This is a genomic window from Gluconobacter sp. P5B12, assembly GCF_018812035.1.
GTDB lineage: Bacteria > Pseudomonadota > Alphaproteobacteria > Acetobacterales > Acetobacteraceae > Gluconobacter.
The window spans coordinates 110,537-157,250 of the sequence record NZ_JACRVV010000007.1 but is presented as its reverse complement, the minus strand read 5'-3'; the positions used below and the strand labels follow the sequence as shown (position 1 = coordinate 157,250).

The window sequence follows — 46,714 nt, the reverse complement described above, 5'->3', positions numbered from 1 at the left end:
CCTTCATGGCGCTCGGCATCACGCTGACTGTCCCGATCCTCGTCGGGTTGGGTCCTGTTTATGGCGGAGACTTCGCTGAAGCCATCAATAGTAGCATCGCTCTGTTGATGGGAGTTGGTTTCGGAGCGGCAACTATGACGTTGTTCCAGACCGTCTCCCCAGATACCGCGATCAACCGGTTGCTGCGGCTCGGCCGCCGAGACGCGGCCTATCGCGTCCGAAGCAGGGTTTCCGCCGAAGCCGTCTGGACCAATCTGACAATCGATCGCATCGCCCTTCTGCGACCCCGTCTAAGTCTTTCTGCGCGGCCGACAACGGAGACGATCGACATGATCGTGCGGGACCTTCGCACTGGTCACGCAGTAAGCCGTCTTCGCGAGCACCTCGACCAGTTGGAAAGTGAGCCCCTCAGTGCCATCCAGGCGCTGCTGCTCGATCTCGTGCACCATTTCGACAGAGGTTCACCATCGGTCGACGAACTGAATACGCAGGTTGAAGAGCTGATCGCGCGCACTGTCATCGGAACGGACGCGCACCATCACCTGCTTGATCCACTCATCGACCTGCGTTTCGCGCTTTCTTCCGTCCAAAACAGCGAGGCTAGAGCATGATTCCAGACCTCTGCATCAGTGGCGTCTTTGTTCCCGGCTTGTTGGGGGGCGCCTGCATCGCCTTGGTAACCACCGTTGCGCTGCTACGTCTGCTCACCGCCCTCGGCGCGTGGAGAGTGTTTTCTATCCGGTCGCTCGTCGAACTTGCCGTCTTCACCATCCTGTTCAGCCTGCTCGCGCAGGGTCTCTCCATCATTGGACCCCTCCCATGAAATTCCTCCTCACCTTTCTGGGCCGCCATGCCTTGACGCTTGGGTCCGTCGCCATCGCTACGGCCGTCGCGCTCCATCTGTGGGAACGCAATCAGCGCACGCCCTGGACCCGTGATGGCCACGTACGGACTGACGTCGTACGGGTTTCGACCGATATTGGCGGTCTCATCACCCAGGTTCTGGTCCATGACAATCAGGTGGTGCGCCCCGGACAGCTCCTGATCGTCCTTGATCGACCGCGTCGGGCCGCGGCGCTCGGACGTGCAGAGGCCGCCATAACGGAGGCAAGGGCGCAACTCGATCTGGCGCGCAAGGAGGCGCGGCGCGACCTGGCGTTGCGCGATCTCGTCGCGATGGAAGCGCACGAGCAGAACATTGCAAAGGTCAGGACAGCGGAGGCAGCGCTGACGCGCGCACTCGCTGACCGCGACGTGGCCCAGATTGACATGCAGCGCACTGAAATCCGCGCAACAGTCGGGGGCACCGTCACCAATCTCGACCTTCATCCTGGTGATTATCTGGCCGTTGGCGTCCAAGCCATGGCACTGGTGGACGCCGAGACGTTGCGCGTGGAAGGGTATTTCGAAGAAACCAAACTGCGCAGTGTCTCCATCGGCGATCGCGCGCGCATCCATCTGATGGGAGACGATGCCGATATCGTCGGTCATGTCGAGAGCATTGCCGCCGCAATCGCCGACGACCAGCGCGACAACACCGGAAATCTTCTGCCCAAAGTCTCGCCAACATTCTCATGGGTGCGGCTCGCTCAACGCATTCCTGTCCGTCTGCACATAGACCGCGTACCAGCGGGCACGAAGCTGATCGCAGGACGAACAGCGACGGTGGAAATCCTGCCCTCTACACCCTTAAGCGTGGTTGGGAGGCACCTGTGAGATCTATTTTTGCCCTATGTATGGCGCTTCTGATGACGGGCTGCGTTGCTGGGCCGGATTATCGTGTTCCCGAAATGGCCTTTGCCAATCGCCCTGGAGTGACGCAAGCGCTCCTTGGCGGCAGGAACGACGGCGTGGTCCCGGCGCCCCTGCCACCGCATTGGTGGCATCTCTACGAGGATGCCCGGCTCGACGCCTTCGTCGCCGAGGCGCTGGCTGCAAACACGGATCTTCGCACCGCAGAGGCCAATCTCGGGAGAGCTGACGCGCTTGTACGCGAAGCAGAGGCAGCCCGTACCGTAACTACGGATCTCAGTGGGCAAACTACTGGCTCGCGGATCGGAGGTCCGACCCGGTTTCTGCCAGCGCCTTTCAGCTACGCGTTGGGTATGAACGTCAGTTATCCTCTCGACCTGGCGGGAGGCATCCATCGCGCAATCGAAGAGGCGAACGCTCAGTCAGAGGCGGCGCAGGCAGCGCGCGACCAGGTGCGTGTGATCGTAGCCGCCACTGTCACGCGCAATTATGCCCGCGTTTGTGCTGATGGCGTAGCGCTGGCCGCCGCGAGGCACGTTGTTGCCATTCAGCGCGCGACACTTGATGTCGCGTTGCGTATGGCCGGCGAGGGACGCGGCACGCGCTTTGACAGTGAACGCGCGCGAACGGCAACATTCGCCAGCGAAGCCGCCATTCCAGCCATCCTCGCTGATCAGAAAACAGCGTTATTCGCATTGGCCGCCGTCATGGGGCGCATTCCATCGGACTATCCGCGCGATCTGGAGCCATGCACTACTATTCCGTCGCTTACGCTCCCGCTGCCGGTTGGCGACGGAGCCGCGCTATTGAGGCGTCGCCCCGACATCAGAAAGGCAGAACGCCTTTTCGCCGCGGCGACGGCCGGCATCGGCGTCGCCGAAGCCGATCTCTATCCCCAGGTCAGCCTTGGCGGCTCGGTGGGGAGTACCACGTCGATCACGCATGCCCTGACGTTATCGTCGTTCGGTTTGAGCGTCGGTCCATTGGTCTCATGGTCGTTCCCTAACCGGGTATTGGCAAACGCGCGTATCGCGCAGGCTGGAGCAGAAGCCCATGCCGCGCTTGGTACGTTCGATGGAACGATTCTACTTGCATTAAAACAGACCGAGACCGCACTGTCTGTCTACATGCAAACATGTGAGCGTCTGGGAGACCTAGAGCGGGCGGCGAACTCCGCCGGCAAGGCGAGCGCCGATGCCGAAACACTGCAACGCTTCGGCCGCACGCCATTCCTCGACGTCCTTAACGCGCAAGCAAATTACGCCGACGCCCAGGCACGCCTGTCATCCACCCGGATCGAACTTGTTGATCGGCAGATTGATCTGTTCCAGACGCTCGGCGGTGGTTGGGAGTGATAGTGGTCTGTCTGGATATTGTGTGCCGCGTTTAGAGCTCTCGTTGAGGACAGTCGATGTCTTCTTCCGAGTATTCCTGCGCTGGAAGCGGACAGTCTGCCTCCCCCCCATAGCTGGCCAAAGGTGGCCATATAGCGTGATGAAAAACCGGCCGTTTAGCGTGAACATTCACACCCATGAGTGCGATTGCAGATGCAGGCCCTGTCGGGAAACGGATGTTTTTCTCAGCGCTAGCTAGAGGACACAAACCGACATAAAAGTTCAGAAGTTGCCAAAACAGCACATAACAGTTTTAAAATCTTAAGGGCGCACGCGAAAAATAAGAACAAATATTGACTGTTGCATTTAAGGCGCACGTAAGTGTCTTTCGCAACGTATTGATACAATGCGGTTTGGTGTCCTAGCGGTCGGAGATCCTGGCTCCTCTAACCGAGATACACCACCCTCCATGACCGCATCGTCACCTGTTCACTTCATTTCTGGTCTCCCCCGGGCCGGTTCGACACTTTTGGCCGCGCTTCTGAGTCAAAATCCAAAAGTGCTCGCGCATGGCCGAATATCGCCTGTCGCTCCCATGATCATTCGACTATCGGGTCTGATGGCCGAGGGGGAGTACGCTTCTGATTTTTCTGAGGAGCAACGCAAGCGTCTGCTCCGAGGCGTTTTAGAGGATTATTATCATCCACAGCCCGGTCAAATTGTCCTGGATACGAGCAGGGAATGGTGTACGCGACTTGCCTTGATCGACCGGCTCTACCCGAAAGCGCGCGTGATCTGCTGCGTGCGTGATCCTGTCTGGATCCTTGACTCTCTTGAGCGCCTCATTGTGCGAGATCCCATTTTATCGTCACGACTTGTCCCTATCACTCAACGAAGCACGCAGCATGACCGTCTCGATCATCTGCTGTCTCGGGAAGGTGTTTTTGGATACGCTTGGCGGGTTCTGATGGAGGCTTTTCACGGTCCCTTTGCCGATAAGCTTATTCTTGTGGATTACCAGACACTAGCTACCAATCCGCGTCAGGCCCTTGAAAAACTGACACGGTGTCTCGGTCTGCCCGCGTATTCATATGATCTGAACAATGTCACGAACAGGGATGCAGAAGCCTTCGACAGTCTGCTTGGAACTCCGGATTTGCACAGGATACGTCCGGTCGTTAGTCATGAAAGGCGACATTGTATTCTTCCGCCGGATGTTGTCGCACGGATGCAAGGCGGCATGTTTTGGCGAGAGGCATCTCTTCATCTCCAGTCAAAGGCACAGATCATTGCCTAGACTATATTTACGATCTCGGGGGCTGCGAGGGATGGTTGTGACGTTATGGCTTCTTGAGCCAGCAATATCATATGCCGACCCTACGCCTTACTTCATGCCGCCAAAAGCAAAACAAGTATTACCAATGCCCTCAGAATTAAGCGGTAAGGCCGGATTTCAGGATTTTAGGGCAGTAATTGAGAAGAAAAGAAGGGACATTACACCAAAGGCTCAATTGCTTCCTGCAGATTTGTCCCAACTTTCTAAAATTGGTCCGCTCGACATTGAGCGAGCGAGCCAATCCCCACTCTTTGAGGAAAAGGGCATCACAACAACCTTTTCGTATCCTGTGAAATCCCTTCCTGGTGTGGACCTCACAGCCAGCTTTTTCGGTGGCCATCGAGATACGATACAGGGGGCCGCAGGAGGGTCAGCAGCAGTGACAGGAGGCGTTCGTATTCACTGGTGAATGCTTTGCCAGTTGGTTCCTTATGCAACCGCGCTGAAACCGTGTCGCGGCTGGAAAAGGCGTCCGCTTCCGAAGATTGACGCCACAAAGCCGACTTTCCGTTTACCCCCCCAAGTCAGCCGCGAGCCTCAGAATAGTTACAGACCTGCGTGAGTTGGAATGTCTCTCGCAAAGAGGGCCAGAGACGATCAGACTGGCTTTCCGGCAGCAGACGTTGTCCTTGCATGAGCGTCTGTGGAACACGCCTCGAATAGATCTTTGTGGGTCTTTTTTGTGCTCCACCCCCTATGTCCGATAATAGAAATTAACGGACATAGGGGTGGGGAGGGGGACGATTCCAGAAAAAAAGCAGAGAATGACCTTTTGGAAGCGTTAGGGTGTCTTACGTGGAGGCCCTCGAGATTTTTGGGGCGAGCGGCTCTTAAGGTTTTGTTGCTGTACTCGCTATTATTCAGCTTATTTCAAAGTGCAGTAAAGAACATTACCTAAGCGCTATCAACTTGTCGCTTAGGTTCTAGATTGATTGTCCCTGCCTCTGAAAAGAAAGCGGTGCAGACAACTCCGCATCAGAGATGCAGCGACAAAGAACCGCAGCGCTTCACACCGGTAAAACCGCTGTTTTATATTCCGTGAGATCCCGCAACGTTCCACTTCTTAGTTCGCTCATACCGCCTTTCCCCCTTCATCCACAGGAAAAAGCTGCATCTCAAACCCATGCCCCGGCACATCCAACGGTCCAATACTGGAAAATCCGCTATCCACTCGCGTGACGAGCATGTCTTTTCTGACCAGAAGTCACAGACTTGGCTGTTCGTCCGGACTGTGGGCATAACGCGAGCCACCATGAGGATTGGGCTAGCCAATATCGTCTACAATATGCGCCGCTTCCTCTTCGTGGAACAGATCAACGTCGCTACGTAGCAATCCAGAGCCAAGGCCCTCCGCTATGCGACAGACGCAGAGCGAACGCCACCACGGCAGCCATCAATCAGCACGCCAAAACTCAGAAATCAGGAGCCAGGAGCATCAACCAATGGTTCCTCGATTCCTCCAGATGGCTACATTTCAGTAATGCCGTTCAGGATGCTGTCAGCTTCAGCTGGTATGGTATCGATCATATCGCGGTTATTTCGTGTGATGATACATACAGGTGGCATAGATTTATGCTTGTTCGTAATACTTATTATCTTAATTCCTCGTTAATATCGAATAAAATAAGTATATACCTGGGATCTTCAAATATATCTTATATTATTTTTGTTTTTTCATTAATTTTATTTCCTTTCAGTATATTTTCAGAAGCCAAAGCAGAAAATATCACATTCGCTCAAGCCGTTGAAGCCGCGTGGTCTACCGATCCCGGTCGGGCCGAACTGAATACGAACTACCGATCAACATCGGCACGGGCTAGAGCAGCCGGTTCCTGGTTTGCTGGCGGCCCGACTGTTTCAGCGCAGTATTTCGATGATCATGCGGTAGGTAGCAATGAAGGATACACAACCTACCAGGGGGGCGTGTCTGTGCCACTCTGGCTGCCGGGACAAGGCAGCGCTACCGTCGAGGTCGCCAGAGCGGAAGCGCTGACCATACAGGAACGGCAGCATGTGGCGCGGATGGCGGTAGCCATGAGGGTTCTGGATACATCAGCCAGCGTCATCATAGCTGAGCGCCGACTGGCAATCGCACGCATCCAGAAAGAGACGCTGGAGAAAATCCAGACCTCTGTAACCCGTGGGATGCACACTGGAGAGATGACCCTTGCCGATCAGCAGGTCGTCGCATCCGAAATCGCAAATGCGGCTAGTGAATATTCTCTGGCGGAAGAACAGGTCGAGACAGCAACGTCAGCGCTTCGTATCTTACTGGGTCGCCCGGCCGTCCCCGATATTCTCTCTTTTGACAATGTGGCATTAGCGCGTGACGGACACACACCCACCCAGGCTCTCGAAGATAATGATCCCCGGGTCAGGGCCGCCCGTCAGGCCGTGCATACGGCAGAAGCGGGCCTGCATCTCGCCAAAACCTCCTTCATGCCAAACCCGGAAATCGGTGTGGCTGCGATTCACGAAAAGCAGTATGGCAGTCCGTGGGACGACCGCGTGGGTGTAACAGTTTCCATCCCGCTCCCCAGCGATGTCCGCGACGTCCCCATGAAAGCGGACGCCAGGAACAAGCTGGCTGCCGCTGTCAGCCAGGAGCAGCAGGCCCGCCGCAATGTCAGGCAGGAACTGGCCCAGGTTTTTTCTCATCTGACGGCTACAAAAGACATATTCAGAAATTCGGTTCTGTCCGCAGATAGCATGAACAGCCGCGCAAATGAGATGAGCCGGTCGTGGCGGGCCGGTGAGACATCGCTGCTCGAACTGCTGCGGGCCAGATCCGCCGCCTACAATGCCCTGCAACTTCGCAATCAGGCAGAAGTCGCCTGGCACGCCGCCATCATACGCACACTGATCGCAGCAGGAGAATTCCAGTGATTTTCTTACCCGCCGCCATGAAGAACTGGAGATACTTGCTATGTACCGCCGTCATTTTTAGCGTCACTGAGCGGCCTGTATGGGCCGCCGAAAGGGCGCCGGTTATCATGATCGGAGACGCAGCGCAGAGTAATTCTGCTTTGGTTATCGCGATCGCGAAGAGCGGTACGCTCGGAAAAATCCTGGATGCAATGGGAACCGTCACCGCAGAGGCAGGTCATGTTGTCCGCATTCATCCGGCGGGGTCCGGTAAAGTTCTGCACATTGCTGTCGTGCCCGGTCAGCATGTGCGCAAGGGGGAGACGCTTCTCACCTATCAGGATCATTCGCTGCATCTGGTCCGTCTTGAAATGACAAGAGCACAGGCTGCACTGGCGACAGCTCAGGCGGCTTCCCAGAATGCGTCGGCAGCCTACCGCCGGGGGCATGAACTGGAAGGAACGACGGTTGCCGCAGGAGAGACCAAACGTCGTCTGGCCGTATTCCAGGCGGCAAGAGACGACGTTATTGCCCGACAGGCCGATGTCGATACGCTGAAACATCAGCTTGAAGAAGAATACAATTCCGTTACGGAATCAGATAAGGCCCAGACTGACCCACAGGATGAGACATCGTCAATCATTGCACCGACCACAGCGGAAGTGCAGAACGTGTTCGTCGGTGTTGCAGACGACGTCTCCCCCGCGACGGAACTGATGGGTCTGACAGACATGTCCTCGGTATGGATTGTCTCTGACATCCTGCCTCAGGATGCCGCGCAGGTGGTCGAGGGCGGCGAACAAACCACTGAACTCGTATCGGATACCGGGACGACACTGTTGACGTCGAGGATCACGTCTATCAGCGACCTCGCGGACCCGACCACCGGACTCGTTCGCGTCATCAGCCGGACACCCAATCCGGATGGCCGTCTGCACCCAGGCATGTTCCTCAATACACAGCTGCCATTACGCGAAAAGACAACGGGAATCATTGTGCCCGAAAGCGCGCTCACGGAGATCAACGGCGTCAGCACCGTGTTCGTATCTGTGGGCCCGAATCAGTTCAGGCCGCGCGAAGTTCACGTTGGTGCTGCGGGTAACGGGCAATCAGTCATCACAACCGGTCTTTCTCCGGGTGAAAAAATCGTGACACATGGGGCATTTGCCCTGAAGGCTGCGATGTTGGTGTCAGATGCGGATGGTGGGGGCTGATCTGACCATGCGGGCCTTTCTTTCTGCTTTCCAGTCCCGGCGCTGGCTGGTCCTTGGAATTCTGTGTCTCACGTTTATTGCCGGTTGTGTCATCGTCCGGGGCCTTCCGGTGGAAGCCGTGCCCGACATTTCACCGCGTCAAGTTCTCGTTTCTGTCGTTGCTCCGGGCCTCGCCACGGAGGAAGTCGAGCGGCTGATCACCTTTCCGATCGAGGCCAGCATGGCGGGAATCCCGGACATGACCGATCTACGCTCGGTCTCCCGCTCCGGCGTCTCGGTCGTTTACGTCCAGTTCGCGGATGAGACGGATATCAATCTCGATCGCGCCCGTGTGGAAGAACGGATTCAGCAGGCAAGAGGCACGATATCCGTGCCGGGGGTCAGCGTGAATATCGGTCCGCTCGCCACAGGTCTTGGTGAGATCATGCAGTTGCAGATCAAGGGCGATGGTTATTCGCTGATGGATCTGAACCGTCTGATGACATGGACTGTCGCCCCGCAACTGAAGCTGGTTCCGGGCGTCGTGGACGTGAACGTGAATGGTGGCGCGGAACAGACGTTTCAGGTGGCTCTCGATCAGGCGCGCCTCCTTGCACTCGGTGTGTCGGTCGATGACGTTTTCCGGGCGGTGGACGGTAACAACTCCGCATCGGGCGGCGGCTGGATCGAGCATGGAGAGGAACAGCAGATCGTTGTCGGACGCGGGCTGATCGGTTCACTTGATGACTTCGGGTCCATTCCGGTCCGGACCAACGCCAATGGTTCCGCAATCTTTCTACGGGATGTCGGACGCATTTCCATGGGACCGAGAACACGCCTAGGTGCCGTCACGCGGGATGGTCAGGGCGAGATTGTCATCGGCGTCATCATGATGCGCATGGGAGGGAGTTCCGACGCCACGCTGACAGCCATTAATGCCGCCCTTCCCGGCATTCGTCAGTCTCTCCCCAAAGGTGCGACGCTTGATCCTTATTACGTGCGTTCGACGCTGACAGACAGCACCATCCGGACGGTGAAGGAAAATCTTGTCGTTGGAGCACTTCTGGTCATCAGTGTTCTGATCGTGGTCATCGGTGACTGGCGGGCGTCACTGGTCATTGCCTCCGTCATTCCGTTTGCGCTCGTCTGCGCCATGGCCGGTATGCGATGGTTCGGGATTTCCGCCAATCTGCTCAGCCTCGGTGCCATCGACTTCGGCATGATCGTCGACAGTTCCCTCGTCGTGGTCGAAAATCTCATGACCCATCGTGCGCGTGACCAGGTCAGCGGACAGAATACGCCGCTGGCTACCCTCGTGGTCTCGGCGGCAACTGAAGTTCTCAGGCCCGTGAGTTTCGGCATTCTTGTCATTGTGATGGTTTATCTGCCGATCCTGACATTGCAGGATATCGAGGGCAAGATGTTCCGGCCCATGGCGCAGACGGTCATCATGGCTCTTCTGGCCTCACTGCTCTACTGTGTTGTCGGGATACCGGTGATTGCGGCTTTGGCGATGAAGTCTGCTGGCCGTCACGAAGATACCCGTCTGGTTGCCTTTCTTCGTCGTGGTTATGGTCCCCTGTTGAGCTGGTGTGAAAACCGGCCACGGACCCTGTTTGGCACGACTTTTGCGATTTTTGCTTTTTCTGTCTGGCTTGGCCTGCATCTGGGTGGCGAGTTCATTCCGTCTCTCGACGAGGGTGCCCTGACGGTAACAACGACACGACTACCAGGCATTTCGCTGCCCGAAGCCCTGAAGGAAGTCAGTCTCCAGGAACGTATCCTGCGCCGCTTTCCCGAGGTCACCAGCGTTGTCAGCAATACGGGAACATCGGCCATTCCTACTGATCCGATGGGTGTTAACGAGACAGACAGTTTCATCTTTCTGAAGTCACCATCACAGTGGACCACGGCGCATACACAGGAGGGGCTCGTCACGGCGATGAGTCAGGTGCTGAGCACTGAACTGCCCGGAATGGAGCAGTCATGGAGCCAGCCTGTGCAGATGCGGATGGATGATCTCCTGTCCGGTGTCAGAACGCAGATTGCCGTCTCGATCTATGGCGATGATCTCGCTACGCTGGCGCGTCTGGGGGACAGGGTCGCCAGTGTCATGAAAACCATTCCCGGCGCGGCTGATGTGGCTCCACAGGGAGACGGTACCGTTGCTTTCATCCATATCGACATTGATCGTCGGAAGGCGGCACGGCTGGGTATTTCCCAGCAGGAGCTTCTAAACGTGGTTGAAGCGGTCGGCGGTCATATTGGACGGCCCGTCACAGTTGGTAACGCCCTGATCAGCACGCAGGTCCGTTTCGATCCTGCCCAGGCGGCCACACGCGACCAGATCGCCCGCCTGAGGATACGCCGCGCCGATGGGCGGGGCGCGGTCCTGCTTTCAGAGATCGCAAAGGTCACGGTGCAGGATGGCCCTCCCCGTATCAGCCGGGACAATATCCGCCGCCGCCTGATCGTGCAGGCCAATGTACGCGGGCGTGACCTCAGTTCCTTTGTTGCTGCGGCGCAGAAGGTGGTCAGCAGGAAAGTCATCCTGCCTCCCGGTTATCGCATCGTGTGGGCGGGCCAGTTCCAGAATCTGCGCTCGGCCATGGCGCGTCTGGAAGTTGTCGTACCGATTGCACTGGTGTTGATTTTTGCCCTGCTTGTTGTTGCACTGAATTCCGTCTGGCTGGCGGGGCTTGTTTTCGTCAACCTGCCAGTAGCCGCGACAGGTGGCATCCTGGCTCTCGCTCTGCGTGGCCTGCCATTCAGCGTCTCCGCCGGGATCGGCTTCATTGCCCTGTTCGGTGTGGCTGTGCTGAACGGCGTGGTACTCATCACCGCCATAAATTCCCTGCGTATGGCGGGCCGGGAGGCTGCGCGTGCCGCGTATGAAGCCGCGGAAGAACGTTTCCGGCCGGTCATGGCGACGGCTCTGGTCGCCAGTCTGGGTTTCATCCCCATGGCGGTCTCAACCAGTGCCGGCGCCGAGGTCGAGCGCCCCCTCGCCACGGTCGTAATCGGTGGTCTGATCTCCTCGACACTCCTAACGCTGCTTGTGCTCCCCTCACTATACGCGCGTATCATGAAAAATCGTACATCATGAAAATCCTAATTATCGAAGATGAACCCGCCCTGGGCTCGGCGGTAAGAGACCGCGTCCGCCAGGCCGGGCATGTCGTCGACTGGTTCAGAACCCTGACCGATGCCCGTGCCGCCCTGCGCGCCTCTTCCTATGATTTCCTGCTGCTCGATCTCGGACTTCCGGATGGTCATGGCCGGGATCTCCTACGCGAGATCCGGAGGGACCGTTCATCTCTGGCCATCCTGATCACGACAGCTCAGGATCAGGTCAGTGACAGGATCGCGGGACTGTCCGAAGGTGCTGATGATTATATCGTCAAACCTTACGATCTCGACGAACTCGTCGCCCGTATCGATGCTGTCGCCAGACGCTACGCAGCCCTGCCGGACAATGTGGTCATGGTAGGCACTATCGGGATCGACCTCGCGCGCCGTCAGCTTGAACGCGACGGCCAGACGATCGACCTGTCCGCGCGCGAATGGGCCATCGTCGAACTTCTTGCCCGCCGTCCGGGCGCGCTGTGCAGCCGCGAGCAGATTGAAGATGCTCTTTATGGCCTCAGTGACGACGTGGAAAGTAACGCCATTGAAGTTTTCATCAGCAGGATACGGAAGAAGACCGGGCCTGGTCTGATCGTGACGGTCAGGGGCAGAGGCTACAGTCTCGCGGGAAATACGGTCCGATGAAGCGCTGGAGCCTGGCGTCCCGTATCGTCTCCGGGACACTGATCATCGTGCTCGGCGCGTTGGTAATTCTCAGTATTCTTGTCGCGGCCTTTACCCGCTACGAAGTCACGGAGCGCCTCGACAACTCGCTACAGGAAGTGGCCGAACGCCTGGAGTTTGTCATTAGTGAGCTGGACAGAACCGGTCCGGGTTCCGCCACCTCGGGTGGTCAGATCGCGCAGCTTCCCGGAGTGAGCCGGCGGACACTGGCCTATCAAATCGCTTCAACGGGGGGGCGCCTTGAGGTCAGGTCGCAGAACGCGCCGGAGACGCTGTTCGTACCACGCCTGAAGTCAGGATTTTACAACATCCCGTTATTCAGGGTGTATGTCGTGCCATCAGCGTCTGGTCACCATTACATTCTGGTGGGCGAGCCGACTTTTCACAGAAATGAAGCCGTCAGGCGGGCTATTCTGATTTCAGTGCTGCCAATGGTGGTCTTTTTCCCGGCGATCTGGCTTCTGGTCCGGTGGCGGGTCCGTCGTGCCATGCGCCCCCTGACCAGCCTTCAGCAGGAAATCAGGAGCCGGGGCGGATCAAATCTGGCCCCTGTTCCGCCACTGGATCTTCCCGAAGAACTTGTGGCCATTCACTCGGCCGTCAATCTCCTGCTGGAACGTCTGAAAATGGCGCTTTCGACCGAGCGTGCCTTTGCCACCAACGCAGCTCATGAATTGCGCAATCCGGTGGGCGCGCTTCTTGCTCAGGTTCAGGTTCTCAGGAATTTTCTTGTGGGATCAGACTATGAAGAGCGGGCAACGATCATCCTGCAGCAGGCTCGCAGAATTGGCAGGATGATGGAAAAGCTGCTTCAACTTTCACGAGCGACATCGGGGATCGCTCTGACCGGAAGCATGTTCGATCTGGTGCCTGTCATCCGGTTCCTGGCGGAGGAGCTTAAGCGGGAAAAAGGCCGGGCGATTGAACTTTCAGGGTTATCTCATCTCATGATCCGGGGCGATATGGATGCAACAGGCATCCTGTTCCGTAATCTCCTCGAAAACGCCGTTCTTCACGGTTCATCTGCTCACCCGGTCAGTGTGATCGTCACGCCGGATTATGAAGTTCTGATCTATAATGATTGTGAGCCACTTACATCTGAGGTTCTTCGGGATATGGAGAAGCCTTTCGTCAGAGGGAAGACAGACGCCGAAGGCAGCGGTCTCGGTATGGCGATCGCGCGGCAGATATCACAGCAACTGCATGCTGACATGACGGTGAGTTCACCTATTCCTGGAACAGCCAGAGGCGTTCTGGTAACAGTTCGATTGCGAGTCAGCGAGATCAAAGAGTGCATCCGAACAGACCAGAAACTCTGACGCTCTATCCATCAAATTCCGGAACGCAAACCTCTTTCCCATAGGAGTTGCAGGCTCGAAGCCATGCGGTGCACCTTGCGATAGGTCGCATCAATCATGGCAGTTTGCAGTTCAGCCGATTTTCCCGCCCTCCCGGCAATCATCCGAACAAATTTCCCAGACGCCCTAGCGTCTGCCGAGTGTTGCAACAGAATACAGACGACGAAGTGTTCACATCTCGCATGCCACGTTGACCAGTAGAGTCCATGCCTGACTTTTCGCTACGCAGCTTGTCCCAAAACAATTCCTCCCACGGCACTGATAGCGACCACGACCAGTGGTGGCGCTCGCCAGAGCGTCAGCAGAGCGAAGCCGACAAGGACAAGCCCAAAATCGTCCGATGATTTGACCGCGCTCGTCCAGACCGGTGTGTATAACGCGGCACCCAGCAGGCCTACCACAGCGGCATTGACACCTCGCATGACCGCCTGTGCTGCTGGACGACTACGCAAGGAATCCCAGAACGGCAATACACCGATGAGGATCAGGATCCCTGGCAGAAAGATGCCGAGCAGAGCCAGGAAGGCGCCCGCTACTCCGTGGGGTGGCAGTTTGACGATCACACCGAGATAGGCGGCAAACGTGAAGAGTGGTCCCGGAACCGCCTGTGCAGCGCCATAGCCGGCAAGAAAGGCATCGTCACTGACCAGACCTGGTGTCACAAAGGCTTCATGGAGCAATGGCAGCACCACATGACCGCCGCCAAACACGAGTGCGCCAGACCGGTAGAAGGCATTGAACAATGAAAATCCCCCCGGCGCACCATGCTGGCCGAGAACAGGAGGAGTGAAGAGCAACACTCCGAAGGCCAGAAGCGCAGCCGTCCCGACACGGCGCGACACAGGCACGGCGACATGTCCGCTGTCCGATGGCGAAATGGTGCGACAGAACCACAGGCCGACAACGCCCCCGATGGCAATAGCGCCGATTTGGGCAAACGGCGAGGTGACAAACAGAATGATGAGCGCGGCCACCACCGCGATGGATGCACGCACCCGATCCGGACAAAGCGTTCGTGCCATGCCCCACACGGCCTGTGCGACGATCGCCACGGCGACGAGTTTCAATCCATGCAAAAGACCGAGGCCAATCGGCCCCCCGAGTGCGCCCGCGCTATAGGCGAAGAGAACAAGGGCGAACGCCGAAGGCAGAGTAAAGCCGGTCCACGCGGCGACGCCACCAAGATACCCCGCCCGCATTAGACCGATGGAAAATCCCACCTGGCTGCTCGCCGGACCGGGCAGAAACTGACAGAGCCCGACGAGATCCGCATAGGCGCGCTCATCAAGCCACCCGCGCCGGACGACAAATTCGTCGCGGAAATACCCGATATGCGCGATCGGTCCGCCGAAGCAGGTGACGCCCAGCCTGAGGAAGATAAACAGGACTTCCCATGGTGAGCCCGTCCGTTGACGTTCTGGCGCTGCGCCGCAGGGCACAATGGTCATCGGGTTGAGCCCTTATCTTCCGGACAGGTTCGAGACAGGTATCATTGTGCATTTTAAGAGCGCCATGCCGACAGATCGACTCCAGAAATCATAAAAAGTCTGCATAACTCTTGCGAGGAATCGTAATCATCCCTCCCTCAATAAGGCGAACCATAACCCGGTGCTGTCGGGTAGGCCGGCGCAGCGGAACCAACAATCGCTGCGACAACCCCTGCTATAAGACCGGTCGCTGCGGCCATCAGAAGATACTGTCCGCCTGACTGCATCCAGTAGTAACCCGCGGGAGGTGCCCAAAGCCCCGGCCGTCCGCGCCAGTCACTGACCATCCAGCGCTGCTCACGCGGACCGGAATAATAGTCGCCTCTCCGCCAGTGTTTCATGTGGCCATAGCCATGTCCCCCACCATGATGGTCATGGCCACCACCATGGTCATGCCCTCCGCGTGCCCAGGGAGGGTCTGCATAGGCAGTGGAACAGGTCATAAGCAGACTGACTGACAGGAGAGCAGCCGGGAATCGTTTTGTCATAGGCATCTCCATATGAAGCTCAGGAAGGAAACGTTATCTTATGGCTTTTGTGTGAGCAGAGGATTGGCGTCTTTCTTGATCTCCACGCAGCAGCATGCGTCCTAAAACCCCGTCTTTCAGAATGACCTGATGGAAAATCGCCGCCATGCCATGCGCTGTGGCAATCGCGACAATCAACCATCCGTTCCAGTGATGGATGTTTTGAATCCAATGGAGAAGTGGCGCGGGGAAGCGGACAAATGGTGAGGGCATCAGGAGACCGAAAAAACTCATGGCTTGCCCTGCCCCCCATCGCCAGAGGTAGCCGAGCACGATTTCAGCCAGAAGCAGCACATAGAGCGTATATTCCACGCCCCGCGCCAAAAAACGGTCGAGCGGCCGCAGAAGGTCGGATAAATGTCGGCCTTTCGTCAGGCGCCAGGCAATGCGGAACCCCATGATGGCCGTCAGCAGGATGCCCGCTGTCAGATGCGCAACGACCATCAGATGATGAACCGGTTTTGCAGGCCAGCCCCAGCTTTCGCCGAGAGCAAACTGAAACAGCACCAGAAAGGCAGTTGCCCAGTGAAGGGCAATCGTCGGCCTGTCATATCGCTGGGTATGCGTGATATCCGGCATCGCATCAGGCATGCACTTTCTCCCAGATAATGGTAAAGAAACTATAATTCATATCACATCAAACCTGACGGGAACCTGAACAAGAAGGCATGATAAATAATAAATTTTATTGAAAATAACTCGCAGTATTATAATTAATTATTTGTTGTCATGCGGAAATTGAAGACCTATTCCTGAACACAATTCAGATTGCCAACGGATAATCTTATGTCGCGACTTCATCCTCTCGCTGAACGTCATGCTGTCGAGAAACTGGGCTGGCTGCGCGCCGCCGTCCTCGGTGCCAATGATGGAACACTCTCCACCGGAAGCCTGATTGTTGGTGTTGCCAGTTCTCACGCGACACACGGCAGTATCCTCATCGCAGGATTATCCGCGCTTGTGGCTGGTGCCCTCTCCATGGCGGCCGGGGAATATGTTTCGGTCAGCTCCCAGCGGGATTCAGAACAGGCCGACATCGCCCGTGAAAAACAGGAACTGGCCACGGACTGGGACGGAGAAGTGACTGAGTTGGCAGGGATCTATCAGCAGCGTGGGCTGGAGGCAGATCTCTCCCACAAGGTGGCCGTCGCCCTCATGCAGCATGATGCCCTCGGCGCTCATGCCCGAGATGAACTGGGCCTTTCGGAAGCCACAGCGGCCAGACCCATCCAGGCGGCCTTCGCTTCGGCTTCTGCCTTTTCGTCAGGGGCTGTGCTGCCCGTTTTGGCGGCTGTTCTGGCCCCTGTTTCTTGGGTGTCCTGGAGCGTTTCTTTGACGTCCGTTGTGGTTCTAGCCGTTCTGGGGATCGTAGGTGCCGTCGCCGGCGGTGCAGCGCCCCTGCGTCCGGCGCTGCGCGTGACGTTCTGGGGCATTGTGGCGATGATTGTCACTGGTGGAATTGGACACCTGTTCGGCGTATAATGCGAGGCAGAGGCTTTGCTCTTGATCCCTTCATCAGAGGACTCGAAAAACCCGTGGTTTTGAGGTCTTCCGACCTGATCTGGAGATTGCTCTGTCCTATGCGGACGGTAGTAAAGGTGGATATTCGGAATGGGCGTATTCTTAAGAGTTGGAAGGGTAAACCGACTAATGCAGCAGTCAGTGAGGGCGCCAAGCTGCGCGAGGACTAACTGGAAATAAGCAATACCGCCTCGAGCGTCTGGACAAATATGGTCTATACAACATGCGCCGTTTCCTCTTCCTGGAAGCTAATCAGCGCGTTCGCGCAGAAAACCAAGATACAACACACTCGCCCTGCTCAAAACGTACAGCAAGTGTTATTACCAAGAACCATCAACCAATACGTGATAACCCGAAACTAGGAGCCGATAGCACCAATGGCTTGGCCTCAACGGTGGGATTTTCTCCCGTTCTTCGTCCGTCATGTCAGACGGATAGCGTTTCGTTTTGCGGCTGATCCTGGCCATTCGGCCCCGCCGTTCTGACCCCACATCCAGAGCTTGAATCACGTCAGGCCGAATTTCCAAACAGGCTCTCAAAGGTCAGAAACTAAGTTACGAAACATCCAGAGGCGGCAAAAACGATCTCGCAGCGGAGGCCGGGCTTATTATCCGCAAGCCGGATCGAGCCTCCGTGCAGGTGCACGATTGCCCGGACCATGCTGAGTCCTAATCCGGTACCGGGCACGGTTCGGCTGGTGTCGAGCCGGACCATCTTTTCGAAAACGCGCTCATGTTCTTCGGCTGGAATACCGGGACCATTATCCGAAACGATCATGATGATCCTGTTGTTTTCCATGTGAGCTGACAGGGAAATAACCGTTCCTGCTAGAGAATGGTTGATGGCATTTTCGATGAGATTGGACAGTGTCTGCGTTAAAAGAATGCGGTTGCCTTCAATCGTCAGACCGCGATTGGGACTGATAATTGTAAGTGTCTGCTCCTGTTCTTGTGCGACGGGCTGATAGAGGTCAGCGAGCGTGTTGAAAAGATCTGCAACGACCAGTTTCTGGCTATCGGGGATACGGTCTCCGGCTTCAAGCTGTGCAAGTCTTAAAAGAGACGAGAAAATTTCCAGTGCGTCCTGAAGATTGTCTTGTGCCTGCGTGAGTGCAGTCTTCTGTACATCATGCGCTGTTGCAGTTTGGGCTCTGCCGAGATTCTGGCCCAGCCGTGCCAGTGGTCGTCGCATATCATGTGCGATGTCGTCACTGATCTGACGGACACTGGCGATCAATGTTTCATTTCTGTCGAGTGACGTGCCCCCCGGAAATGTAACCAATTAAAAGTAGAGTCCGATCGAGAAGGCTACGGACGAATGAAACGCAGTCGTTTTACGGAAGAGCAGATCATAGGGATCCTGAAGGAACAGGAAGCCGGGGTGAAGGTCTCAGATCTGGAGGGTTCGAAAAACCCCCTGGTTTTGAGGGTGCCTTTGTGATTCCATTTCCCCCGAGTTGATTGGGGTATGGATCATGAAGCAGGCTGGTTTCTTTGATGTTGAAGAGAGGCTTGCCCGGCTGAGCGGGCTGGGTGATCAGCTCGAAGCCTTTTCCCGGACTGTGGATTTTGAAGTGTTCCGCCCTGATCTGGGGCAGGCTTTGGCCTATTCAGACGGGAGTAAAGGCGGACGACCGCCATTTGATCTGGTGCTGATGTTCAAAATTCTGGTGATCCAGACGCTCAACAATCTGTCTGATGAGCGGACGGAGTATCTGATCAACGACCGCCTCTCCTTTATGCGTTTCCTTGGGCTGGCGCTTTCAGATCGGGTGCCTGATGCCAAAACGGTCTGGCTGTTCCGTGAACGCCTGACCCAGTCGGGAGCGATCGAGGGCCTGTTCAACCGCTTTGACGCGACCCTGCGCAACGCCGGGTATTTACCGATGTCAGGCCAGATCCTGGATGCCACACTGGTGGCTGCTCCAAAGCAGCGGAACACCAATGCAGAAAAAGCCGATCTTCGGGCAGGACGTATTCCTGAAGACTGGCAGGACAAACCCGCAAAGCTGTGGCACAAGGATCGTCATGCGCGCTGGACGCTGAAGTTCACGAAGGCAAAGCGGCAGGATGATGGAACCATGCCATCCAGTGACCTCGCCATCCCATTCTTTGGCTATAAATCGCATGTCTCCATCGACCGGAAATACCGGTTCATCCGAAAATGGAAGACGACGGACGCCGCCGCCAGTGATGGTGCGCGATTGAGAGAGGGGCTGCTGGATAAAACCAATACGGCCTCAAGCGTCTGGGCAGACACTGCTTATCGCTCCAAAGCCAATGAAGACTTCATGGAAAAGCAGGGCTTTGTCTCAAAGGTTCATCGCAAAAAACCGCAGCTCAAGCCGATGCCCCGGCATATCCAGAAATCGAATGCAGGGAAGTCGGTGATCCGCTCCCGCGTCGAGCACGTCTTTGCCGATCAGAAATCGCAAATGGGTCTATTCATCCGAACTGTCGGTATCACCCGGGCCACCATGAGGATCGGTCTGGCCAATATCGTCTACAATATGCGCCGCTTCCTCTTCCTGGAGCGGATCAGTACCGCAGCATAGCAATCCAGAGGGTAACACCCACCGATCCGCTCAAAACGCAGATCAAAACCGACCCAAGCGCCGTCAATTAAATCGCCCAAAAACTAAAATCACGGGCCAAGCACATCAATCAAGGGTTCTTCGATCCCTCCAGGTGGCCCCGTCACAATCGCCAATGCTGTTCTCAAAGCAGGCTTGCAGTGAGGCGTTACCTCTACCGCTTAAACACAATTGCTGGTGGTACCAATGGATCGGATAACACCCCTATTTGTAAGTTGTGATCACGCGAGGACCATCACAGGAAAAAATAGAATCGTAGAAAACGCGCCGAAATTACACGGACTTTTAATTTTCACATCTCCTACGTAAATTTTTGATGCAAGTTCGTTAAAAAATAGTCATTCTAGGAATTCCGAAACGAGAGATTACCTAAATTTCTTGCCTCAGGTGGAACGCTCGCTTCGTAAAGACTAAGGATACAATAGATATGTCACGAGATAAGATCTTTCATCGCGGCCTTCGAGTAGCGCTCGTTTGTACGGCCCTTCTTCCAGTTGCAACGATGGCCGAAACAGCCCCACTTGCAAGTATTATGAAAGATCGCCAGCGTCCTGCCAAACCCGGCATGATGCCTAACAAGGCCATGCTCCAGCGTATCCCTGTTGAGCAAGGCTATCCCCAAGCCACACCCCACACCGGAGATGCTCACGATCCCGACGAGGCTTATACCTCTATCTGGACACGCGCCGACGCGCGCCAGATCAAGGCAATGTCGAATCCTAATGTGACGACAGGCGCCAATTCGTTACCTGCCGCCCTAACCATGCCAGCAATTCCGAGTAACTTTCCCGCGACGAACGGCTATGTCTGGGTTTGGGACACATGGCCGCTTACCGATTACAACGGCAATCAGTATACTTATAATGGCTGGGATGTGATCTTTGCCCTGACTGCGCGGCGCGACGCAGGCTATACGTTTGACGATCGACACGTCCATGCCCGCATCGGGTTTTTCTATCGCCCACATAAAACTCCACGAGGTGGACGCCCAGCCAATGGCGGGTGGACCTACGGCGGCAACGTCTTCCCGGACGGTCAGAGCGCCGAGGTTTACAGCAAACAAAACACGCCTTTCACGCAGCAGGCAGAATGGTCCGGCTCGACCCGTATCGAAGGGAAGGGCAAAAACGGTATCAAAATCTTCTACACGGATCTCGCATTTAACCGCACAGACTCAGGCGATAATATAACCGCGCCGGTTGCAACCATTACACTGGCCATCGGTTCGATCCATGCCGACTATACTCATGTGTGGTTTGGAACCTTTAACCCGCATACACCGCTGCTCGTGCCAGACGGAAAATATTATCAAACCGGTCAACAGAACGAGTATTATTCGTTCCGCGATCCGGCCCCCTTCACGGACCCTGCGCATCCGGGCGAAACATACATGGTTTTCGAAGGTAACTCGGCCGGCGTTCGCGGCGAAACACCTTGTAACGCTTCCGATCTGGGCTATGCAGCCAACGACCCTTATGGCGAGACGGTCGATCAGGTGAACGGGTCGGGAGCAATCTTTCAGCGCGCGAATATCGGCCTCGCCGTAGCGACAAACGCTGACCTTACAGCCTGGAAATTCTTGCCTCCGTTGATCTCGGCCAACTGTGTGAACGATCAGACCGAGCGCCCTCAGATGCATATTCAGCATGGCAAATACTATCTGATGACCATTTCGCACCGCACGACCTTCGCTGCAGGCATTGACGGGCCTGACGGCGAATATGCGTTCTATGGAAAGGGAATCCGTAGTGACTGGGTGCCTCTAAACAACAACTCAGGTCTGATGCTTGGCAATCCGACCGACCTGAATGTCGCCGCTGGCACGGATTTCTCGCCTAACCCCGAGCAGAACCCGAACGCTTTCCAATCGTATTCGCACTACTTCATGCCAAACGGCAAAGTAACGTCGTTCATTGACACCGTCGGAACGCGACGTGGCGGCGACGAAGCACCGACCGTGCAGATCTCCTTAAGCGGCCCCAATAGCTCTCTTAACTATGCATTCGGAAGTTATGGTCTTGGCGGGTACGGCGAGATCGTTCCCAACAAGCTTAACATCGACAAGCAAGATTTTATCGCCGACGTCGCCTACGGCGAAGAACACCCGTATCACTACGCTGGTGAACCGGTGATCAAAGGCCTCTCAGTAAAATCCGATACCAGTACTGATGCGGCCCTCAAGAACGATATCGCCGCACGTGCTGATGCCTACCTCAATGGCGACCTAACGAACTAACAAGCGCATTTTTAACTAGGAGGGGCGTCGCGCGCGGCGCCCCTCTTCGTTATCTTCTAGGCACACAAACCTAGAAGTCTGCTAGCAAAGAAGCAGCCAGATTTGCTTCGTTCTCTTTTTGAGTAAATTTCTATTCTGCTTCTCCCGCAAGGATCGGCCGGATAACGATATCCGGCCATGACCTACGGGTATCAGCAAAAACGATTTGTACACGAACCAGAAGTGGCAGTTCCCGCCGATCCCATCGTTCGACCCATTCGCTAGTACCGCCCGTCGTGCCATAATATGAAAACCGTATGCGCTGTACCCCGCGGGCTAGATCTTCCTGGCGAGGTGGTCCAGCCTCTGGCTGACATCCCGTACGAACCGTAGGCACCCAGCGCACCACCAGCACACCACGCTTGTCGACACCGATCCCAACACGAACGGCCGAGTGATATCCGGCCGCCTCAGGCATCCATGCCACGAATGCCACCACATCCGGCCGCCCCTGAAACACGCCCTCGCCTCGCCCAGCTTTTTCGGCTCGTTCAATTTCGGCGCGTAAAATCGTCTCCATCCCGCGCATCTCTCGTGTGTCTGCTGCTAGTCGCTCTCCGGTGCTCCATCCCCGCACGCCAGCTCCAAGCCCGGACCAAAGAACGAGCGACAACATGCCGAACACAGCCAGAACTACGAGCATCTCGATAAGCGTAAAGCCGCTTTCCCCGCGGTGGGGGAAGTGATAGCGAAACGGAGCCACCACTATCGTACATTCCGCACGAGGCGCTCAGTGAGCGTTAAGGTGTGTGTCCCGCCGTAAGAAACGTCGACCCCAACGTCGAACAGTCCAATCTCACGTCCGGTTGTCATTCGACCCTGCTTTTCCAGTTTCATCTCGATGGTAACTTTAAAAACCCTCTCTACAATGAGCGTTTGCCGCGTGGGGCCCAACTCGGGCATTGCCTCCACCAGTGCAAGCTGGGAGCGTGCGATGCTTAACGCCCGATCGGCCCGAGCGACGCGGCGCTCCCCGCTCAGCCCAGTAGTCATCGCTGACAGCATCGCCCCGAGCGCAAGAGCAAGGATCATAAGTGCGACAATAACTTCTAACAGGGTAAACCCCTGCTCGCGGCTTACTTCTTTAGCAGGCCTGCTCAATTACTCGCCCCGTCAGTTCACTCACGTCAAACACGCAGCGTCGTCCATCATACATCACGACAAGAGGCCCTCCGAAAGCGCCTCCTGCCGTTCCGCCCGCAGCTCCGAACCGTATGGCCTGATTTCCTCCTGGCACTCCGGAAGCCCTCCCGCCCACCACGATCTGCACCTTTGGATCGAAACCAGCGCGCCACACGTGGGAAGCGCTGCTCACGACGAACATGTGCGCGCCCTGATCGACCTGCACAATAACATCCCCTCCCCCAGAAATTGCCTGCTCTCGCGCTTCTTCTAGTACTTGCTCGACTTTGTCCCGAACCATTGCAAACGCCAGAGCCCGACTACGCAACGGCCCGCGAGACACAATCAGCGAGGCCAAGAGTCCGGCAATTACAATTACGACTAGCATCTCCAGCAGTGTAAACCCTGCAGTTCCTACGCGCCTCATTGCACCAGATCGTTCAAGCTCAACATCGCCAGCAGCAGCGACGATACGATCCCCGCAACAATGAAGCCCATGACGATCGTGATCCCGGGCACAAGAACCGCCAGCAACCTCTGAATGGCCTGCCGGGTCGCGTCCTCATGCAGGTCTGCTGCCCGCAGTGCAATCGGACCGAGCTGGGCACTTTCCTCACCCACTTGCAGAAACTGTATTGTTTCAAGCGAGAATACTCCTCCTCGCTCCAATGCAATCGCCAGCCTTCCCCCTTCCTTGACGGAGGCTATCGCTCCATCGATCGCCCGAACAGCCGCGGTATTACCGACAACCTCAGATGAAATCTTTAAGGCCGCGAGTAGTGGAACACCGTTACCCAAGAGTGTGCCGAGCGTGCGTGTCATTCGCGCAGCAACCACATTACGAACAACGCTACCTAAAATCGGTACCCGCAGAAGCCAGCGATCCACCGCAAAACGAACTTGCGGCCGCTGCATTGCGCGCCGGACGCCAAGCGCGGCCAAAAGAATGATCAGCCCAGCCGGCAGTCCCCAACGTCCCAGCCCATCACCGATCGCCATCACAAAGCGGGTCATCGTCGGCATTTTCACGCCGTTTTCCGCAAATAGCGAAACGAATTGTGGTAGAACATGCGTTAAAAGCAGCACGATGGATCCGCCGGACGCAACAACGAGTATCGCAGGATACACCATCGCCGACTGGACTGTTGCTGCAAGCTTCTTTTGTCGCTCCAGAAGGTCAGCGAGTTCAAGTAGCGCACTTGGAAGCGAACCTCCTGCTTCCCCTGCTCGCACGAGCCCGACATACATCCGTGAAAAGCACCCTGTCTCTTCCAGCGCATCGGCGAAGCGCGCTCCACCGCGAACCCGGTCGCGTATCCCAATAAGAACCATCCCTGCACGGTCGTTACTCCCGGCTCCCGTAACGAAGCGGAGCGCTCGGTCGAGATCGAGGCCGGCGCCAAGCATCGTTCCAAGCTTTCGGGTGAACCCCGCAATAACATCCCCCCGCAAGCCCCTCCGACGAGACGGTAGCAGCCGACCCCAGCCCGCGGCACTTTTTCGTCCTGGCCTGACCATGAGCGGTGTGAGCCGCTGGCGTCGCAGGATCTCCACCACGCGCGCTTCACTCTCGCCATCCAACATTCCTGTAACAACAGTGCCGTCATCCCCGATCGCGCGATACCGCCAACACGTCACTGCTCTTACTCCTCACCCCCGACAGCCCTACCGACTTCCTCAATCGTGGTTTCTCCCGCCAGCGCTGCCATGAGCCCTGCACGAAACATCGTGATCATACCGTCGGCTACTGCTTGCCGCTCAATCGCCGAGCTGTCAGCCCCTGAGAGGATCAACTGCACAAGTGCAGGAGTAGGGCGCAAGAATTCTGCAATCGCGAGCCTTCCGCGATACCCTGTTTGGCGGCAGTGGGGGCAGCCGGTTGCGCGCCAGAGCCTTGGCTCTTCCCGCTGATCGAACCCGAAACGCGTAATCAGCACTTCCGGCACCGGTTCGGCAACCCGGCAAGACACACACAGCTTGCGAACGAGCCGCTGTGCAAGAACGCCGCGCAACACAGCAGTCAGAAGATAATCTTCAACTCCCATGTCTCGCAGGCGCGTAATCGCCGCAGATGCTGAATTGGTGTGCAGCGTCGAAAGTACAAGATGGCCTGTCAACGCTGCCTGGACCGCGATTTGCGCCGTCTCAATATCACGAATTTCTCCCACCATGATGACATCAGGATCCTGTCGCAGCAGCGAGCGCAGCAATCTGGCAAAACTTAACCCGATGCCAGCTCGCACCTGTATCTGATTGATCCCAGCAAGCTGGTATTCGATGGGATCTTCAATCGTCACCACGTTTCGGTCCGACACGTTCATCCCGGTCAGGCCTGTATAAAGCGTCGTCGTCTTTCCCGATCCCGTGGGCCCCGTTACCAGAACGATACCGTTAGGAAGATCGAGCGCGTTGCGAAACTCTACCACCACGTCATCGGCAAGCCCCAGTCGTTCATACTCGAATCTTACGACGCTTCGATCCAGTACGCGAAGAACTACGATTTCCCCGTGCAAACCCGGCACGATCGACACCCGGAAATCGACATCATGCCCCCGAACTGCCAGTTTGATGCGACCGTCCTGTGGTAATCTCCGCTCCGCAATATCCAATCGAGCCATGATCTTGATACGCGAGATCAGAGCAGACGTGACCCGCACGTTCTGGCTGTCTACCTCTTGCAGGACCCCATCATAGCGAAACCGGACCGCTAACCTGTTTTCCCCAGGCTCGATATGAATGTCTGACGCCCCGGTTTCTACCGCCCGGAACACGATCTGATTAACCAGCCGGATGATAGGAGCCTCACTCGCGAGATCCTTGAGGCGGTCCGCATCGTCTTCCGACTGATCGCCGTCTTCCCCGTTGGCTGCTTCTTCAGCCGTTTCATGAGGGTCCTCATACAAGCGCTCAATCATGGCTTCGATAAGTGATATCCTTGCAACCTCACGCTGTACTCTCATCCCTGTCGCGGCTTCTATCGCCTCCGCAACGAAATCGTCTAAAGGATCCGCCATCAATACACTCAGGACACCTTCGCCTTCGACAAATGGAAGCGCCCGCGCAGCACGTATGAAATGCGCCCCTACCTGCTCAGGCCTCAGCGGCCGCTCGATACCAGCCAGATCAGACGCATCCAGAACAGTGCGTCCCAGTATTGCACTGTAAGTCTCGGCCAGATCGGTCTCTGTCAGTAAGCCAAGCTGTAAAAGAACCGCCGAAATATCCTGCCCCGTCTCGACCGAAACTATCCGCCCACGCTCTAGGACCCGGGCATCGCATACGCCGCGTACAGCAAGAGCTTCCTCAAGCGTCATATTCGATACAATGTCCAACCTTGCATGCCTCTCATTCACGAACCGTCCCTATTCACCTTGCTGATACTATCCGCTTTCGGCATGCTTCCCAGCATGAGCATACTGTCTCCCTTGTACCCCTACCTACTATGGCCAGTCAGTAGCCCGTCAGACGCAAGCAAGACGATGCCTATTCTGACTGTGGCAACATATCTTGCCCCCGCAGCACCAGCCTTCTCATTTCTGATTTCCCTGCTCGTCGCACCTTTAATCGGAAGTTTTCTCGGTGTTCTTATATACCGGATACCACGTTCGTTACCTATCGGCATGGCCCGTTCACGTTGCGATACCTGCAAAACCTCCCTTAAGCCCATCAATCTCTTGCCAATTTTTTCCTACATCTTTCAACGTGGCCGCTGCGCCCGATGTTCGGCGCCAATTGGTAGGTTTCATGTGACTGTCGAACTAGCGGCGGTCCTTGTTCCCTCGAGCCTCGCAGTGGCCGCATTTTTGCAGTCCGTGTATTACCCAGACGTTTTTTTCTGGGCAGACTGCATTCTTGGGTGGGTGCTTCTAGCCCTGGCTTGGATCGATACTCACTCTCTGCGCCTCCCCGATATCTTCACACTTCCACTTATTCTCACTGGCCTAGCCCTCTCGTTGCTCGATGCGGCTACTGTCCTGACCCCTACCCTGACCGACCGTGTCGTCGGTGTCGTCTTAGGATGGGCAGCCTTCACACTGCTCGACCTGGTCTACCGTGCCATCCGTAAGCGCCGAGGTCTCGGCGGAGGGGATGCGAAACTCTTCGCTGCTGGTGGCGCTTGGCTAGGAGCGGAAGCTCTCCCCTCCATCGCACTGATCGCAGCTATAATCGGCCTGACCGCTGCGTTGGCCACAAGCCTTTGCGGCAAGCCCCTTTCGACGAGAACGCGCCTGCCATTCGGCCCCTGTCTCGCTATGGCAATCTGGCTTTGTGTGCTCGGCGGAGCATAGGTCAGCCCTCTTCTCCGGGGCGGAGTTAAAGATAATTTCGTCAAATTTTCGTAAAAAACCTGCTCCATGGTCATGGACAAAATTCCAAGAATAACGTCATGAGCGTTAGATGACCCGCCAAGCTTCTTACATACTGCGCGACGGCCTGAGTGCACTCTCTATCTCTGCACCGGCCTTTGCGCGCGCATTACCAGCGTGGTGGCTAGGCCAACTCCTCGACCTGCTGCCTCAGCGATTCAAACCTCGTAGCCGAGAAACTACACTCACCGTGTCGGCGGAAGGTGCGCTGGCCCCTGAAGCTCTCAATGCTGTGCGGACGGCATCATATGAATCCGGCGCTCGACGCTCTATACCGATTTGTCTAGCGCTGCCTGAAGGCGCAATTCTCACCCGGACCGTTATTTTACCTATCACTGCACTGCGTGACCCTGCCGAAGCCATACGGTTCGATTTCGACCGCCTAACTCCCTTTCAAAGCAGCGATGTTGTTTGGGCGATCCGTGCGGCCACCGCTGCAGCTCCACCTGGCAAAGCCGCATTGACCCTGCTGCTCACACCACGATCCCGCTTTGATGTCGCAATTGAGCAACTCAGGGAGTGCGGCTTAGAGGCGGCCTGCATCACTTCCACAACCCGGAGTGGTACTCCTGAGCGTCTGCCTCTTAACCGCAAGGTTGCGCGTCGTTCACTTGTGGCTCCGGCTACCGCATTAGCCGCCGTTTCGCTAATCCTGTTACCCTTTATCTTCCAACAATACCGTATTTACCGCGTCTCACGAGCGATAGAGGTGCTTTCTGCTCCGCTTCAGCTTGCCGAAACTCTCCGCCATGAAGCGCAGGCTGCCGGGTTTGGCAAAGAGACCGTCGCTCGCGCCGAAAAAACTCTCGGCTTGCCAATCACCTTTATCGCCCGCATCACACAGTCTCTGCCTGACGATACATATCTGACAGCCTTACGGATACATGGACGTCAGATCGAGCTCGAAGGGCAGTCACCTCAGGCCAGTCGCCTCGTACAGACACTCCGTACAACCGGTCAGTTCGAAGACATTACGTTCGTCGGGCCTGTCGTTCGCGCGCAAAACAGCCACAATGATACGTTTGAACTCTCCTTCCAAGCGCCCGAACCAAGATAGATAAGGGCCATGCAACCAAACATCAGCTCCATTCATCTTACTGCGCTTCCGTCTGGCCGCTTCGGCCGCGTTATTGCGCTCGGGCTTTTGCTCGTCGTCATCCTTGGTACCTTAGGGCTTACTCTTATGGGGGCAAAATTTTACGCGTCCCTTCAGTCGCGCCTTGATAACAAAACCGCTTTTCTGGCGCATGCACGGACGCTCGTCGCCTCGATCCCTCACTTGCAAGCCCGTGCGGATGCCGCCAAGTTGGAAACTGATCATACCAGCCCTCTGCTCGGCGCTCCATCCGATGATCTCGCCCTCGCAATTCTTCAGGAACAAGTCCAGTCCTTAGCCGACGATGCTTCAATCGATCTGGCAACACAGGAGCCCGTTTCAGCGTCACGCCAGCGCGCGATGCGAACAATTGCCTTGCGTGTCACATTCATGGCACCATGGGACTATACCGTACATTTCCTGAATGCCGTCAGCGCGACCAAATCACCTCATCTTCTTGTTCAGAACCTTCAGGTCAGCGCTGGAGATATGACCCAAGATGAGCCGATGTCCGGCCCTTCCCGTCGCCTCTCCGTATCGGTTGTCATTGCCGCGCTACGCGATGGCTCCGGCCACTCCTTGCCGCGTCCCGACGTGTCGCATTGAAGCACCTCAACGCCCACCTATTGATTCGAGTCATCCCCGCGTGATCCTTCGCCTTCCCTCTGCCCCTACCCTCATTCGCCAACCGCGCAGCCGCGCATGGGCGTCACTTATCGTGTCGCTCGGTGCCTCAAACCTGCTCGCTGCTTGCACGGAACCAGCTGGACAACGTCAGCCGCGCACTTTGGGCTCGACTACGTTTTCCGGATGGGAAAACCCACGTATCAATGGCCCGATTGTGGCCGCCTCTGCCCGTAATGGGGGATTTGCGTCGCTAGGTCGCTCAGCCAACGGTTCGACCAAATATAACGCAGATGGAAGAAGTAAATCTTCTGGAGATATTACACTAAATTTCGCGAATACCGATATTAGGTCCGCAACAGATCAGATCCTTAGTGCAATCTTGCACGAAAACTACTTGATTGATCCTTCTGTCCACGGCACCGTAACACTCCGCACAGCACGCCCCCTGCGGCGCGAGCAAGTACTCGATGTTTTCCGGAGCGCGCTTGCGGCTTCAGGCGCAAGCCTGATTGAGGAAAACGGCCTATTTCGCGTTACTTCTGCGGGAAACAGCCAGAATGGCAGCGCGCAGGCCGAAGTCACGCTTATTCCACTTCGATACGTCTCGGGCGACAGCCTCGTGCGGGCCCTTACCCCACTGTTGCATAATAACGGCCGGATCGTGGCCTCTCCGGGTGGCAATACCGTAGCGGTCAGTGGGGATCCGGCAACCCGCGCCTCGTTGGCCGAGATGGTGCGCACTTTTGATACCGATATACTCGCAGGTCAGTCTTACGCCATTTTCCCGACCACAAGTGGTTCGGCGCAGGAGCTCGCCCAAGCGCTGCAATCTGCCCTACTGGTCAAGCAGGGCAAAGCACTCTACGACCGCGTACAGATTGTCCCCATGCCTCGGATAGAAGCGGTCATGGTGATCGGCGCAGATCCCCGTTTCGTGAGCGCCGCGCGGCGTGCATTCGATACGATCGAAGCTCAGCGCCGCCGCACGCTGCGTCGTTGGAACATTTACTATCTTCAGAATAACCGCGCGAACGATGTAGCTTATCTCCTCCAGCAGGCCTTCACGCCTGATCACGTCACGGCCCAGCCCTCCGCAAAAATGGACACAAGCTCGAACAACAATCAAAATACCACGGGAACGAACAGTGGGAACGCCACGACGTCCTTCGGTGGAACTGGGCAGACCGGCCAGCAATCAAGCTCGAATTTCGGCCTGAACACCAGCATGGGCACTGGAAATGCATCCGTTAGCCGCACCGGTGGAGCAAGTGATACCGCCAGTAATGCGCAGGGCGCCAATGGCGATAACCCCCTTCTCGGAGGTCTCGGTAATTCGGCCAGCGCCGAAAGCACGTCTTCACGGATCCGCATCATTCCGGATCTCCAAAATAACGCCATCCTTACATACGGCACAGTCGAGGAAAACGACGTGGTCACGGCCATGCTTCGTAAGGTCGACATTATGCCTCTTCAGGTGCGCGTGGATGCGACGGTCGCAGAAGTGGACCTTAACGACAACTTAAAATACGGTACCCAGTTCATCTTCAAATCCGGCGGTATCAACGGCCTGCTAAGTAACGCCTCGGGTTCGATCGGCGCAGCAAGTCTTGCCTCAGCTGCTTTGTCGACAAGCTTTCCAGGCTTTGTTATTGGCGGCGCATCCGGTGCGGGCGCGCCGTTCGTCATCAACGCGCTGCAGGACATTACGAACGTCCGCGTACTCTCTTCTCCTGAGTTGATGGTCGTCGATAACCAACCGGCGTCCCTGATGGTTGGCGATGCAGTCCCTTATCTTTCAGGCACGACCACCGGCGTCCTCACCACAAACTCGACAATTACCAATCAGATTAACTATCAGAACACCGGCGTGATCCTCCAGATTACCCCTCATATCAGCAATGGTGGGCTCGTAACGCTTGATCTGTCACAGACCGTCAGCTCGGTGGCGTCTTACACAACCTCAACGGGCTCAGGCTCCATCAATAGCCCGACCTTCTCCCAACGTCAGGTCTCCTCACGCGTGGTCATCGCAGATGGACAGACTGTCGGCCTTGCGGGCCTGATTTCCGATCGCTCTTCACATGAAAACTCTGGAATACCGTGGCTCAAAAACGTTCCGCTACTCGGCCTGCTCGGTGGCACTCAGACTAATACTAGAACCCGAACCGAGCTCTTGGTCTTGATCACCCCGCACGTGATCCATAATCAGGCCGATGCCCTGTCTCTGACCGAGGATCTGCGTGACATGCTCCCGCGAGCAGCAGCAGCCCCCCGTGAGCTCGATCAGATGCCGATCTCGGGTCATTCCGACCCGCAGCACAGACTGCTGAAAAAGATCGGCCTCCACGACTGACTGCCGCTATCGCCGCTAATTACAGATCATCTCAGCTTCGCCGGTACCGGAGGGACCATGAGAGCACAGATCGTAGTCTTTGCTCTCGCGCTCTGAAGGCGAACGATAAACGTAAGGGTGGTTCCACGGGTCAAGCGGTACCTTTCCATCCTTGAGGTAAGGACCGTTCCAGCCTTCCTCTCCAGCCGGAGCGTGCACAAGAGCATCAAGCCCATCTTCACTGGAAGGGTACGTGCCCGTATCAAGCTTGTAGATGTCCAAAACCGTACCGATCCGAGTGATCGACTGCTTGGCAACGGAGACCCGCGCGCCTCCCAGCTGCCGCAAAGCAGCCGGGGCTACAAGCCCGATCAACAGTGCTAGAATGGCGAGAACAACTAGGATTTCAAGGAGCGTAAAACCCTCCTCGTCCCCCAGATTTTCATTGAACGCTTTGACCCGCCTTAAAATGAATTGTTTCATTACATGCTTATTCCTATTCTGCATCAGCCCAGAAACCTTACCGTATGCACGGCGAATGGCCCACTCCTCAAAAGAGAGCTAAAAAAACCGCAATATGAAGATTACTACCTGAAATGTCCGGATCCCTCGTCGCCTGCATGCTAGCAGCCTCTCTTCATTTCGGTATTCCGCCGCGCGTTCTCCCGACGATCTGGCAAATCGAAAGAGGTCGCAACGGCGTAGCGGTCTCTAATACTAATGGTAGCTTGGATATCGGCATCATGCAGATCAACTCGCTCTGGATCCCGGTTCTTGCCCATATGGCGCGCCTCTCTCCCGATGAGACCGTGCATCGCCTTCTACAGGACAGTTGTTTCAACGTTACTGCATCGGCACTGATCGTGCGGTCTTACCTTGACGAAACACATGGTAACCTTATGCAGGCAATCGGCGATTACCACTCTCACACGCCGTCACTCAATGGCGCCTATCAGGTGCGCATCCTGCAGGCCGCTCGACGTCTCTTTCAAAGATGAACGACCGAATTAGTCGCTTTTGACCGGAACGGTTTCCCACCGTACTACATGCCAAGGCTGCATAGACGCATCTCCGGCAAAGATGACTTCGGCATGACGACGTATCCGAACTCCGCCGCGCTCAACTTGCGCTTCGACGATCAAGAGCGCGCCCTCAACCGCAAGCCCGCTCCTTGGCGGAACAGGTATCGATGCGCGCGCTAGCGCGCGGCGTACAACGGGTGCTGCAGCACCTGGTAGCGGATCATCCATTTCTGCAAACGAGAGTACGTTCTCGATTGCCGCGGAAATGCGGGGGCCCACCATCGGAAAAGCTGCCAAATCATCTAGTGTTTGAATTGAACCGTGCATAGCGCCCTGCCCACTTCGACACATGAGTAAGCGCGCGCGTTGGCCTAACCCGCTCACAGTGGTAAAATCACCCCGTTCGGTCCCTATCATGATGGCCGCCGTCGCCCGTGCGGCAGCTGCTTTGCTAATGCCCCGTTCTTCCAGCAGAGCCTCCAAAAATACTGGGCCGACCTTATTCGGATTAACCAACCCTTGCTCGATCCGCATCCGCGTCCGGACCAGGATACCCACGTTGCTGGAGACGACCCACCCATATCCTGACTTCAGCGCTGGAGCACCTCTGGTGGCCAGATCATAGAGCCGTTCCGAAAGAGCTCCGTCCGCGGCAAGCTCGGCAGCCACTTCCGCCTGCTCGGCCAGAGTTGCCTGCGCGGCATGGCGCCCAACCAACAAAACATGCATTCCGATTAGCGCTAAAAAGCCAAGAGACCAAAGCACAACAAGTAAGGCAAAGCCCCGATCGTGCGACAACTTGCGAGCCCTGTTCCGCGTTTTACTCAAGCTCAGCCTCTCTGCCAATTCAGGGTCACCTCCCATACGCATTACCCAAAAGCGTACAGTTCAATATCCCGGCTTTATACCCTGCAAAATTGCCTGTGCCGGGACGAGTGTCTGCGTTTCCCGGTCTCGGGCCAGTCGAACAAGGCTCGGCGAAACAGATACGACGCGCCAGCCATCAATCTCGCCCCCAGCACCAATCGCAAGCGCGCCATTTACACCGGGCGTTCCGGAAAATATCGCAGTCCATCGATCGCCCTCGCCGACGACTCCCGTGACATGTAGCTGTTTTTTCGCAACAGATACTTCCGATCGCGCGTGCCTGTCGGGCTCAAAAAGAGGTCGTGCCAGTATGATGTCAACATCTCTGTCATCTGCCTGAGCACATCCAACAGCAGGCGCAAACGCAGTGAAAGCTACAACCAGACTGGCAAGGAAACGCCAGCAGATTAATCGGGAAATGGTTTGAACTGGATGCAACATTGTCTTTTTCTATAGTTCTTTCTTTACCTAATAAACGGAAATCGTTCCCACAGAGAAAATATTTAAAGCAGAATATGAAGCATAATCATGTCGTCTGCTGACGCCTTATAGGCGTCCATATCGGCAGATTAATGATGAATCGTTCTGGGTCTACCCTCCAATTTGCATATATATTTGTAAATTTGGAGCCCATTCCAGATCTTAGGCTTTTGCCCGAAGTTAGAGGCGGACACGGAGGGTTGAAGCAGGCCTTCAGTTGCGCGCGACGATCGTAACAGAAGCGTTTGAATATCGCCACTTTGATGGACCAGTCGATGGCAACAAGGAGATGCAGCTAACTTTCAGCGGTCTGGACTTCCGTTATCTCAATATGAAAAAATAGTCGGATTGCGTTTAAAGCGCTGACGCTTGAGTTTGTTTCTCTTAATTTCTGGCAGCCGTAAGATCTCGTAACACTCAAAAGCACCACTGCAAAATCGGGCGTGCCAGGCAAGGTGTAACCAGCCTACAGGGCATAAAGGCAATCATCCAGCGGCGGTAAAGTATGCAAATGGAAAGCGATTGCCATGGCTTTTTCAGTTTGTGCGACACGCGCTGCGCAGGCTTCGTTAGGATCTGATCTTCAATAGTCTCAAGCCTCTGTCACTTTGTGACGGCTTTCGGGGTGATCTCGAACTCCTTGCTCAGTGTCGCGAACCCAGCCTTTGGTCGCTGCGGTAGCGCTGGTCGCACGACGTGCGTGGTCATGGTGACATAATGTCGCGCCCGCGCAATGTTTCCTTCCAATCATATTGGAGCAACATACCATCCTACCAAAGAAATAAAAAACTAGACATTTTCTTAATTAAGCGGTATTTTGATAAAAGTATACCATTGAGAAAATGCAAATATTCAATGCCCAGGCCGTTCATCAACGACCCCCAGCCGCCATTTTTTCACAACGGACTTTGGCATCTTTATTATCTCTGGAATAACGATTTCCCATCGGGAAATGGTACAGATTGGCGTCATGCCGTATCCGAGGATCTTCAAGACTGGCGGGATGCCGGCCTTGCAATCAGAAAATATCAAACTCCTTACGGCGATCCATGGAGTGGATGCGTCGTAGTTGATCACGATAATACAGCGGGATTTGGACCTGATGCCGTGATCGCTTTGTGCACCATGCCGATGCAGGAAGGAGGGATCGGCCAGTCCACGACACGCTGGGTGTCGCATGATGGCGGATATTCTTTTGCGTTTGACCGCACTGTTATGCACCATCCGAAAACAGTTGCACCAGGGAGCGCATTTCGTGACCCTCGACTTGTCTGGATGACGCGCTCTCGCTGCTGGATCCTGGTTCTAGCAGAAGCGAGCAAGATCGGCTTCTATCGGTCTTCAGATCTCGCGAACTGGTCATATGTATCGGGATTTCTCTGCGACACTCTGGGTACACTTGAATGCCCAGCTCTCTTTCCGATCCGGGTTTCTGGACACAGCGATGCTGCAAAGGCGGTAAAGTGGGTTTTGATCTGCGGAGCCAACGGGTTTGCGACAGGGTTCACCACTGGTACCTATTACTGGATTGGCGCTTTTGACGGGACGAACTTCACACCCGACGATCCGACGGGACAATGGCTTGACAGCGGTTCCGATTTTTATGCGACCGTCGTCTTTGGTCAGACCCAAATTACCGACGAGCCGCAAGAGCGTTTGTTTGCGATCGCCTGGAAAAATAACTGGAACTACGCAATTCCTGTGACTAAAGCTGGATACTTTGGCTCTTATTCGGCAGTGCGGTCGATCGCTCTGAGCCAATTGGCGGGAGAACTCAAATTAACCAATGTTCCTTGGTGGAACGGCAGCCCATACAGCTATGAGAGTATGTTTGGTGTTCATAAACTCCGACATAAACTCACTCCTGAAGCATCACAGGATTTACCTAAAATAACGTGCGGGACTTACCTATTTTTTGCATCTCTCTCAAAAGGAGTGGAGGCGTGGCCGGAGAATATCCAGATTGATCTGCAAAGTGGTGCTGGTACCCCTGTGCAAATTATTCTTTTCCCCCGCGAGGGCTACGTTACGCTAGATCGCAGTCAGTCTGGCTTTACACCTAAAACCGACCCCGAATGGTTGAAGCCACGAAATGCCGCCCTGACCTTTGAGGACCACGTAAACATATTAGCCATCGTCAATACTAGTAGCATAGAACTTATATTCAACGACGGGACATTATCAATGACGTCTCTTGTTTTTCCAACCAAACGCCGCAATCAACCGCGAATTACTGTTCATGACGGCGTTTGCATACTCGACCATTATGGTACCGCTTCTTATAATAACGTTTTCAAATAGGTTATTTCATGCTCGGATTTTTGACCCGCAGACAGTTAAGCGCCATGTCACTTACAGCCTATCTTGTAAAAAGTGGAAGAGCGTTGGCCGGGTCAAGCGCTAGTGATGCGCCAGCGTATGCGATGGCCATAGTAACAAGAGGAAGCAAGTCCAAGTGCGTTCGTTTGGAGTTTAATCATAAGGATGCGGTTCTCCGCATGACAACGCACAACACCGCTCTCCCCTCGCGCTACTACAACCATAAAGTAGCAATTCACAGCACCAGAATGAGCGTCGACGACACGCTTTCAGACAGGCTGGTCAAGCGGCCACTGGAGGCTGAAGGTGCGCTGCGCCTCCTTCAGTACCGTCGCAACCAGGCTTTTTTGTTTGATGACCATGACGATAGCTTGATTGTAGTCGCGCTTTCAGCGCGCATCGCGCCGCAAGTTCGCGCCCGGTTCTGGCTGGAGGGGGCACGGCTGGAGGCGGCAGGTATGTCGTCAGAACGGCGCATTCTTTTTGGTTGGGATAACCGCAATCAAAATATACTAGCCTTTGACATGCTGGCAGGGCGAGTGGTCGGTACTACGGCCTGCGAGGCAGGTTATGTTACGTTCTAGTAACTGTCTTTTAGCGGCGGAGCTAGCAACTGTGTTTAAGCGGCGGAGCTAATGCGCCATGGCAGGCCTGTTTTGAGGACGGCGTTGGCGATTGTGATGAGACGCCGTGCGATAGCGACGATCACCAGTTTATGTGGCTTACCCCGCTGTTTCATGCGTTTGGCGACAGCTTTCAGAACAGGATTATGGCAGGCAGCTGCCAATCCTGCTTGGAACAGGACGTGACGGAGAGATCTTCTTCCCCCTGAAATGACACGTTTCCCCCGCATCGCGCCACTATCGTGGGCCATTGGTGCAAGTCCGGCCATGGCAGCAGCTTCTGTCGCCGTCATACGGCCGAGTTCCGGCATTTCTGCGAGAAGCATGGAGACTGATACCGGGCCGATACCAGGAATGGATCGGAGAAGTTCTGCTTTCGCGGAGAGTTCTTCTGCCTCTGCGATAACGCTTTCAATCCGTTGTTCGAGCTCGCTGATCTGGCTTTCGAGAAATGCTCTGAGACTGCTGTCCATGTCCTCCAGTTCAGCGCTCACACCCTGTTTGCGGCGCGCCGAAATCCGGGCAGAAAGCCGTTTACGTGCCTCCACCATCTGAGCTCTGCGCACCGTCAGTGCCCGCAGAAACTGGAGTTTTACATCCGGCAGTGTTCGTCCTGCTTCTGGACGAAAAGCCATAAAGCGCGCAATCAATTCCGCATCGATCTGATCGGTTTTCGCGCGTTTCCCCATGGAGAGTGCGAAAGCTTTGATCTGTGCAGGAGGCAACTGGACTGCATTGAGTCCCATACTGATGAGAAGACGCCAGAGTGCCCATTCCTGTCCACCGGTGGCTTCAAACCCAATTTTGAGACCGTCCGGCATACTCTGAAGAGTTTCCAGTAATCTGGCATGGCCATCAGGTGAATTCTGAAAACGAAATCTCTGCTTTTCTGGCAGGCAAAAGCCATCGAGCCAGTCTCGGGACACGTCTATTCCAATGACGGTTTGCGCAGACATATCACTCTCTCTTTCTTATGTTCGCGGTCCCGAAAGCGGGCCGCCGTCAACTGTTCGAGACGGTGAAGAGAGGCGAGATCAGCCTGCTAGAAAACGTGGTCAGGCTACCAGGTGTTAAGCGCTGTATCTCACCTCATGAACGCCCCTGGCCAGGGGCGTTCATGAGGTCATCATAACAGGCTGGAAACACATAAGGTGTTTAGTCCCGGGATTTGATGGGTTGGATTGATGATGAATCTTTCTGGCTCTGAAGTCCAGATTTTGCAGACGTATTCGTAAGGGGTAAGGCCACTGAGGGTCTTGAGTCTTCGCCCGAAGTTATAGGCTGCCATGAAGTCGTTGAGGTGTGTCCTCAACTGCTCATGACTATCGTAATGGAAGCGTTTGACGGTTGCTTCCTTGATCGTCCGGTTCATCCGTTCAACCTGACCGTTCGTCCAGGGATGATTGGGTTTCGTCAGACGATGTTCGATCTCGTGAGTTTCGCAGATCATGTCGAAGCGCATGGGGCGAGACCAGGCCGTATTGCGGTTACGGGGCTGATCAGCGAGCTGGATGCCGTTATCGGTCAGAATGGTGTGGATCCGGTAAGGGATGATGCTCAGGAGATGTTCGAGGAATTCCCAGGCTGTCTTCCGATCAGCTTTCCCGACGAGTTGTGTGACAGCGAATTTGCTTGTCCGATCGATGGCAACGAAGAGGTACAGCTTGCCTTCAGCGGTCTGGACCTCTGCGATATCGAGATGAAAGAACCCAATCGGGTAGCGTTTGAAGCGCTGGCGTTTGGGCTTGTCTCCCGCGATATCCGGCAGTCGTGAGATCTCGTGGCGCTGAAGGCAGCGATGCAGGGCCGAACGTGTCAGATGAGGAATGCTGGCCTGCAGGGCATAAAGGCAGTCATCCAGCGGCAGCAACGTATGCCGGCGAAACGCCACGATCATCGCTTCGTCCGTCTCGGACAGAACCGTGGATCGCGGCTCTTCAGGACCTGTCTTCTGATCCTCAATCGTTTGACGCTTTCGCCATTTTGCAACTGTTTTCGGGTTGATCCCGAACTCCTCGCTCAGCGTCGCGAGCGAAGCCTGCGATCGCTGTAGTGCTGCTCGCACGGCGTGCGTGGGCGTGGCGCTGCCATGACGTATCTGTCCCATAAGGCTTCCTTCCACTCGCGTGAAAATACCACACCATCAAACCCCGGGACTAAACAGTGAAGGCATTGGCCTTTTCCTCGCCTCCAACATTGTCATAAATCTGCATCGGCCAGACCTTCTCCTACCTTTGACGTGCCCCCCGGAAATGTAACCATTTAAAAGTAGAGTCCGATCGAGAAGGATACGGACGGATGAAGCGCAGTCGTTTTACGGAAGAGCAGATCATAGGGATTCTGAAGGAACAGGAATCCGGACTGAAGGTCTCTGATCTTTGCCGTAAGCACGGGATCAGTGACGCGACCTTCTACAAATGGAAGACCCGTTATGGTGGCCTTGAGGTATCCGAGGCCAAACGGCTGAAGGCGCTGGAAGATGAAAACAGCCGCCTGAAACGTCTTCTGGCGGATGCCATGCTGGATAATGCGGCGCTGAAGGAGATCGTTGGAAAAAAGTGGTAACGCCTGTCGCGAAACGGCAGGCGGTCCGACACATTCAGGAAGCTCTGGCCCTGAGTGAACGCCGAGCCTGTGCGCTTGTTGGTGTTGCCAGGCGTGTCGCGCGGTATGTTTCTACCGGAGCGGACGATGCTGCCCTGCGCCAGCGCCTACGGGAACTGGCGGACCAACGACGCCGCTTTGGCTATCGCCGCCTGGGTTATCTTCTGGCGCGGGAAGGATTCAGCCCCAATCACAAGAAGCTGTTCCGCCTTTATCAGGAGGAAGGGCTGAAAGTCCGCCATCGGGGTGGCCGCAAGAGGGCACTGGGGACGCGTTCTCCCATGACCATCCCTCAGGAACCCGGGCAGCGCTGGAGCCTGGATTTTGTCTCGGATGCCCTGACTTGTGGCCGCCGGTTCCGCATTCTGGCTGTTATCGACGATTTCAGTCGCAAGAACCTGGCATTGGTTGCCGACACGTCATTGTCAGGTGGACGTGTGGCGCGGGAACTGACGGCCCTGGTGGAACGATATGGCAAACCCCTCATGATTGTCAGCGACAACGGTACGGAGTTCACATCCCATGCCATCCTGAAATGGGCCGATGAGATGAAGGTTGAATGGCACTATATCGCCCCCGGGAAACCGCAACAGAACGGCTTTGTCGAAAGTTTCAACGGCCGGTTGAGGGATGAATGCCTCAACGAGACGCTGTTCACGTCTCTCAGCCATGCCCGACAGGTTCTGGCTGACTGGCGGGAAGACTACAATACGGTGCGCCCCCATTCCCAGCTGGGTGGCAGGACACCGGATCAGGTCGCCAGACAAGTGTTTCGGGGGCATGCCCCCGAGACACTTGTCATCCCATCAACCCAAAGCCATAAAAAACGGGAACTCTCCTTTTGAGTGGATACAAAAAAGGGGGCACGTCACCTTCAATGGCCCTGGTTGTCGGGCTTCACTTCCTTCCCATTGCTTTTGCTGCTGGCTTCCGTCCGTTCTATGTTCTGGGAGCGGCTTTGATTGTTGCCGCGACCGTCGGCTTCGTGATGGGACCACCTATGGGCGGCGAGGTTTCTGGCCTTATGGCCGCAGGAGCGGTGGGCTTGCGTCAGGCATAGCGATACGTCGCGATTGGCTGGCAAAGCGCAAGACGCCAGCTACAGCTTGAGCTTTTCCCGGCCAGCCGTTCGTCTGATAAGAGGACGACGGCCGCCTGCCTACTGCTGCATCTGTAAGTCGACAGGCAGATCAGGGGGGAAAGCAGAAGGTCCGGTAACAGATAGCCAGAGAGAAATAGAAGACGTCCTCTACGGTCGAACTCTCTTTGACAGGCACGCTTTCGTCTTCACCAATCAAGGGTTGATGCCTTATCGTGTGCTGTGTCGAATACGATGCAGTGGCAAGCCATCTGTCTGGCGCTCTAGAAGGCAGAAGATTGCGTCGCTCTTGATGGAAAAACCATCGACTTCAAAGTGAAGGATATTGCCTGATCATGAGAGATCCATTCGTTGATGTACGTCAGGCGCGTGCTCATTTGATCCGCACCCGGAAGTATGTTGCGGTGATTTCCATGGACAAGCGCGGGGGCAGCTTTTTCTCTGTCACCGGGTGGTCCACGTTCATTGATCGAAAAGACGCTACTCCACAGTGGATCGGGGAAAATCTGAAGAAGGCCCTTCAGACAAGTCGGGATCTTTTCATGGAGTGGGGAGGATTGCCCCTCCCGCAAGACAAGATTGATGCAGAGCATAAAAAATCCGGTCCGCTCTTTATGGAATTCTGGGGGCGTGTTCAGCATAAATACGGCTTCAAGGACTGGCGGGATGCCCGGAAGAAATCAGCTCTGGTTTTTGCCGATTGGGAATGCGAGCAGACAGATCAGGTTCGTCTGGCGGCATCGAAGGGGCGGGGAACAAGTCACTCCGCCTGGTATTCGAACGAAAATGCCGGAAAAGTTTTTAATGCCTCGATCAATGCCAGCGATCAGGAATTTGGCGAGATCGCTGTACAGGCTCTCAATGTCTGCCAGCCAAACTATCTGTAAACGTCCGCTTTTGGAAGTTCCCATTAGGGCGTTCTATGTCCGACAAGAAGGCGTAAGCGGACCTGCTGCTTTCGCCTTCTTCTCAGACATACATTTGCTCGAGTCGTTTTCCGCGTAGCGGACATGAATCATCCAACGCTCTTCCCGCAAAGACGGATAGCGGACTTGCACCCGCATTCTACCCAGTCGAGGTTCGAATCTCATCACGCGGGCCACGCCCAATGATGATGAGCACTACGTCTACGCTATAGCCCTCTAATGCCGCACTGTGATGATTACCGGCATCGCCCGTGTTGATCGGTCCCGGATCGTAGGGAACTGCTCTAAAGACGATCAAGGCCCGTCCATCAAAAACAGTTGCACAGAGACCAATATATCCAATATGCTGGATATATGGAATCAGAAGCTGCCATTGCCGCCTTTGGCGCGCTCGCTCAGGGTACGCGCCTCGACGTGTTCCGTCTGCTTGTCCGCCACGAACCAGCCGGCCTGGCTGCTGGCGAAATTGCTCGCCAACTCGACGTGCCGCAGAACACGATGTCTGCGCACCTCGGCATTCTCGCGCGCGCCGGCATTGTGCGCTCCGAACGGCATAGTCGGTCGATCATCTACCGGGCCGATCTGGATGGGCTGCGCGCGCTAACGCTGTTCCTCGTCAAAGACTGCTGCGCCGGCTCGTCTGAACTGTGCGCGCCGCTCCTGGCCGAACTCACCCCCTGCTGCTGAAAGGACGCCCCGTGGCCGTCGATATCGTGATCTATCACAACCCCGAGTGCGGCACGTCGCGCAACACGCTGGCGATGATCCGCAATGCCGGCCTCGAGCCGCATGTGGTCGAATATCTGAAGACGCCGCCCTCGCGCGCGCTGCTGGTCGAGCTGATCGATCGCGCCGGGATCAGGCCCCGCGATCTGCTGCGTGAGAAGGGCACGCCCTATGCGGAGCTGGGCTTGGGCGACACGTCGCTGTCGGACGACGCACTGGTGGACGCGATGATGGCGCATCCGGTCCTCATCAACCGGCCGCTGGTCATCTCACCGCTCGGCGTAAAGCTGTGCCGACCTTCCGAAGCGGTCCTTGATCTGCTGCCCGAGCCGCAACAGGGGGCGTTTACCAAGGAAGACGGCGAAAAGGTCGTGAACGTCTCGGGTCAGCGCATCCCCTGATGCTGCTCGCCCTTGCTACCTTCGTCGTCACGATCGCGCTCGTCATCTGGCAACCCAAGGGCCTCGGCATCGGCTGGAGCGCGCTGGCCGGAGCGGCGATCGCGTTGCTCGTCGGGGTCGTCTCGTTCTCCGACGTGCCGGTGGTGTGGGGTATCGTCTGGAACGCGACCGCAACGTTCGTCGCGATCATCATCGTCAGCCTGTTGCTCGATGAAGCCGGATTTTTCGAATGGGCGGCACTTCATGTCGCGCGCTGGGGCGGGGGGCATGGTCGCCGGCTATTCGTGCTGATCGTGCTGCTCGGTGCGGCGGTGTCCTCGCTGTTCGCCAATGATGGCGCGGCCCTGATCCTGACGCCGATCGTCATCGCGATGCTGCGCGCGCTGGGTTACAAGGACAAGACGACGCTGGCGTTCGTGATGGCGGCAGGGTTCATCGCCGATACGGCCAGTCTCCCGCTGATCGTCTCCAACCTCGTCAACATCGTGTCGGCCGACGTCTTCCGGATCGGCTTTGCCGATTATGCCTCGGTGATGGTGCCGGTCGATCTCGCGTCGATCGCGGCGACGCTAGTCTCGCTTCTGCTGTTTTTCCGGCGCGACATACCGGCGAGCTACGATGTGGCGCAGCTCCGCGCGCCCGGTGATGCGATCCGCGACCATGCCACGTTCAAGGCGGGCTGGGTCGTTCTTGCCCTGCTGCTCGCCGGCTTCTTCCTGCTCGAACCCATCGGCGTGCCGGTTAGTGCCGTAGCCGCTGCCGGCGCAGTCCTCCTGCTCATCATCGCCGCGCGCGGCCACGTCATCCAGACGCGCAAAGTGCTGGCCAGCGCGCCGTGGCAGATCGTGATCTTCTCGCTCGGCATGTACCTGGTCGTCTACGGCCTGCGGAATGCTGGCTTGACCGATCATCTTGCCGGCCTGCTCGATCGCACCACGCAAGGCGGCGTGTGGGGCGCGGCGTTCGGCACCGGCATCATCGCCGCGCTGCTGTCGTCGGTGATGAACAACATGCCGACCGTGCTGGTGGGGGCGCTGTCGATCGACGCGACGCACGCCACGGGCACGATCAAGGAAGCGATGATCTACGCCAACGTGATCGGTTGCGACCTCGGGCCGAAGATCACGCCGATCGGCTCGCTCGCGACGCTGCTGTGGCTGCATGTCCTCGGGCAGAAGGGCATCCGCATTGGCTGGGGCTATTACTTCAAGGTCGGCGCGACGCTGACGATTCCGGTGCTGCTGATGACGCTCGCCGCACTCGCCATAAGACTCAGTCTGTAATGCCGCTCCGCACGCTCTCCGATCCCGATCATCTGCCCGTGCTCGATCGGCGTTATGCGCTCGAACGTCCCGCCCTCGGGCTGGGCTCTGGTGATCCGCCGCCGCGTATCTTGCTGCTCTACGGCTCCTTACGGGAACGATCCTATTCGCGTCTCTGTATCGAGGAAGCGGCCCGCCTGCTGCAATTCTTCGGCTGCGAGACGCGCATTTTTGACCCCGCCACGCTGCCGCTGCCCGATCAAGTGACAAGAGACGATCACCCGGCCGTCCGTGAGCTGCGCGATCTTTCGATGTGGTCTGAGGGGCATGTGTGGTGCAGCCCCGAGCGGCACGGCCAGATTACCGGCATCATGAAGCTGCAAGTCGATCACCTTCCGCTGTCGATGGGCGGGATGCGCCCAACGCAGGGCCGCACGCTCGCCGTTATGCAGGTGTCGGCTGGATCGCAGTCGTTCAACAGCGTCAACACGCTGCGCGTCCTCGGCCGCTGGATGCGGATGGTGACGATTCCCAACCAGTCGTCGGTCCCAAAGGCGTTCAATGAGTTTGACGACGCCGGCCGGATGAAGCCGTCCAGCTATTACGACCGGATCGTGGACGTGATGGAGGAGCTGGTGCGCTTCACCGTGCTGCTTCGTCCGCATGCCGCGCAACTCGTTGATCGATATTCGGAGCGAAAGGAAGCAGGCACACCGATTGATGCTGCTACCGACCTGTCGAGTATAGCACTCACCTGAACGAACCGACGGGAACAACCACTGAAAAATCAGCGTAGCAAATGATACGGTGATTGGCGGTGTTTTGGTCGCTGTAGCGTAGTATAGCGTACAATCGGCGGGGCTGGCGGACCAAGTGGGATTCGAACACGTACACTGAATCAATTAACTGGCGCTTGGCTGATTCATGAGCAAATGTCGGCTTTCAGAATGTCTCACGGTTTATTTGAACGATCGGAATGGGGTGAAAGCCTTCGCGAGGGTCGTCCGTGTGCATGTCCGGTTTTACCGATCGCCCTACACAAAGCCGACATTCCGCTTTCCCTCATCCCTTTCCGATAACGGACATTCCGCTCTCCCTCCCTGATCCGCCTGTCTGCTCAGTGATGCAGGAGCAGACAGGCCGCAGTCGCCTTCATGTCAGACGTAGGATGCTCCCAATTAGATACCGATAGCGGACATGCATGACTGCAGGCCTATGAGGCAATGTTCGTAAAGAACTAACCAAACTGGGACGCATCAGAAAGAGGAAATCAATGGCACGAACATCCTTCGGCAACTTCCAAGACAGATTATAAATGCTGCGGAGCAAGTGGCCAAAGATACTGTTCACAGGATAGTGAGGGAGCTCCTCATTCTGCGACAGACAGCCTTTTATAAGCGTAGCTAGTCGCCGCATTCTCTACCAAATTTCGGAAAATATCTATACACGCTATTACCTTAGTACAAACCTCGTTAACATTTTCCTCTGCGATGAAAATATTTTCCCCATGAGCAATAGAGTTTCTCTTCGCCAATAAGATTTTATCAATAAACCCTATATGATCGTAGAATTTAAAATAATCTAACCCCAGATTCATGCAGATATCTTTGAGCGCGTCACTATTTAGATTATCTTGCGTAGAAACTACGCCCTTTGTCTTAATGTGAACTCTTTTTCCGGAGTGGCTTTGCAACATTTCGAGCAAATCAAGAACTCTGTGACGTTTCTCCTTTCGAAGTTCCCCTGCGAGTTCGACGCTAAAATATATTGATTGGAAAGGTGGTGTTAGATCACCTAGACACAGTTTTTGAGTGGCAACAAAATCAAGATAATTTTGTCCTGTATTCTTTACGAAGCCCTCCCAATGAGCATACGCTAGTGGAATAAGTGCACGCCGTTGAACTTCTTTTTCTCGCCGACCAATTTTGGGGTCGACACAATTCCTCTTCAAGAAAGTAATTTCTCGTATTCGCCAAACTCTCTCCTCTGCATTACGCTGGAGGAGTTCGTCTAAACTTCGAATTTTCATACGGAAAAGTGTAATCTTGAGAATGGAATTATTCGACGAAGGCGTCTGGAGGCGGTGACGCCAGACTTCGCCCACTCAGTGAATTCATTTCTGAACCACAACTCTTGTATCTTGGTTACGACAGTTTCGTTATTCAGGCCAGCATCCAAAAGTGCTGCAGCCCCAGCCGTCACGGCTTCATACTGCGAAATGACAAAACCGCCTTCATGCCTTTGTTTCCCAGTAGAATACCGCTTGAAGGCCCCATCTCCCGCGCAATCGGCAAGTAATTTGAAGACACTGCGAAAGCGGTTTTCCCAGTATATTCGATCAAATTCCCCGTCTTTTGCCAATTCGATCATTTTCGTACTGAGATAAACACCTACGTCTCCGACAGTCTTCAGCTCGTCTTCGCTTGCGTCGACAAAAAGCAGGAATCGCAGCACTAATTCTATATCGTAAGCTTCTTGAAGGTTCTTATCACTTAACGCGGTGGTGGAAATAAAATTTTCATCGTTTGATAGATCACGTATCCAATTATAGAAGTCGAGATTGACCATGACCAAGATGCAGTTGCGTACTTCCTGATCGCTCAGCCTCGTACCTCCAGTATTTAATCTTTCAAAAAGATCGTATTTTGTATTTTCATCACTCTCTCGGAGAATAATGCTAACGTTAATCCTACTTCTTCTAATAATTCTTTTGAGTTCGCTGGGTATAGAATTATTACTGTCCCACGTTGCCCCTTCAAGGGAAGGAATATATTTGGTCTTAGAGAGAAT

The 46,714-nt window shown here is 55.7% G+C and carries 45 protein-coding genes and 4 pseudogenes (1 of these 49 only partly in view); 30 read left to right on the top strand and 19 right to left on the bottom strand.

Annotated features, from left to right (window positions below; translation table 11 throughout):
• The 12 genes and pseudogenes from KP702_RS12805 to KP702_RS12750 all read left to right on the top strand — a co-directional run.
• The coding region (locus KP702_RS12805) for an FUSC family protein (RefSeq protein WP_215769117.1) at nucleotides 1-611 on the top strand (611 nt) is incomplete at its 5' end.
• Nucleotides 608-823 carry a DUF1656 domain-containing protein gene (locus KP702_RS12800; protein ID WP_215769116.1) on the top strand — a complete coding sequence of 72 codons (216 nt, stop codon included), beginning with the start codon at nucleotides 608-610 and terminating at the stop codon, nucleotides 821-823. The genes KP702_RS12805 and KP702_RS12800, both read left to right, overlap by 4 nt.
• Complete coding sequence (locus KP702_RS12795; RefSeq protein ID WP_215769115.1) at nucleotides 820-1,716, top strand: HlyD family secretion protein; 897 nt, start codon at nucleotides 820-822, stop codon at nucleotides 1,714-1,716. The genes KP702_RS12800 and KP702_RS12795 overlap by 4 nt, the downstream gene beginning before the upstream one ends.
• Nucleotides 1,713-3,107 carry an efflux transporter outer membrane subunit gene (locus KP702_RS12790; protein ID WP_373687853.1) on the top strand — a complete coding sequence of 465 codons (1,395 nt, stop codon included), beginning with the start codon at nucleotides 1,713-1,715 and terminating at the stop codon, nucleotides 3,105-3,107. Before KP702_RS12795 ends, KP702_RS12790 begins: the two co-directional genes overlap by 4 nt.
• 448 nt (nucleotides 3,108-3,555) lie before the next feature.
• Nucleotides 3,556-4,383 carry a sulfotransferase gene (locus KP702_RS12785; protein WP_215769114.1) on the top strand — a complete coding sequence of 276 codons (828 nt, stop codon included), beginning with the start codon at nucleotides 3,556-3,558 and terminating at the stop codon, nucleotides 4,381-4,383.
• A gap of 31 nt (nucleotides 4,384-4,414) precedes the next feature.
• Nucleotides 4,415-4,831: a hypothetical protein gene (locus KP702_RS16270; protein WP_252348721.1), complete on the top strand. Its 417-nt coding sequence runs from the start codon at nucleotides 4,415-4,417 to the stop codon at nucleotides 4,829-4,831.
• A gap of 684 nt (nucleotides 4,832-5,515) precedes the next feature.
• Nucleotides 5,516-5,752: pseudogene (locus KP702_RS12775) on the top strand (IS5/IS1182 family transposase); the annotation flags it as partial.
• Between the two features lie 242 nt (nucleotides 5,753-5,994).
• Nucleotides 5,995-7,308, top strand: a complete 1,314-nt coding sequence (locus KP702_RS12770) for a TolC family protein (protein ID WP_215769113.1) — start codon at nucleotides 5,995-5,997, stop codon at nucleotides 7,306-7,308.
• 107 nt (nucleotides 7,309-7,415) lie between these two features.
• On the top strand, nucleotides 7,416-8,501 hold the full coding sequence (locus tag KP702_RS12765; protein ID WP_252348720.1) for an efflux RND transporter periplasmic adaptor subunit: 1,086 nt from the start codon (nucleotides 7,416-7,418) through the stop codon (nucleotides 8,499-8,501).
• A gap of 7 nt (nucleotides 8,502-8,508) precedes the next feature.
• Nucleotides 8,509-11,586, top strand: coding sequence for an efflux RND transporter permease subunit (locus KP702_RS12760; protein WP_215769112.1), 3,078 nt, complete (start codon nucleotides 8,509-8,511; stop codon nucleotides 11,584-11,586).
• Entirely contained in the window at nucleotides 11,583-12,251 is a 669-nt protein-coding gene (locus KP702_RS12755) for a response regulator transcription factor (RefSeq protein WP_062106100.1), read from the top strand. The genes KP702_RS12760 and KP702_RS12755 overlap by 4 nt, the downstream gene beginning before the upstream one ends.
• A complete protein-coding gene (locus KP702_RS12750) occupies nucleotides 12,248-13,609 on the top strand; it encodes a HAMP domain-containing sensor histidine kinase (protein ID WP_215769111.1) in 1,362 nt (453 codons plus the stop codon). The genes KP702_RS12755 and KP702_RS12750 overlap by 4 nt, the downstream gene beginning before the upstream one ends.
• An 11-nt stretch (nucleotides 13,610-13,620) precedes the next feature.
• Here KP702_RS12750 and KP702_RS16265 read toward each other — a convergent pair whose 3' ends face one another.
• The 4 genes from KP702_RS16265 to KP702_RS12735 all read right to left on the bottom strand — a co-directional run bounded on the left by KP702_RS16265 (nucleotide 13,621) and on the right by KP702_RS12735 (nucleotide 16,253).
• Nucleotides 13,621-13,752 (bottom strand): hypothetical protein, encoded by a 132-nt coding sequence (locus tag KP702_RS16265; protein ID WP_373687852.1) that lies wholly within the window; start codon nucleotides 13,750-13,752, stop codon nucleotides 13,621-13,623.
• A gap of 117 nt (nucleotides 13,753-13,869) precedes the next feature.
• Entirely contained in the window at nucleotides 13,870-15,096 is a 1,227-nt protein-coding gene (gene chrA / locus KP702_RS12745) for a chromate efflux transporter (protein ID WP_062106096.1), read from the bottom strand.
• 137 nt (nucleotides 15,097-15,233) lie between these two features.
• Nucleotides 15,234-15,623 carry an RcnB family protein gene (locus KP702_RS12740; protein WP_062106094.1) on the bottom strand — a complete coding sequence of 130 codons (390 nt, stop codon included), beginning with the start codon at nucleotides 15,621-15,623 and terminating at the stop codon, nucleotides 15,234-15,236.
• Between the two features lie 33 nt (nucleotides 15,624-15,656).
• The gene (locus KP702_RS12735; RefSeq protein ID WP_062106092.1) at nucleotides 15,657-16,253 is read right to left on the bottom strand and encodes a cytochrome b; all 597 of its coding nucleotides are present in this window, start codon (nucleotides 16,251-16,253) and stop codon (nucleotides 15,657-15,659) included.
• A gap of 195 nt (nucleotides 16,254-16,448) precedes the next feature.
• Between KP702_RS12735 and KP702_RS12730 the strand changes: the two genes are divergently transcribed.
• Nucleotides 16,449-17,144: a VIT family protein gene (locus tag KP702_RS12730; RefSeq protein ID WP_215769110.1), complete on the top strand. Its 696-nt coding sequence runs from the start codon at nucleotides 16,449-16,451 to the stop codon at nucleotides 17,142-17,144.
• A gap of 422 nt (nucleotides 17,145-17,566) precedes the next feature.
• Here KP702_RS12730 and KP702_RS16580 read toward each other — a convergent pair.
• Nucleotides 17,567-17,674, bottom strand: a pseudogene (locus KP702_RS16580) (IS5/IS1182 family transposase); the annotation flags it as partial.
• Between the two features lie 58 nt (nucleotides 17,675-17,732).
• Nucleotides 17,733-18,464 carry a HAMP domain-containing sensor histidine kinase gene (locus KP702_RS12725; RefSeq protein ID WP_215769109.1) on the bottom strand — a complete coding sequence of 244 codons (732 nt, stop codon included), beginning with the start codon at nucleotides 18,462-18,464 and terminating at the stop codon, nucleotides 17,733-17,735.
• 36 nt (nucleotides 18,465-18,500) lie between these two features.
• On the opposite strand from KP702_RS12725, the pseudogene KP702_RS12720 reads away from it, so the two are divergent.
• From KP702_RS12720 to KP702_RS12710, 3 genes and pseudogenes are all read left to right on the top strand, one after another.
• A pseudogene (locus tag KP702_RS12720) lies at nucleotides 18,501-18,581 on the top strand (transposase); the annotation flags it as partial.
• A 73-nt stretch (nucleotides 18,582-18,654) separates the two neighbouring features.
• The gene (locus tag KP702_RS12715; protein ID WP_215769130.1) at nucleotides 18,655-19,737 is read left to right on the top strand and encodes an IS5 family transposase; all 1,083 of its coding nucleotides are present in this window, start codon (nucleotides 18,655-18,657) and stop codon (nucleotides 19,735-19,737) included.
• A gap of 466 nt (nucleotides 19,738-20,203) precedes the next feature.
• Nucleotides 20,204-22,012 (top strand): glycoside hydrolase family 68 protein, encoded by a 1,809-nt coding sequence (locus KP702_RS12710; RefSeq protein WP_215769108.1) that lies wholly within the window; start codon nucleotides 20,204-20,206, stop codon nucleotides 22,010-22,012.
• 130 nt (nucleotides 22,013-22,142) lie between these two features.
• On the opposite strand, the gene KP702_RS12705 is transcribed toward KP702_RS12710, so the two are convergent.
• From KP702_RS12705 to KP702_RS12685, 6 genes and pseudogenes are all read right to left on the bottom strand, one after another.
• Nucleotides 22,143-22,754 carry a prepilin-type N-terminal cleavage/methylation domain-containing protein gene (locus KP702_RS12705; RefSeq protein ID WP_215769107.1) on the bottom strand — a complete coding sequence of 204 codons (612 nt, stop codon included), beginning with the start codon at nucleotides 22,752-22,754 and terminating at the stop codon, nucleotides 22,143-22,145.
• 2 nt (nucleotides 22,755-22,756) lie between these two features.
• Nucleotides 22,757-23,044 carry a hypothetical protein gene (locus KP702_RS12700; RefSeq protein WP_252348718.1) on the bottom strand — a complete coding sequence of 96 codons (288 nt, stop codon included), beginning with the start codon at nucleotides 23,042-23,044 and terminating at the stop codon, nucleotides 22,757-22,759.
• 15 nt (nucleotides 23,045-23,059) lie between these two features.
• Nucleotides 23,060-23,152: pseudogene (locus KP702_RS16575) on the bottom strand (type II secretion system protein); the annotation flags it as partial.
• A complete protein-coding gene (locus KP702_RS12695; protein WP_215769105.1) occupies nucleotides 23,136-23,600 on the bottom strand; it encodes a Tfp pilus assembly protein FimT/FimU in 465 nt (154 codons plus the stop codon). The gene KP702_RS12695 and the pseudogene KP702_RS16575, both read right to left, overlap by 17 nt.
• Nucleotides 23,597-24,811, bottom strand: a complete 1,215-nt coding sequence (locus KP702_RS12690) for a type II secretion system F family protein (RefSeq protein ID WP_373687851.1) — start codon at nucleotides 24,809-24,811, stop codon at nucleotides 23,597-23,599. Before KP702_RS12690 ends, KP702_RS12695 begins: the two co-directional genes overlap by 4 nt.
• A gap of 5 nt (nucleotides 24,812-24,816) precedes the next feature.
• Nucleotides 24,817-26,487 (bottom strand): GspE/PulE family protein, encoded by a 1,671-nt coding sequence (locus tag KP702_RS12685; protein WP_215769104.1) that lies wholly within the window; start codon nucleotides 26,485-26,487, stop codon nucleotides 24,817-24,819.
• 24 nt (nucleotides 26,488-26,511) lie between these two features.
• Between KP702_RS12685 and KP702_RS12680 the strand changes: the two genes are divergently transcribed.
• The 4 genes from KP702_RS12680 (at nucleotide 26,512) to gspD (ending at nucleotide 31,616) form a co-directional block, all read left to right on the top strand.
• Nucleotides 26,512-27,462, top strand: coding sequence for an A24 family peptidase (locus tag KP702_RS12680; protein WP_306795945.1), 951 nt, complete (start codon nucleotides 26,512-26,514; stop codon nucleotides 27,460-27,462).
• Nucleotides 27,463-27,571: 109 nt separating this feature from the next.
• Entirely contained in the window at nucleotides 27,572-28,597 is a 1,026-nt protein-coding gene (locus KP702_RS12675) for a PilN domain-containing protein (protein ID WP_211514812.1), read from the top strand.
• Between the two features lie 9 nt (nucleotides 28,598-28,606).
• The gene (gene gspM, locus KP702_RS12670) at nucleotides 28,607-29,242 is read left to right on the top strand and encodes a type II secretion system protein GspM (protein WP_211514811.1); all 636 of its coding nucleotides are present in this window, start codon (nucleotides 28,607-28,609) and stop codon (nucleotides 29,240-29,242) included.
• Nucleotides 29,136-31,616: a type II secretion system secretin GspD gene (gspD, locus tag KP702_RS12665; protein WP_215769102.1), complete on the top strand. Its 2,481-nt coding sequence runs from the start codon at nucleotides 29,136-29,138 to the stop codon at nucleotides 31,614-31,616. The genes gspM and gspD overlap by 107 nt, the downstream gene beginning before the upstream one ends.
• 15 nt (nucleotides 31,617-31,631) lie before the next feature.
• Here gspD and gspG read toward each other — a convergent pair whose 3' ends face one another.
• Nucleotides 31,632-32,078 carry a type II secretion system major pseudopilin GspG gene (gene gspG / locus KP702_RS12660; RefSeq protein WP_215769101.1) on the bottom strand — a complete coding sequence of 149 codons (447 nt, stop codon included), beginning with the start codon at nucleotides 32,076-32,078 and terminating at the stop codon, nucleotides 31,632-31,634.
• Nucleotides 32,079-32,191: 113 nt separating this feature from the next.
• Here gspG and KP702_RS12655 point away from each other — a divergent pair, with 113 nt between their 5' ends.
• Entirely contained in the window at nucleotides 32,192-32,593 is a 402-nt protein-coding gene (locus KP702_RS12655) for a lytic transglycosylase domain-containing protein (RefSeq protein ID WP_215769100.1), read from the top strand.
• A 9-nt stretch (nucleotides 32,594-32,602) separates the two neighbouring features.
• Here KP702_RS12655 and KP702_RS12650 read toward each other — a convergent pair whose 3' ends face one another.
• Nucleotides 32,603-33,445 carry a hypothetical protein gene (locus KP702_RS12650; RefSeq protein WP_215769099.1) on the bottom strand — a complete coding sequence of 281 codons (843 nt, stop codon included), beginning with the start codon at nucleotides 33,443-33,445 and terminating at the stop codon, nucleotides 32,603-32,605.
• Between the two features lie 60 nt (nucleotides 33,446-33,505).
• Nucleotides 33,506-33,925, bottom strand: coding sequence for a hypothetical protein (locus tag KP702_RS12645; protein WP_211514806.1), 420 nt, complete (start codon nucleotides 33,923-33,925; stop codon nucleotides 33,506-33,508).
• Between the two features lie 756 nt (nucleotides 33,926-34,681).
• Between KP702_RS12645 and KP702_RS12640 the strand changes: the two genes are divergently transcribed.
• Both KP702_RS12640 and KP702_RS12635 read left to right on the top strand, forming a co-directional pair.
• On the top strand, nucleotides 34,682-36,265 hold the full coding sequence (locus KP702_RS12640; protein ID WP_215769098.1) for a glycoside hydrolase family 32 protein: 1,584 nt from the start codon (nucleotides 34,682-34,684) through the stop codon (nucleotides 36,263-36,265).
• 197 nt (nucleotides 36,266-36,462) lie between these two features.
• A complete protein-coding gene (locus KP702_RS12635; protein ID WP_215769097.1) occupies nucleotides 36,463-36,867 on the top strand; it encodes a hypothetical protein in 405 nt (134 codons plus the stop codon).
• Nucleotides 36,868-36,902: 35 nt separating this feature from the next.
• Here the strand turns inward: KP702_RS12635 and KP702_RS12630 are convergent, their stop codons facing one another.
• Both KP702_RS12630 and KP702_RS12625 read right to left on the bottom strand, forming a co-directional pair.
• Nucleotides 36,903-37,862, bottom strand: a complete 960-nt coding sequence (locus KP702_RS12630) for an IS110 family transposase (RefSeq protein WP_215769096.1) — start codon at nucleotides 37,860-37,862, stop codon at nucleotides 36,903-36,905.
• Between the two features lie 170 nt (nucleotides 37,863-38,032).
• Entirely contained in the window at nucleotides 38,033-39,013 is a 981-nt protein-coding gene (locus KP702_RS12625; protein ID WP_215769095.1) for an IS481 family transposase, read from the bottom strand.
• Nucleotides 39,014-39,204: 191 nt separating this feature from the next.
• Between KP702_RS12625 and KP702_RS12620 the strand changes: the two genes are divergently transcribed.
• From KP702_RS12620 to arsH, 7 genes are all read left to right on the top strand, one after another.
• Nucleotides 39,205-40,355, top strand: a protein-coding gene (locus KP702_RS12620; RefSeq protein ID WP_215769094.1) for an IS3 family transposase whose coding sequence is annotated in 2 segments (ribosomal slippage) — nucleotides 39,205-39,463 and nucleotides 39,463-40,355 — 1,152 coding nt in all. Because the reading frame shifts where the segments join, the coding sequence is not laid out codon by codon here.
• Nucleotides 40,352-40,570, top strand: coding sequence for a hypothetical protein (locus tag KP702_RS12615; protein WP_215769093.1), 219 nt, complete (start codon nucleotides 40,352-40,354; stop codon nucleotides 40,568-40,570). Before KP702_RS12620 ends, KP702_RS12615 begins: the two co-directional genes overlap by 4 nt.
• A 374-nt stretch (nucleotides 40,571-40,944) precedes the next feature.
• Nucleotides 40,945-41,496 carry a hypothetical protein gene (locus tag KP702_RS12610; RefSeq protein ID WP_215769092.1) on the top strand — a complete coding sequence of 184 codons (552 nt, stop codon included), beginning with the start codon at nucleotides 40,945-40,947 and terminating at the stop codon, nucleotides 41,494-41,496.
• Between the two features lie 393 nt (nucleotides 41,497-41,889).
• Nucleotides 41,890-42,222, top strand: coding sequence for a helix-turn-helix transcriptional regulator (locus KP702_RS12605; protein ID WP_194268079.1), 333 nt, complete (start codon nucleotides 41,890-41,892; stop codon nucleotides 42,220-42,222).
• 11 nt (nucleotides 42,223-42,233) lie between these two features.
• Nucleotides 42,234-42,662 carry an arsenate reductase (glutaredoxin) gene (gene arsC / locus KP702_RS12600; protein ID WP_099287199.1) on the top strand — a complete coding sequence of 143 codons (429 nt, stop codon included), beginning with the start codon at nucleotides 42,234-42,236 and terminating at the stop codon, nucleotides 42,660-42,662.
• A complete protein-coding gene (locus tag KP702_RS12595; RefSeq protein WP_099287200.1) occupies nucleotides 42,662-43,945 on the top strand; it encodes an arsenic transporter in 1,284 nt (427 codons plus the stop codon). Before arsC ends, KP702_RS12595 begins: the two co-directional genes overlap by 1 nt.
• Entirely contained in the window at nucleotides 43,945-44,682 is a 738-nt protein-coding gene (gene arsH, locus KP702_RS12590) for an arsenical resistance protein ArsH (protein ID WP_215769091.1), read from the top strand. Before KP702_RS12595 ends, arsH begins: the two co-directional genes overlap by 1 nt.
• 611 nt (nucleotides 44,683-45,293) lie before the next feature.
• On the opposite strand, the gene KP702_RS12585 is transcribed toward arsH, so the two are convergent.
• Nucleotides 45,294-45,953 carry an MAE_28990/MAE_18760 family HEPN-like nuclease gene (locus tag KP702_RS12585; RefSeq protein WP_215769090.1) on the bottom strand — a complete coding sequence of 220 codons (660 nt, stop codon included), beginning with the start codon at nucleotides 45,951-45,953 and terminating at the stop codon, nucleotides 45,294-45,296.
• Nucleotides 45,950-46,714 carry the 3' portion of a DUF262 domain-containing protein gene (locus KP702_RS12580; protein WP_215769089.1) on the bottom strand. It continues 324 nt past the right edge of the window, so the window shows 765 of its 1,089 coding nt (coding positions 325-1,089); its start codon lies beyond the right edge, outside the window; its stop codon occupies nucleotides 45,950-45,952. Before KP702_RS12580 ends, KP702_RS12585 begins: the two co-directional genes overlap by 4 nt.

What these genes read in the sequence shown, in the direction of transcription:
- KP702_RS12800 (WP_215769116.1), top strand. Translation starts at nt 608, where the DNA reads ATGATTCCAGACCTCTGCATCAGTGGCGTCTTTGTTCCCGGCTTGTTG.
- KP702_RS12795 (WP_215769115.1), top strand. Translation starts at nt 820, where the DNA reads ATGAAATTCCTCCTCACCTTTCTGGGCCGCCATGCCTTGACGCTTGGG.
- KP702_RS12785 (WP_215769114.1), top strand. Translation starts at nt 3,556, where the DNA reads ATGACCGCATCGTCACCTGTTCACTTCATTTCTGGTCTCCCCCGGGCC.
- KP702_RS16270 (WP_252348721.1), top strand. Translation starts at nt 4,415, where the DNA reads ATGGTTGTGACGTTATGGCTTCTTGAGCCAGCAATATCATATGCCGAC.
- KP702_RS12770 (WP_215769113.1), top strand. Translation starts at nt 5,995, where the DNA reads ATGCTTGTTCGTAATACTTATTATCTTAATTCCTCGTTAATATCGAAT.
- KP702_RS12765 (WP_252348720.1), top strand. Translation starts at nt 7,416, where the DNA reads ATGATCGGAGACGCAGCGCAGAGTAATTCTGCTTTGGTTATCGCGATC.
- KP702_RS12760 (WP_215769112.1), top strand. Translation starts at nt 8,509, where the DNA reads ATGCGGGCCTTTCTTTCTGCTTTCCAGTCCCGGCGCTGGCTGGTCCTT.
- KP702_RS12755 (WP_062106100.1), top strand. Translation starts at nt 11,583, where the DNA reads ATGAAAATCCTAATTATCGAAGATGAACCCGCCCTGGGCTCGGCGGTA.
- KP702_RS12750 (WP_215769111.1), top strand. Translation starts at nt 12,248, where the DNA reads ATGAAGCGCTGGAGCCTGGCGTCCCGTATCGTCTCCGGGACACTGATC.
- KP702_RS16265 (WP_373687852.1), bottom strand. Translation starts at nt 13,752, where the DNA reads ATGATTGCCGGGAGGGCGGGAAAATCGGCTGAACTGCAAACTGCCATG.
- chrA (WP_062106096.1), bottom strand. Translation starts at nt 15,096, where the DNA reads ATGACCATTGTGCCCTGCGGCGCAGCGCCAGAACGTCAACGGACGGGC.
- KP702_RS12740 (WP_062106094.1), bottom strand. Translation starts at nt 15,623, where the DNA reads ATGACAAAACGATTCCCGGCTGCTCTCCTGTCAGTCAGTCTGCTTATG.
- KP702_RS12735 (WP_062106092.1), bottom strand. Translation starts at nt 16,253, where the DNA reads ATGCCTGATGCGATGCCGGATATCACGCATACCCAGCGATATGACAGG.
- KP702_RS12730 (WP_215769110.1), top strand. Translation starts at nt 16,449, where the DNA reads ATGTCGCGACTTCATCCTCTCGCTGAACGTCATGCTGTCGAGAAACTG.
- KP702_RS12710 (WP_215769108.1), top strand. Translation starts at nt 20,204, where the DNA reads ATGTCACGAGATAAGATCTTTCATCGCGGCCTTCGAGTAGCGCTCGTT.
- KP702_RS12700 (WP_252348718.1), bottom strand. Translation starts at nt 23,044, where the DNA reads ATGACTACTGGGCTGAGCGGGGAGCGCCGCGTCGCTCGGGCCGATCGG.
- KP702_RS12695 (WP_215769105.1), bottom strand. Translation starts at nt 23,600, where the DNA reads ATGAGGCGCGTAGGAACTGCAGGGTTTACACTGCTGGAGATGCTAGTC.
- KP702_RS12685 (WP_215769104.1), bottom strand. Translation starts at nt 26,487, where the DNA reads ATGACGCTTGAGGAAGCTCTTGCTGTACGCGGCGTATGCGATGCCCGG.
- KP702_RS12680 (WP_306795945.1), top strand. Translation starts at nt 26,512, where the DNA reads ATGCCTCTCATTCACGAACCGTCCCTATTCACCTTGCTGATACTATCC.
- KP702_RS12675 (WP_211514812.1), top strand. Translation starts at nt 27,572, where the DNA reads ATGACCCGCCAAGCTTCTTACATACTGCGCGACGGCCTGAGTGCACTC.
- gspM (WP_211514811.1), top strand. Translation starts at nt 28,607, where the DNA reads ATGCAACCAAACATCAGCTCCATTCATCTTACTGCGCTTCCGTCTGGC.
- gspD (WP_215769102.1), top strand. Translation starts at nt 29,136, where the DNA reads ATGAGCCGATGTCCGGCCCTTCCCGTCGCCTCTCCGTATCGGTTGTCA.
- gspG (WP_215769101.1), bottom strand. Translation starts at nt 32,078, where the DNA reads ATGAAACAATTCATTTTAAGGCGGGTCAAAGCGTTCAATGAAAATCTG.
- KP702_RS12655 (WP_215769100.1), top strand. Translation starts at nt 32,192, where the DNA reads ATGTCCGGATCCCTCGTCGCCTGCATGCTAGCAGCCTCTCTTCATTTC.
- KP702_RS12645 (WP_211514806.1), bottom strand. Translation starts at nt 33,925, where the DNA reads ATGTTGCATCCAGTTCAAACCATTTCCCGATTAATCTGCTGGCGTTTC.
- KP702_RS12640 (WP_215769098.1), top strand. Translation starts at nt 34,682, where the DNA reads ATGTCGCGCCCGCGCAATGTTTCCTTCCAATCATATTGGAGCAACATA.
- KP702_RS12635 (WP_215769097.1), top strand. Translation starts at nt 36,463, where the DNA reads ATGACAACGCACAACACCGCTCTCCCCTCGCGCTACTACAACCATAAA.
- KP702_RS12630 (WP_215769096.1), bottom strand. Translation starts at nt 37,862, where the DNA reads ATGTCTGCGCAAACCGTCATTGGAATAGACGTGTCCCGAGACTGGCTC.
- KP702_RS12625 (WP_215769095.1), bottom strand. Translation starts at nt 39,013, where the DNA reads ATGGGACAGATACGTCATGGCAGCGCCACGCCCACGCACGCCGTGCGA.
- KP702_RS12610 (WP_215769092.1), top strand. Translation starts at nt 40,945, where the DNA reads ATGAGAGATCCATTCGTTGATGTACGTCAGGCGCGTGCTCATTTGATC.
- KP702_RS12605 (WP_194268079.1), top strand. Translation starts at nt 41,890, where the DNA reads ATGGAATCAGAAGCTGCCATTGCCGCCTTTGGCGCGCTCGCTCAGGGT.
- KP702_RS12595 (WP_099287200.1), top strand. Translation starts at nt 42,662, where the DNA reads ATGCTGCTCGCCCTTGCTACCTTCGTCGTCACGATCGCGCTCGTCATC.
- arsH (WP_215769091.1), top strand. Translation starts at nt 43,945, where the DNA reads ATGCCGCTCCGCACGCTCTCCGATCCCGATCATCTGCCCGTGCTCGAT.
- KP702_RS12585 (WP_215769090.1), bottom strand. Translation starts at nt 45,953, where the DNA reads ATGAAAATTCGAAGTTTAGACGAACTCCTCCAGCGTAATGCAGAGGAG.